The organism is Streptomyces sp. Q2, assembly GCF_056820935.1.
Window position 1 is genome coordinate 56,494 of record NZ_JBXEJE010000024.1, and the last position, 56,450, is coordinate 112,943.

Genomic DNA, 56,450 nt, shown 5'->3' on the forward strand with positions numbered 1-56,450 from the left:
CGCGGTCGTACGCTTCCTCGAACCGCTCGACGAAGCCGGGGGTGACCGTGCCGCCCCAGCGTCCGCCGGTGCTGACGAGCATGTCGTGCCGGTCGCCGATGCGGGCGGTGCCGTGCTCGCACACCGCCTCGGCCTGGACCTGGTAGCCGTAGCGGGCGTTGACGTAGATTTCGACGTCGACCAGGGCGCCGCCGTCGGTTTCGAAGACGACGAACTGCGGATCAGCCAGCCCTTCGGGCGCGTTCCCGGAGGGCCGCGGCCGCAGCACCGTGACGGACGTGATCTCCTGGCCGAGCAGCCAGCGGGTGATGTCCATCTCGTGGGTCACGGAGTCGTTGATGAGCATGGCGCTGGTGAAGTCCGGCGGGCAGGACGGGTTGCGGTGCCGGTTGTGCAGCATCAGCGGCCGGCCCAGTTCGCCGCTGTCCAGCAGCGCTTTGAGCTTGATGTACTCGTGGTCGTAACGGCGCATGAAGCCCACCTGCACCCGGCGGTGCCCGAGCCGACGCTCGGCCTCCAGCACGCGCAGGGCGGAGGCGGCGTCGGGGGTGAGGGGCTTCTCGCACAGGACGGGCAGGTCGTACTCGAACGCGGTGAGCAGTGCCGCCTCGTGGGCGACGCCCGGGGAGGCGAGCAGCACCGCGTCAACGTCGGGTGAGGCCATCGCTTCGGCGACGTCGCCATAGGCCGCGCATCCTTCGACGTCGGCGGCAACCGTCTTGGCGCGATCGATGTCGACGTCGACGACGGCGGCCACATGGGCGCCGCTGGTCACCTCGCTGATCCGGCGTACGTGATCGGCTCCCATGCGGCCGGCGCCGATCACGGCGACTCCGAGGGAGGTGCGGTAGGTCATGTGGTTCCTTGACTTGAGGGTGGCGATGGCGGTGACGGTCAGCAGAGGGCCGGCCGAACCCACACGGGTCCGGCCGTGACCCGGGTCGTACGCGTCACCGTGTTCCCTTGGCCGCGAACGTGGCGACGGCGGCGACATTGGACTTGTCGACGAAGGCCGGGCCGGTCAGCACGGGCGCCACGCCACCGCCGCTGTAGTTGCCGTTGTTCTTGTAGAGCCAGAGGGAGTCGACCGCCAGGTAGCCCTGCAGATAAGGCTGCTGGTCGACGGCGAACTCGATGCTGCCGCCCTGGATCGCCTTCACGAGTTGCTTGTTGAGGTCGAAGGTGGCGACCTTGGCCTTGCTGCCGCTGTCGGACACCGCCTGCGTGGCGGTCAGCGCGACCGGGGCGGCGAGGGTGACGACGTAGTCGATGGAGGGGTCCTGCTTGAACTTGGCGGTGATGGTCGACTTCACGGACGGCATGTCGGCGCCGTTGACGAACAGGTTTTCCGTCGTGCCCGAGAAGCCCTTCTTCACGCCCGCGCAGCGTGCCTCGAGGGCGACCTGGCCCTGTTCCTGAATGACACAGGCGACCTTCTTGGCGCCGAGGGAACTCAGCTTCTTCCCGATCGCCTCGCCCGCGACGGTCTCGTCCTGGCCGAAGTACTCGAGCAGGTCCTGCTTCTTCCAGTCGTCCACACCGGAGTTGAAGCCGACCACGGGTATACCGGCCCGCACTGCCTTGGCCACGGTTTCCTTCATGGCATCGGGCTTGGCGAGGGTGACGGCGATGCCGTCGACCTTCTGGTCGATCGCGTTCTGCACCAGGTTGGCCTGGTTGCCCCCGTTCGGGTCGGAGGAGTAGATCAGCTTGACGTTGTCCTTGGCGGCCGCGGCCTGGGCGCCCTTGCGGATGGTGTCCCAGAACGTGTCACCGGGGACGGCGTGGGTGATCATCGCGATGGTCATGCGGGGCGTGGTGGCCTTGCCGGCAGAGACGCCACCGGCGCTCTCCTGTGACTTCTTGCCGCCCGAGCTGCTGGAGCAGCCGGCGAGTGCCAGGACTGTACCGGCGGCCATGGCCACCAAGACGGTGAATCTGCGGGAGCGGGAGGGAAGCGAGCGGTTCATTTCGGCACCTCACTGTGCTGACTTGCGGGAAGGGGTGATCCACCGGCGGGACGCAACACATCCCGTTGCGGGTCGGGCGGGGAGCTATTGGGTGGCCTGCTGTGCGACTCGGGGTGGGATCAGAGGGTGAACGCGGCGCGGAAGCGCTCCATGGCGGTGTGACTGTCTCCGGAGGGCCATGCCTCCAGGGCGACCGTCCCGTCGTAGCCGAGGTCGGTGAGGGCGCGGGCGACGGCCGGATAGTTGATCTCTCCGGTACCGGGTTCGCAGCGGCCGGGCACGTCGGCGACCTGGATCTCTCCGGTACCGGGTTCGCAGCGGCCGGGCACGTCGGCGACCTGGATCTCTCCGATCAGGCCGGCGCCGTGCGCGCGGCGGATCAGTTCGATGAGGTTTCCCTCGCCGATCTGGGCGTGGTACAGGTCCAGATTCATCCGCAGACCGGGCCGATCGACTGCCGCGACCAGGGCGTAGGTGTCGGCGGCTCGCGCGAACGGGACGCCGGGGTGGTCGACGGCGGTGTTGAGGTTCTCCAAGGTGAAGGTGACGCCTGCGCTCTCACCCAGTTCGGCCAGACGGGTGAGCGTGCGGTGGGCGGTGATCCACATGTCGCCGGTGGCCTCGTCGGTCACCGGCACCACGGGCAGGCCCTCGCTGTCCAGGCCGGTGCCATGCAGGTTGAGCCGGGGGCAGCCGAGATGCTCGGCGGCCTTGATCGATTCCTCGGCTGTGCGAAGGAGTTCGGCTGCGCCGTCCGGGTCGGTCAAAGTGCCGCGAAGGTAGCCGGTCATCGAGGAGAACTCGGCGGGGGTCTGGGCCAGTGCGTTCAGGTCGTGCCGGGTCCAGTCCCAGATCTCCACCTGGAAGCCGGCCTCGTCGATGCGCCGGGCCCGCTCCTCGACCGGCAGGTCGCGGTAGACCGTCTCGGCACAGACCGCCAACGTGTACATCGCAGCTCCAGACTTATAACGTTCTAAGAGAACAGGAGCAGTACGCCAGGCGCCGGGCCACCTGTCAAGGGTTTGTGCGGACATTTGATTTATAACGTTTTAACAACGTTGACCAGTGCGTGTCCTGCTTGGCTCGGTCTACGATCACCTCGGAGAAGACCCTCGATCAGGAAGGCCGACAGTGCCATCGCGCTCTGCCGTCCCGGACGGAAAGCGGCCGACGCTCAGCGACCTCGCGGCGCGGGCAGGTGTCTCCGTGCCGCTTGCCTCCATGGTCATGCGCGGTGCCAAGGGGCCCAGCGCGGCAAGTCGCGAGCGGGTGCTGCGGGCCGCGCAGGAGGTCGGCTACCGGCCGGACAGCAGGGCCCGCCTCCTGCGCAGCAGCCGCTCGCACCTGGTGGGAGTGCAGTTCGACCTGCGACAGCCCTTCCACGCCGACATGGTTGAGGCGCTCTACGCCGCGGCGGGGGCGGCCGGCTATCAGATCGCGCTCAGCGCCGTCGCCGCGAGCCGCAGCGAACACGAGGCGGTGGAGATGCTGCTCGCCGACCGCTGCGAGGCGCTGATCCTGCTCAGCCCCCATGCCCCGGCGGCCCGGCTGGCAGAACTCGGGGCGCAGCTTCCCGTCGTCTCCGTGGCCCGTCGGCTGCGTCCGCTCGCCGACGGCGTCGACGTCGTCCGCGCGGCCGACGACGAGGGCGCCCGCCAGGCGGTTGACCACCTCGTGGCACTGGGCCACCGCGACATCGTCCACATCGACGGGGGCAGGGCGCCGGGCGCGGCCGACCGGCGCCGCGGCTACAAGTCGGCCATGAAGCACCACGGCCTCACCGACCGCGTCCGCCTCGTGCCGGGCGGGCTGACCGAGGACCACGGCGCGGCAGCCGCACGAACACTCCTCGCCGAGGCTGCCCGCCCCACCGCCGTCCTCGCCTTCAACGACCACTGCGCGATCGGCGTCCTCGACACCTTCCTGCGCGCCCGCATCCCTGTGCCCGACGAGATCTCGGTCGTCGGCTTCGACGACAGCCACCTCGCCCGTCTCGCCCACGTCCAACTCACCACGGTCGGGCAAGAAGCCCGCCAGCTGGCGCGCCGGGCCGTGAGCCGGGCCGTCGCCCGGCTGGAGGGTGGGGCGGCGGACGACGAACGAGAAGTCGTCGTCACACCACACCTCGTCATACGAAGCACCACCAGGGCACCTTGCCGCTCCTGACCCGCGCTGCTGTCGAGGAGTTCGTGCAGCTCTCGGGCTCGGACTCCTCGACATGCCCACCGACGAGGCATCGGTCAACGTCACCCGCGCTCGCCTCGGACGCCTCACTCGCCAAGGCTTCCTCACCCAGCCCGGACGAGGCCGCTACCAGAAACGGACTTAACGCCTCTGAGGGTCAGTGGGTATTTCCCGAGCGGCGGGGCCGCTTGCGGTGGGCCGTCAGCAGGACCGGGAGCGGGCCGGGGGCAGGCCCTGGTCCGGACGCCCGCTGTCCAGGCTTGCACCACTACCGCGTCGTCACGCAAGCCAACTCTCACAACCGTCTCTACTCGTCGAAGGCCGCCGGCAGGTCGGGGTGGGCCTGGATGCGGTGCGCTACATGCCGGACCATCCGGCCTACCAGCAGATCATGGCGGTGTTCACCGCGGCCGACCATCCGCTGCGTGCACGGCAGGTGTGCGAGGCAACGGACGTGGCGGTCGCGCCCAACAACATCAACAACGTCCGCCTCAAGCTCAAGCGGCTGACCGACCGCGGGGTCCCGGCCGAGACCGAGCCAGGGTGGTTCACCCAGCCTCGGCCGTAGTCGACCGATGTCGCCACGACCTGCCCGCTTGTCCCACACGAAACGAAGAATCGGGCATCAGGTCTCATACCGCCCTCTGAGGCTTCGTCCGGGCGGGGACGCGGTGCAGCCCCTGGCGGCCGCCCGTCACCACCGAAGCCGGAGAGTGCGGCCGCGATGAGGCCGACGGTCATCCTCACCCAGCCCCTGGCCAGGCCCGCGCCCACTGGGCGCCGTTGTAGAGGCTCTCCGCCGCAGCGGCTTCGAACTCTGGGAGGACGCGCGCGAAGAGTCGTGGCCGACCTACCCGTGCCGGACCTCGCAGGGAGGGACAGCCGGGAAGCGGCCATCGCCTCGGCCGGCGCGACGGACCTCCCTTGGGCCGGGTACGTACAGTGCCCGTGGCGATGAAAGGAACGGTCCCCGGCCGGACAGGTGGGGGTGTGGAATCCATGCTGGAGCAGGAACGTGCCCGGGCCCGAGAAGCCCGCTTCGATGCGCTGGCGCGCGCGGTGGCAAAGCCGCTGCACCGATATCTGCTGCGCCGGGCGGACGCAGACGCGGTAGACGACATCCTCGCGGAGACGATGCTCGTGCTCTGGCGCCGCCTCGAGGACGTGCCCGGGCTCGGGAAGGGCCCCGTGACCGACCCCGACAGCGTGCTGCCCTGGTGTTACGGCGTCGCACGCGGCTGCCTGTCCAACGCCCGCCGGGCGGACGGGCGCCGGCTCCGGCTGGTGGAGCGGCTGACTCGTACCGCACCGCCGCCAAAGGCCGGGGAAGCCGACCACCCCGAACTGCAGGCCGCACTCGGCACACTCGGCGCCCTGGACCGTGAGGTGGTGCTGCTCTGGGCATGGGAGGGGCTGACCCCGCGCGAGATAGCGGAAGTGACCGGACTGACCGCCAACGCCGTCAGCATCCGCCTGCACAGGGCAAAGAAGAAACTCGCCGCTCTGCTTGACCGAAAGAACGACGACAAGGCCGGACATGAGATGGGTGAAGGAAGGAGCAACCGGTGAACGACGAAGAACTGCTGGCCCGGATGAGGGCCATCGACCCGGCGCGGACCTCTGATGCTCCCCAGCTCGACATCAACCGTCTCCTGGAGGCCACCATGACCGCCGACACCACAGTCCGCACCTCCCCCCGCGCATCGGACCGTCCCCGCCGCCCCCTGCTGCTGGCCGCAGCAGCCGCCGCTGTGCTCACGGTGGGAGCCGGCATCACCTGGGGGGTCACGGCGACCCGTGACACTCCTCCGGCCGTGGCCGCCCCGCTGGTCCTGACCGTCCAGCAGGACACAGGCGGCGGCCCGGCCACAGCGTGCGCCGAGCTCGACGTCACCACCCTGCGCCAGTACACGACCGCCTTCGAGGGCACCGCGACCTCCATCGACGGCGATCAGATCACTCTCCGAGTGGACCACTGGTACCGCGGCGAAGACGCCTCCACCGTCCGGCTCGACAACACCCACGAAGGACAACTGGAGTCATTCGGTCAGGAGTTCGCTGTCGGCCAGACCTACCTCGTCTACGCCGAGGACGGCAAGGTCCCGGTGTGCTACGGCGATGCCGAGGCCACCCCGAAGCTGCGCAGCCTCTACGACCGAGCGTTCGGCCAGTGAGCGCACAAGCTCGGCGGCTGTTCCGTCTCGCACGGTCTGCCGTTGGCTCGTTGCGAGGTTCAGCGGGAGCCGTTCGGTAAACGCGTCACCGCTCGCATCGCCCTGCCCGACGACCGGGGCGGGGACGTCACCGGACGCCGCCCCCAGTAGCAGCCGGCGCTCGCCCTCGGCTCCCGCCTTCACTGACGGCCTGATGAGAAGCGGCGCGTTACAGGGGGGCGATGTCGGTGGGAGACAGGTCGGGGCGGGCGCGGTGCCGGTATGCGGGGTGGCGCCACCGGCCGGAGGCGTCGCGGGCGACGTCGACGCCGGCTTCCCCACCAGTTCGGGTTCCACCAGCGTGACGTTCAGCGTCTCCCCGCTGCCACCCGGCGGAGAACCACCAGCCTGTCCACGGATGACCGCGCCGCCGCGCGGCGAGCAGGCCGGCGACCGCAGCAACTGGCCGTCTGGGCGAGGGTGGTGCTGCGGCCGACGTACTGAAAGCAGCCTTCGGTGTCGTGCCTGCCCTCCTCCGGTCGTCGCGACCACCCGCCGCACCGGTGGCGCGGGGGCCGCAGAGGACCGATCTCTCCTGGAACCAGATTGGATCAGACGCAGAAGGCACCGCGGATGACGAAATCGAAGGCGCGGTCCGGCATCAGCCAGCGCGGGAACATGGCGGGGGCGGTCCCGAAACCCACCCGGTAGCGGGTGCGCGGGCGGCGCGCCCTGGCGATCTTGACGATGGGTCTTGCCGATGACTCCTGGCCGTCGATCAGGATCGTGCCGCCCTCGAGGGGTCGGGGACGACAGTGGTGTCCGGTGCCTGGCCGTCGAAGAAGGCCGCCACGGTTTGCGCTCAGCCTCGCTGCCTGCCTTGATCGCCGCGGCCACCGACGGCAGGGCGACCGCGCGGGCCTGCGGGAAACACTCCAGCAGCCGCTGTAGGCCGAAGTGGTGGTCAGCGTGGGCACGGTATGGATCTCTGCGCGCGCCGGGACCGACGGGCTACGCCCTAGGCGAGCCGCTCGATCAGCATGGCCATGCCCTGCCCGCCGCCGACGCACATCGTCTCCAGGCCGATCTGTTTGTCATGGGCCTGAAGGTTGTTGATGAGCGATCCGGTGATCCGCGCTCCGGTCATCCCATAGGGGTGGCCCAACGCGATGGCCCCTCCCGAAACGTTGAGTTTGTCCTCGTCGATCTGCAGCATCCGTGCGGAGCCGAGCACCTGCACGGCGAATGCTTCGTTGATCTCGACGAGATCGACGTCGCTCATGGTCAGGCCCGCGTGGTCGAGTGCCTGACGGGTGGCCTCGATGGGTCCGAGGCCCATGATCTCCGGCGACAGAGCGGTCACGCCGGTGGAGATGATGCGGGCCAGCGGCTGCAGGCCGAGTTCACGCGCCCGGACATCGGACATGATGACGAGGGCCGCCGCTCCGTCGTTGAGCGGGCACGAGTTGCCGGCGGTGACGGAGCCCTTCTCACGGAAGACCGGCTTGAGCGCGGAGACCGCGTCGAGCGTCGTCCCGGGCCGCGGACAGTCGTCCTCGGTCACGATCGAGCCGTCGGGCAGGGTGATCGGGGTGATCTCCCCCCGGAAGTGGCCGCGCGCGATGGCCTCCTCGGCTCGGTGCTGCGAACGAACCGCCCACCGGTCCTGCTCTTCGCGACTGATGCCCGTGAGGGAGGCCACGTTCTCCGCGGTTTCGCCCATGCTGATGTACACGTCGGGCACCAGTCCCGACTCGCGAGGGTCGGTCCAGGCCTCGTGGCTCGCCTGCCTGGCGGCCGAGCGTGCCTGAGCGACGCCGAACGCGGGATTCTGCGTGTCCGGCCAGGAGTCCGAGTTGCCGTTGACATACCGGGACACGGCCTCTGTGCCCGCCGAGATGTAGGCCGAACCCTCGCCTGCCTTGATCGCGTGGAAGGCCATCCGCGTCGTCTGCAGCGACGATGAGCAGTAGCGGGTCACCGTGGTGCCCGGCAGGTTGTCGTAGCCCAGTTGGACCGCGACGTTGCGCGCCATGTTGAAGCCTTGTTCACCACCGGGCAGACCGCAGCCGAGGATCAGGTCTCCGATCTCGTCGGGGTCGAGTCCCGGGACCTTGGCGAGCGCCGCAGCGATCACCTGGGTGGCGAGATCGTCGCTGCGCATCTCCTTCAGCGACCCCTTGAACGCCCGACCGATCGGCGAGCGGGCGTAGGACACAATCACGGCTTCGGGCATCTGAGTGCTCTTCTCGGAGATCTGGCGGTGGGTTCTGTCCGGGCGAGCGGCTCTCAAGCTCCGGCAGAACAGGGATGACGTCAGCAAGGTAGCCACCCGAAACGGGTGCTCCATAGGACGAACGCGCCTCGCCGTGGTACCTCCGCGACAGACGGGCCCCTGCCCGTTTCGTCTTGCTTCTCGGTGAGCGCCTCGCCCCGGCCCGCCGTCCTCCCGCATGCCTGCGGTGGCCGAGGCAATCGCATACAGACGTTCGGCGGCACTGCGGAGCGGTCACGCCATCGATCCGCGCCTGCCTGCGGGCATGGCCGCCCATCACCCCGCTCAACCAGACCCGTCAACACGGTTGATGTGTGGGGTGTTGATGGGGGAACCGCCGGCGGACTCCGCTGCGCGCGATGGAGGACCACCGTGGCGTACGTCATGTCCGTCTGCCTCGCAGACGGGGTTGACGGAATCGGCCCGCCTAAGAAAACTAAGCACTCGCATAGTTACTATGCACTCGCTTACTTCCTGCTTCCTGCTTCTTACTTCCTCTTTCCGGCGAGCGACGAGGAGCTCCTGTGCGCCGTACTGTTTTCGATGCCGACCACGAGGCCTTCAGGGCCTCCGTCCGGGCATTCGTGGAGCGCGAGCTGCGGCCGCGCCAGGAGGAGTTCATCCAGCAGCGGGCGATCGACCGCGCCGCGTGGAAGGCCGCTGGGCAGCAAGGACTGCTCGGGCTGCTGATACCGGAGCAGTACGGCGGCAGCGAGGCGGGCGACTATCGCTTCACCGCGGTTCTGCACGAGGAATTCGCCAGGCTGTCGGTGGCGTTCGCCTCCTCGTTCACCATCCACTGCGAGGTCGTCGCCCCCTACCTGGTCGAGCTGACCACCGAGGAGCAGCGTGAGCGCTGGCTGCCGCGGTTCTGCGCGGGCGAGCTGGTCACCGCGATCGGTATGACCGAGCCCTCGGCGGGTTCCGATCTTGCGGCCCTGCGGACCACTGCCGTACGCGACGGCGAGAGCTGGACCCTCAACGGCTCCAAGACGTTCATCACCAACGGCTTCGGCGCCGACCTGGTAGTCGTCGCCGCTCGCACCAGTCCGGAGAAGGGCGCCAAGGGCATCACGCTGTTCGCCGTGGAGACGGACATGCCCGGTTTCGAGCGCGGGCGCAAGCTGGACAAGGTCGGTCAGCACGAAGCCGACACCGCCGAGCTGTTCTTCCACGACGTGCGCGTCCCGGGCGCCAACGTCATCGGCGAAGTCGACCGCGGCTTCATCCACATGATGGAGCGGCTCCCGCAGGAGCGGATCGGTGCCGCCGTGCTCAACCTGGCCCACGCCGCGCAGATCCTGGACGAGACGCTGGAGTACGTGAAGGAGCGGAAGGCCTTCGGCCAGTCCGTCGGCTCCTTCCAGTACAACAAGTTCCGGCTGGCCGAGATGGTCACCCAGATCGAGGTGACCCAGGCCTTCGTCGACCAGTGCGTCGCGGCCCACGTCACGGGCCGGCTCTCCGCGGTGGACGCGGCCAAGGCCAAGTGGTGGACCGCCCAGGTGCAGAACGAGGTCCTCGACACCTGCGTCCAACTGCACGGCGGGTACGGCTACATGAACGAATACCGGGTCGCCCGAGCCTGGCAGGACGCCCGCGTCACCAAGATCTGGGCCGGCTCGAACGAAATCATGAAGGAACTCATCGGCCGCGACCTCGGCCTGTAAGGCCCTTGGGCACCTCGTCTTCCGGATTGGAGCGCCCGATGGGCAACCTCAGCTTCGACTTCACCGGCCACACCGTGATCATCACCGGCGCAGCCCGCGGCATCGGCCTCGAACTCGGTCGCCACCTGCGCACTTCAGGCGCGGACGTGGTCCTGGTCGACCGAGACGAGGACGAACTCCGCGCGGTGGCGAAGGAGTTGGACGCTCTGTGGGTGGCCGCGGACGTCACCTCCAGCACTGACGCGGAGCGTGTCGTCGCCACCGCGCTGGCCGAGACCGGCCGCGTCGACGTCCTGGTCAACAACGCCGGAATCCTGCGCGACGGCGTCCTGTGGAAGCTCACCGACGACGACTGGGACGCCGTACTGGCCGTTCACGCGGGCGGCACCTTCCGGTTCACCCGGGCGTGCGTCCCCCACTTCCGTGCGCAGAGGTATGGCCGGGTCGTCAACGTCACCTCCTACTCCGGTCTGCACGGCAACATCGGCCAGGCCAACTACGCCACCGCCAAAGCCGGAATCATCGGCTTCACCCGCACCGCCGCCAAAGAGCTCGCCCGCTTCGGCGTCACCGTGAACGCCATCTCCCCCAACGCGGAGACCCGAATGGTCTCTTCCGTCCCCGCTGAGAAGCGCGCCGAGCTGACTGCCGGCATCCCGATGGGCCGCTTCGGCGACCCGAGCGAGATGTGCGCGGCTGTCGCCTTCCTCGCCTCCGAGGAGGCCGGCTACATCACCGGTGCCGTGCTGCCCGTCGACGGCGGCCTGTCCCTCTGACCTCTCTGGAGCCCCTGTGAACATCCTCGACCGTTTCCGTCTCGACGACCGCGTCGCCATCGTCACCGGCGCTTCCTCCGGTCTCGGCGTCGCCTTCGCTCAGGCCCTCGCCGAAGCCGGGGCCGACGTCGTCCTGGCCGCCCGACGCACCGACCGGCTCGCCGACACCGCCCGCCTCGTCGAGGCCACGGGCCGCCGCGCCCTGTGCGTCAAGGCCGACGTCGCCTCGCCCGACGACTGTCATGCGGTCGCGGCGGCCGCCGCGGACTTCGGCCACGTCGGCGTTCTGGTCAACAACGCCGGCGTAGCCGATGCGGTCCCGGCCAGCCGGGAGACACCGGAGCACTTCCGGCACATCATCGACATCAACCTCATGGGTGCCTACTGGATGGCCCAGGCGGCAGCCCGAGTGATGACCGGCGGCGGCTCCATCGTCAACATCGCCAGCGTCCTCGGCCTGGTCAACACCGGCCTGCCGCAGGCTGGCTACTCCTCCTCCAAGGCGGGCCTGCTCGGTCTCACCCGCGACCTGGCAGCCCAGTGGAGCCACCGCAAGAGCATCCGTGTCAACGCCCTCGCCCCCGGCTACTTCGCCTCCGAAATGACCGCCCGTCAGGACGCCGACCACATCGACGACATCGTCCGCCGCATCCCGCTTCCCCGCACCGGCGAACCCGAGGAACTCGCCGCCGCCGTGGTCTTCCTCGCCTCCGACGCCTCCAGCTACGTCACCGGCACCACCCTCACCGTCGATGGCGGCCTCATCATCAGCTGAGCAGACCTACAGACGTGATCCGCAAGAATGGGCGCGTGACAACCAGCGCAACCGACGACCTGTGGGGCGAGGCCGGCCCCGGCTCCCGGCGCATCCTCGAGGCGGCCCTCACGGCCTTCGCCGCCCGCGGCTACCACGGCGCCTCCACCCGCGACATCGCCGCCGCCGCCGGGATGAGCCCGTCGGCCGTCTACGCACACCACCGCACGAAAGAAGACCTCCTCTACGCGATCAGCCTCGCCGGCCACCGCAGCGCACTGGCCGCAGTGGAACGCGCCCTGGCGGAGGAGGTGACGGCGGTCGGGCGGCTACGGGCGCTGGTTCACGACTACACCGCCTGGCACGCCCGCCACCACCAGCTGGCCCGCGTCGTCCAGTACGAGCTCGGCGCACTCGCGCCGGACCACCGGGACGAGATCCTCCGGCTCCGCCGCCGCACCGAGGAGGTGGTGCTCGACGAGATCGCGGCCGGCATCGCGTCCGGGGCGTTCCGCACCGAGGACCCGGGCGGTGTCGCACTGGCGGTACTCTCCCTCGGCGTCGACGTCAGCCGCTGGTACGCCCCCGGCGGCCACCACACTCCCGTCAGCCTCGGCCGCCGCTACGCGACCCTGGTGCTGGCCATGCTGGGCACCGACCACCGGTCCGCGACCGCGGGCTGACGAACGACGTCGGCTCTCTCCCATCACGGCTACGTCGTGCTTGGTCAGTCACGGGCGCCCCGGTTTCCCGGAGAAGTCGAGCACCCAGATGTCGAGTTGGGGATGGTCGGCCTGCCAGCCCCGGGTGCGCCTGCCTCACTCCGGCAGTTCGAACCCACGCCTCCCGGCGGCGCCTGGCACTCCCCCTTGCCTCACGGTCGTCCATCCGCACGAGCACGCCCCTGAAGCGTCACTCCGACCCCTCCGGCCGGCACCTTCGAAGACGATCGGGTGGCGGGAGGGAATCTCGCCCCGCGGGCCACCCGACCTTCGAAGATGGCGAGCCCTCGATGACCGAGCATCTGCTGGTGGTCAATGGGATGACAGGGCTGCGGCGTGAGCGGCCCGCAACGAGGGCTTGTCGATCTTGCCGACGGCGTTCCTGGGGAGGGCGTCGACCACGAAGACGGACGTCGGCCGCTTGTAGCCGCTGAGGTGTTGCGCAGTCAGCGCTTCCAGAGCCGCGGGGTGAACAGTCATACCAGGTCGCGGCTGGACGTAGGCGACGACCACCTCTCCCCACTTCTCGTCAGGCACACCGATGACGGCTGCCTCGAGGACAGAGGGGGCAGCCGTGAGGACGTCCTCGATCTCCTTGGGGTAGATGTTCTCGCCACCGCGGATGATCATGTCTTTCGATCGCCCGACCAGGGTCAGGTAGCCGTCCGCGTCCAGGTGGCCTACGTCGCCCGTGTACAGCCAGCCGTCCACGATCGTCTTCGCCGTGTCTTCCGGCCGGCCGAGATAACCACGCATGACGTTGGGGCCACGCACGATGACCTCACCATCCATGCCGGTCGCCAGCTCATTGCCCTGCTCGTCGACGATCCGGAGCTCCTGCCCCGGGACGACAACCCCCACGGTGCCCGCCCGGCGCGGACCCGCGACGGGGTTGACGGTGGAGAAGCAGGTTCCTTCGGACAGCCCGTAACCCTCGATGATGGGGAAGCCGTACCGAGCCTCGAATCGGATCGGCAACTCGGCGGAGGCGGGTGCCGCGCCGCACGTGCCGTAACGCAGCGAGGACGTGTCGGGTCGAACGTCGGCCGGCAGCGCCTCGAGCATGTTGTAGATCGTGGGCACGGCACTGAAGTAGGTGGGTCGCTCCCGCTCGACGAGATCGAAGAAGGTCTTGGGGTCGAACCGGTCGGTGATGAAGACACTGCCGCCTGCGACCAGCGGCATGAGCACGCTGATCACGATGGCGTTGACGTGGAAGAGCGGCAGGATCAGCAAGCAGCGGTCGGTCGGCCCGGCCTCGATCGCCTGGCACCCCATCGCCGCCATCGCGTCGATGTTGGAGTGGTCGAGCATCACGCCCTTCGGTACGCCCGTCGTTCCGCTGGTGTAGATCAAGAGTGCCGGCGCGGTCGAGTCCGGCTGCGGCGTCGGACCCGACCCCACCGCCTCTCCGTACAGGTCGTCGACGGCCGGCGTGGCGACGCCTGCAGCGGTCGTGCCGTCCTCGACGACCAGCACGCGTGCGCCCGAGTCGTGGAGCTGCCGTGCGACCTCACCCTCGGTCAGGCTCGGATTGACCGGGGTGACGGTCGCCCCGAGCCGCCAGGCCGCGAACAGCAGAAGCACGAACTCGACGCGGTTCGTCAGCTTGAGCGCCACGACATCGCCAGTACCGATCCCAAGGTCCTGAAGGTGACGAGCAGCAGCCCGGACACGGGTCAGGAACTGGGCATTGGTGAGCGACTGACGCCCGTCGGCAACCGCGGGCCCATCCGGAGTGGATGCGGCGCGACGGTCGGGCAGAGAGGCGAAATTCATGGTGAGGTCACCTATCGTGGTGTGGCGCGTTTCAACGCGAAGGCAACAGTGCGGGCTTCGGGTGACAGGCTCGGTCACTCAGCAGCATCGCGCTTCGCGATCGCCTCGCCGGCGGAGAACTGGAGCGTCCAGACGTTGCCGTGGTGCGGGTACTTCTCCACCATGGTGGCCACCAGCTCTTCTGCGTCCTTCGCGACCTCGGAGGCAGCCGCGAAGTCCTGGATGTAGGCGCGGGTCTGGGCGATCATGGTCTCGACCGCGTAGTCGTCGCCGTCGGGCCTGCGGTGTCCGGACACGATCATGCGCGGGCGGAGGCTCTCCACGGTGTCGACGGTCTCGAGCCAGTCCTGCCACTCATCGGGCGTCGACAGGCCGAGCATCGGGTGGATCTCGTTGTAGATGGAGTCACCGGCCACGACGACGTCGATCTCGGGGATGTGCACGATGCTCGTGGGATGGATGTCGGCCTGCTTCACCTCGATGATGTGCAGGGGAGATCCGTCGACGTACAGCGTGTCGCCTTCGAGTGGCTCCGGAAGCGGCCCCGCCATGATGCAGGTGTCGCCGAACAGCATGCGCCACTGCTCGATCTGAAGCTGCATGCTCTGCTTCATGGACTCGACCACGTGGGGCAGCGCCACGGCCTTCGCCTCCGGGAACCGCTCCAGGAGCGGTCCGAAGCCCAGGTAGTGATCAGCGTGATCATGGGTGATGTAGATCGTCGTGAGCTTCTTGCCGGTGCGTTCGATCAGGTCACCGAGGTCGCGGACGTCGTCCTTGAGGTAGAGCGCGTCGATCAGGACCATCTCGGTGGCGCCGCTCACGAGCGTGGCCGTGGTGGGCGAGAAGGTGCCGTTCGGTACGCCGGGAAACTCCTCGGCCGGGACATTCGGCCAGCGACCGACGAAGACCGTGGCGCGGATGGGTGCGGCCGGCGAGGAGTGGGTGTCAGTGGTCACGAGGTACCTCCGGTTGCGGTGTTGTCGGCCGACGCGGCATTGCGCACGTCGGCAGGCGAAGTCACGTTATGAACGCACGCTCGGTGACTCTTAGAACGAGTGCGCCGAGCGCTGGTATGCGAGCGCCACGTCGCTCTGAAGCACCACCGTGGCTGCTGGAGCGGTTGATACGGCTCACTGCGGGACAAGCAACCCCGCGCAGACAGCGGCAGCGCGGAGCGAGGTCAGTGAACCGAAGACAAGCAGGACGGGACGGCTGTCCGCGGCGATACTTTCGCTGCTGAAGCGGCCTGCGTCAGTTGTCGGCAGGTCGATGTCGGGAATCCTGTCCCCGCCTCCCGGATCGCTCCTCGGGATCCGCAGATCGCGCAGATGTCCGCGAAGGTCGGCCGGTCGATGCGGTAGCGGGTGCCCTCGCCGCGGGTGGTACGCGCTGTGGTCGTCATGGGCTCCTCAGACGGATCCTCCGGAGATGGATGAGGTCCCGGGGCACGCACGGTCGACAGCACCTCACGATGCCTCGGGACCTCGGTCAGGGGTCAGCCGGTCAGCTCGTAGGGGACGGGCCGGTTCTCCCTGGCCCAGAGCTTCTCGGTGTCGGACTCCGGCGCAGGCGGAACGAGGCCCTGGACGCGCCAGAGGTCCATGGGGGTCTCGTCGATGTGGACCTCCCAGTCATAGCCGCGCTCCTTCACCAACGGCGCCAGCTTCTCCTCGATGACCTCCATGCACAGGAACCGCATCTCGGGGTCGTCCATCTGCCGGGCGATGTGGTCCACGCGGATCCGTATGAAGTTGTTGTTTGCCTTACCACCGACGTACATGGTGTTCGCCGGCATTTCCTTGAACAGGACGACGACGTAGAACTTCGGCAGGTCATAGGCGTAGTCCGTGTAGAGCGAGGTGATCCTCTCGGACAGCTGTTCCTTGTCCTGCGGGGTGAAGGCGTTCTCGGGGGTGAAAATCTCCCAGTACGGCATTGCGGCTCCTTGCTGGATGGATCGGTGACGGAAGGCGTGGGTCGTCGATGCGGCGCAGGAGGGGGGCTCAGCCCCGGAGGTGCTTGACGAAGTGGTCCCGTGCGGCTGCGGAGAGCTCGTCGAAGCCGGGGCCGCTGTAGAAGTCGAAGTGGCCGCCCTGCTTGACGATGATCTGCTTCGGCTCCCGGGCCTCCTCGTACGCGTCGAGGGCCAACTCGAACGGTGCCACCCTGTCGTTGTCGGCCACGATCATCAGGAGCGGGGTCGGCGCGATGCGGCTGATGAAGGTACCCGGGGCGTACTCGGTCACCATTTCCATGCTTCGAGCCGTCAGCTCGTTCTTCCAGTTGGGCGCCCGGTCCGCCGACGTCTTGCTGAACCACTCGTAGGCGTCGGCCGCTGGCATCACGGCCTGCGCCGTGGGGTCGGCCGCGACGACCGGGAGCATGGCGGGCTCTCCGCCGGTGAACCGGTTGAGCCGGTCGCCCTCCTGGATCGCACGGAAGACTGGGATGAAGTCCGGCCGGATCGCCCGGCTCAGGGTGCGCGGACCCGTGATGAACGGCACCTGGGAGACGACGGCCCTCACCCTCTTGTCGATCGCCGCGACCATGAGGACGTGTCCACCGGAGAAGCTGGAGCCCCAGATGCCGATCTTCGACGCGTCCACCTCGGGGCGGGTGGTGGCGTAGGTGATCGCGTTCCGGAAATCCCGGTACTGCAGGACCGGGTCGACCTCCTGGCGGGGAGTTCCCTCACTGTCGCCGAAGTTCCGGTGATCGTAGGCGAGCACGTTGAGGCCGGCTTCGGAGAAGACCACGGCATAGTCGTCGAGGTGCATCTCCTTGACGCATGACAGCCCGTGCGCCAGGACCACGACCGGTGCCGGCGTGCTGGTGTTCCTGGCCGGATAGAACCAGCCCCGGAGGGTGACGCCGCCCTCGCCCTGGAACTCGATGTCTTCTCGATTCATGTGATCTTCCGATTCGCTTGCGATGGTCCGTCGGTCGTGTGGAGGTTCACTCGGAGTGACCCGACACTCGCGAGTGGTGGTGTCGGGCCCAGAATCCACGAATGCCTGTGAGGGCTCATAGAAGGATCGCGCCGCGAGGTGGTACGGGTGTGTCACGGCCTACGAGGAGACGGTCAGGCGCATCCGTGGGCTTCCCGGTAGTCGCCGGGCGACAGCGAGAACTCTCGACGGAACTCCCGTCCGAAGTGGCTGGCGTCGCAGAAGCCCCACCGGTGTGCGATCGCGGCAATGCAGAGGTTCGTGTTCACCAGGTCGCCTCTGGCCGCTGCCAGGCGGTGCATGCGGATGACCGTCCCGACGGTGTCCCCGGTCGACGCGAAGGCCCGGTGGACCGTCCTCGGAGAAACGCTGTGGGCGGCAGCGAGGTCGGCGACTCTGATCGGTCCACCGGCGAGATGGTCGATGATCCAGTCTTCCAACCGCCGTCGGAACAACTGCAGGAACTCGTCGTCGCCGATGCGTGGTCGACTCGCACGGATCACGCCGGCAATGAGGACGAGGAGGGAGTTGCGCGCTCCCTCGACCTCCGCCGCGGACATCCGCCCGATGTGACGGTCCAGGCTCATGAGGAAGCCGTGGAGGAGGTTCGCCAAAGGGCTCTGAGCCGTGTCCAGGAGCAGGCAACCGGGCGTACCGCCCCCCGCGTCGAACGGGGACAGGGCGCTCATGGGCACCCGGACCGTTCGTTTGGCCAGGTGATCCGGGATGACGAACCGCCCGGTGATGCGGGTGCTCATGATGAGAACCGTTCCTGGTCGCAGAACGACGGTCTCGTCAGCGGTCTCGATGATCTGCCGGCCGGCGCTGGCAGCGAGGAGCAGCAGCGCGTCGTCGTCCTGACGCACCGCGTTTCTGCCTCGGGTCCCTTCGACCTGCGCGCACACCCAGTCGGTGATGAGAAGGTCTCCGAGGTCCAGCTCCTCAGCAGATCCGAGGCGCTTGACCGGCCCGGTGAGCCGCAGGTCCATGGAGGCCAGGCGGTCGCGGACGGCGAGCCTCCAGCGGACGTCCAACTCTTCGGGTGTCAGCAGGTCGGCGGGGCTTAGCATGGGTGGGGCGACAGTCACTTCGGCTCCAGCTCGGTAGAAGCTGTCCTCTCGGTCGTGACGTGTAGTTTGCTTCGTTGAAACATTCCGGTACTTGCCCTGAGGCGACAAGGATTTGTCCTTGCGTGACACCGATCTTCCTGTCCGGTGCTCTGCCCTGCAGGGGCTCTCCGCGCTCGTCACCGAGATCGGCGGCTCGGGCCCGGAACTCCTCGCGGCATACGGCTTCGACGAGGCGAGGATCGCCGAGGGCAACTCGTTCGCCAGTCTCCGACTGGTCGAGCGCGTTCTCGAGGAAACGGCCCGCCGATTCGCGCTTCCGGACCTCGGGTTGAGGATGGCGGCGCAGCAGGATCTGCATGTGCTGGGACCGCTGGCGATCGCCATGGAGAACTCACGCACGATCGGCGAGGCCGTCGAGTGCGCGAGCCGGTACCTGTTCGTCTACAGCCCGGCCCTCTCACTCGAGGAAACCGACGATCCGCTGGGAAGCCCCGGTGTGGTCGGCCTCCGCTACACGACCACGGGCATCAACGCCTCACCACAGGCGATCGACTACGGCATCGGGATCGTCCACCGAGTCCTGACGCTGCTCCACGGCGACGCACCCTACGGACTGCGTTCGGTCCTGCTGCCACACCCTCGCCTGGCACAGGAAAGCTCCTACCGGAAGTACTTCGGGGCCGAGGTCAGATTCGACTGTCCGAGCGCGGCCCTGCGCGTCCCGAGCCACCTGTTCTCGACACCGGTCAGGGGCGGCGATGACCTGCTTCACGACATCGCGATGGACCATCTCGAAACGCACTTCGGCCACCGGCACGTGCCGATGTCGGACCTGGTCGCAGCGATTCTCAGCGAACAGCTCGGATCCAGCGGTCCGGACCTGTCGAAAGTCGCGCGCCTGCTGAGTCTCCACCCGCGTTCACTGCAGCGGTCCCTGTCCAAGGAGGGCACGACCTTCTCCGGCGTCGTCGATCGTGTACGCAGGAGTCAGGCCCTGGACTTGATCACGAGGACCGACCTGTCCTTCTCGCGGATCGCGGCCAGCCTGGGGATGCAGGAACAGTCCAGCCTCACTCGTGCGGTACGTCGGTGGTTCGACACGTCACCTTCCAGACTGCGACGCGAAGGACAGGAGCCGAAAGGTCATTCCGCCCTCATCGACTGAGCGTGCTCCGCGAGCCCCCGAGCCGGCCCTGGGTGATCTCGTCTCTCTACGGTCTCAAGTCCGCCGTCACAGGTCTGAGTTCGGAGCTGCCTCTGCCCGGGAGGGCCTGTTCGGCCCAGATGACCTTGCCCTCACCGCTGTGCCGTGCACCCCAGCGCTCGGGGAGCTGGGCGACCAGGAGCAGGCCGCGGCCGCCTTCGTCGAAGACCCGGGCATGGCGCAGGTGCGGGGCGGTGCTGCCGGCGTCGGAGACCTCGCACGTCAGGGTGGACTGGAGGATCATCCGCAGCCGTATGGGGGCTTTGCCGTAGCGGATGGCGGCCGAGGACAGCGCCGAGCCGGCGGAGGCTGCGTTGGTCGCCGAGCTGAGAGCCAACGGCGCATGCAGCGCTGGGCGGCGGCTCCGCACTGGGCGGGCCGAGTGAGACCCGCACCGGGCCCGGTCGGCAGCGCTGCGGGAACGGTACGAGGACGGTCACCGCCCATGGAACCCAGGTGCCGATGGCAACCGGCCGCCGGTCCACCGGAATTCCGGCAGGAGAGGGGCTAGTTGACGTAGGAGAGGCCAGGGCGGCGAAGGCCGCCTGCGGAGCCCGCCCCGCGATCGGCGACGCCCGCGTTCGGTGCGAGGCCGCACGGCGCGCAAGCGGGAGACGGCCTGCGTGACGAAGCAGCAGCCGGCGAGCACCCCGCGAACTGCGCCGGGCAGATCACACCGTACGGCGAGGTTGCCCAGCGTGCCGCGGCAGGAGGCGTCAGCCATGCTTCGGGTCGTTTGCCTCGGCTGCTGCCGGACGGACGGTGGCGGGACGTCGCCGTCCCGCCGGACTGACTCGGACTCTGTGCCTGAGCATCTTCGGCAGCGCCCGCACCGCGCGCGACGGCATCCGCTTGCGGTTGCCGTCGCATCACCGCGCCGAGGAGAGCCCGCGTTCCTTCAGACGGGCCCGATAGGCCCGTACGTTCTGGGTGTTCCCACAGGTGGTGACGTCGTGCCAAAGACGCGAGCAGTTCTTGGAGCGGTCGTAGAACGCACCGCGACAGCGCGGGTTCGCACACACCTTCAATCGCCGCATCGTGTCGGCATAGGTGGCGGCGGCCAGTTGGATCATGACGTACGAGCGGAGAAGTTCGACACCCTTGCCGCGCGCCTGTAGCCGCGCGCCTCCGGCGTCCAGCTTCACGGCTGCCGTCGTCTCGATCGACGGTGCGGCGACGGCGGCGGCAGGTTCGTCGGCATGCCCGGTGGCCAGCGCGGCACGGAGGTCGTCGCGCAGCGATCGGAGGCGCCCGAGGCCCCGTGCATCGAGGGGACTGGGAGCGGAAGGAGCACTGGAGTCGATACTGCTCAGCGTTGCGAGGGAGGACCTGAGCCATTGCTCCGCCGTATCGACGGACTCCAGGAGGTCAGGCTGACGTGGCTTGCCCAGACTCGCTGTGTTCAAGAGGTCCTGTACGAATCCCAGCCCGCCTGGGGCGTTGTGTTCGACTTCCTCGTAGCGAGCCGAGGCCGGCCATTGGACCGCCGCACTCATCGTGTCCTCCTGGTGCCGTCAGGGTGCTTGCATCGCCTCTGTAAGAGCCTATCGCTTTCACCTGTGACCTATGGCCAGACCGCACGAGCGGGGCCGCCGGCACGACGGCCCCGCGAGGCGACCTATTCCCCCTATTCCCCGGTGAAGTCGACAGTGGGCCGGGGCTGTCCGGCCTTGTAGGCCGCCACAGCCGACGCAAGAGCGACGGTCACGTCCTTGGACTCGAACAAGGGGATGGCGATGTCGAACATCGAGTCGTCGGCGGCGTTCACGCCACCGGCTTCCCACATCCGCAGCAGCGCCTTGTGCGCGGCGTGCGCCCGGGTGGGCCCTGCGGCAACCTTGCGGGCGAACGCCCGGGCGGCTTCGAGGACTTCGACATCGGGCAGAACGTGATTGACGACTCCGGCCTGCGCCATGGTGGCAGCGGGCACCTGTTCCGAGGTCAGTGCCCATTCGTAGGCCCTGGCACGGCCCGCACGAGCAGCCGATCGGTAGATGCCGCCAAGCAGGGTGACGATGCCCAGCGTCTGCTCGGGGTGCCCGAACCGGGCTCCCTCGCCGGCGAAGATCACGTCGGAGCGCAGCGCGAGTTCGAAGCCCCCGCCGAAACACAGGCCGTTCACCGCTGCGATCACTGGCACGGGAATCTGCTCGAAGCGGTTGAAGGCGAACATGTACCGCTCGAACAGCATCCGCAGTTGTCGCACGTCGAGGTCGGGCCACGTGACGATGTCCCCGCCGAAGCAGAAGTCAGGCCCTTCGGCCCGCAGAAGGATCGCCCGCGCCCCCGATGACTCCGCCTTCTCGACCGCGGCGAGCAGTTCCTCGGCCATCTGTTCGTCGATACGGTTCTGCGGCGGGTTGTCCAGGACGATCTCGGCGACGTGGTCGTTGATGTCGAACCCAAGATGGCTCATCGGTCTTCCATTTCTTTCCTGCAGGCACGGTCGCTGATGGTGGCCGCGCGGGACAGACGGGGAACTGGGCTACGCGCCCTGAGCGGGCTGCGGGTCGCCCGCATAGAAGTGATCGGGCGGGACGATGCCGACCAGCCGGTCGCGGACGGTGGCGGAGAACCGCAGGACTGCTCCGAGCGGACGATGGTGGATCGCCGCCCGGACGACATCGCCCTCTGCGTTCTTCTCCAGAAGCGTGACGCCGCAGAACTCCACTCCGCCGAACGCCGTCGCCTTCCACTGCAGGTAGGTCGTGGTCGCGTCGGAGGCCTCGGCCGTGAACTCCAGCGACTCGTAAATCGTGCTCGCGGCCGCGAGAGCGGAGGCGACGAGCGCCCGACCGGCGATCGGCCGGGCAAGAATGCTGGCCTCCAGCACGACGTCCTCGGCGAAGCCCTGGGCGAAGGTGTTCTCGGAATGCTCCGAGAAGCCGCTGCGCCAGCCCGAAGCCGCATCGCCGGCATTCAGGTTCTGGAGGAAGCCGAGGACCTCGCGGGCCAGGGCGTGGGGGTGCTCCACGTGCAGCCAGTGCCCGCCGCCGGGAACCGTCGCCTGACGGGCAGCAGGGAAACGAGGCGCGATGGCGCCGGTGACGACTTCCTCGGTGACGAAGCCGTCGCTGTCGCCGCGGACGATGAGGACGGGGCCGGAGTACGCGCTCTGTTCCGGTGCCTCCTCGACACCGTTGTTCCAGATGTCGACGTACCGTGCGGCCACGGGCGGGGCAACCAGCAGGCCGCTGCGGCCCAGCGCGTCCAGTGCCTCCTTGTCGAGCGCCGGCGAGAGCTGGGTGCGAACGGCACGCTGGGCCTCCGCGTTCCCGCCGAGTGCCCGGAACGGCACGACGGCTTCCTCGGGCAGACGGGTGCCCCCGAGCGGGACCGGCGTGAGCAGAACCAGTCCGGCGACGCGCCCGGGCCGGGCGGCGGCCGCGAGTTCGGCGACCTGGGAGCCCATGCTCTGGCCCACCACAACGACGGGGCCCTTGATCTCGTCGACGACGGATGCGACCTCGTCGGCGAACAGGGCCAGACTCAGCTTCTCCGTGTCCTCGGCACAGGACGCACGGGTCCCGGAACCCGGAAGATCGATACCCACCGTCGCCACGGCACCCTTCAAGGCTTCGACGAAACCGTCCCAGACCGTGGCATCGTCCAGGAAGCCGTGGACGAGCAGCAGTGTCGGCGCCTGCGGGAGCACCTCGCCAACGCCGGTACCGGCCGGGTCGGTGTGCCCAAAGTCTCTGGTCATTTCGGTTCCGTCCTCGTTGATCCGGAAGGCGACCATTCCGCCGTGTCGATGGGTGAGAAGTCCGTCGGACGTTCATCGAGCCGCGCGCTGCGCGTCACGCGCAGACGCTCGACGAGCTCCTCGGGCAGGGGGGTGGTGAAGATGTTGTTGACGAGCGAGTACTCGGCGGCCAGACGCCCAACGGCCCCCAGGGCACCGATGTCGATGCGCCCGCCGGGCAGGTAGAGGTCGTCGCGCACGTGGAAGCGCTCCACGCGCCCCCAGACCACGTGGTCCGGCATCGGGGGCATGGGGATGATCCGATCGACCACGCACTCCATGGAAACAGGGGCGTCGGCGATCCGGGGCGCCGCGACGACCTCGCACTCGCCCTTCTCCAGGCCGAGTGCCTCGAATTCGTCGACCTCCGGGTCGAACTCGAAGGCGGAGCGGTGCACCTCGTCGGCATGGCCGATCGACGCCATGTTCACCACGAACTCACCGGTGTCCCGGATGTTGACGAACGTGTCCTTCAGGGTGACCTCGTCGGAGCGGGGCTGAAGGGAGATCGACACGATCGGGGGAAGGCGGCCGACGACGGTGAAGAAGGACACCGGGGCCACGTTGCCGATGCCCGCGGTCGACCGGGTGCTGACCCAGGCGATCGCGCGCGGCAGCACGCTGCCGATGAGAAGTTTGTAGCTCGACCTGGCGTCGAGCGATGCCGTATCGATGATCATTTGCACTCTCCGTTGAACGCCTCATCCGAAGGGCTGCCGGTCTCGGCCTGCTCTCGGCGCCCGCGACGATGGCCGGCTCGATTCCCGGTCGGTACCGGGTGCGGATAGCCCCGGGGAAGCGCGGGGCGAGAGGGACGACCTCTGATGTGTACAGGAGCGTAACGCTTACACATGTGACAACGCCAGGTGTGCGCCACCTGAAATGCCCGCCGGGGTCCCGGAGCGGGAAGGCCGCTTCAACGGATGCGAAATGACAGAGCCATACCGTTGTCACCTGTGTACCAGACTGTTAGGGTCCGCCGCTATGAAAGCAACAACGCTTCCAGGTCTCACCGGGGAACCGGCACTGGAGATGCTCCACGCCGCACCACTGAGACCCGCGGCACCCGGAACACCCCAGTTGCTGTTCGTGCACGGTCTGGGCTATGGCGCCTGGGTCTGGACGGACTGGATGGCCGCGGCGGCCGCGGCCGGACACGACAGCTGGGCGCTCTCGCTGCGCGGCCACGGTGGCAGCGGCGGCACCGCCGCCCGCTCCGCGCTGAGCCACTACGAGGCCGACGTCGTCCGCGCCGTACGCTCGCTCCCGGGGCCCGTCGTGCTGATCGGGCACTCCATGGGCGCGCTCGTCGTCCAACGCGCGGCCGCGGCGGCGAACGCCGCCGCCATGATCCTGGTCGCTCCGCTGCCCCCACGCCCCGCGGTGCACACGATTCTGGCGGTACTGCGCCGGCAGCCGTTGGAAGTGCCGCGCTACATAGCCGGCAGGCCGATCAAGCTCGGTCCCCACATCCTCTACGCCCACCCGGACGACCCGGCGACGGCCGAGGCGAGCAAGCGCCTGACCCCCGACTCCCCGCTCGTCCAGTACCAGTTCCTCTTCCACCGGCCGACGCGTGTGCCGCCGCTGCCGGTCCTGGTAGTCGCCGCCGCGAAGGACCGGCTCGTGCCCCTCGTCTCCGTACGGGCCACTGCGCGGCGCTACGGGGCGCGACTCCGGAAAATCGCCGGCGTCGGACACACCATGATGCTCGACCCTCAATGGTCCGAGGGCTGGAAGCAGATCGAGTCCTGGCTCGCCGACGGCCCCTCGACGGCAGCCCACCCCGCCGGCCCGCCACCCACCCGGCGCGGCAGGAGTGACAGTAAGGAAAAGAGGAACCATGGTTGACAGGCGAGACGTGGCCTTCACCGCCGACGGTGGAGTGACCCTGCGCGGCTGGTACTTCGTACCCGAAGGCGAAGGCCCGCATCCGGCCATCTCCATGGCTCACGGCTACGCGGGCGTCAAGGAGCACGCCCTGGAGGGCTTCGCCCGGCGGTTCGCCGAGGCGGGCTTCGCCGTACTCCTCCACGACCACCGCACCTTCGGCGCCAGCGACGGCGAGCCACGTCAGGACGTCAATCCGTGGGTGCAGGCCGAGGACTGGCGTCGAGCGATCTCCTTCCTGGAGGCGCAGCCCGAGGTCGATCCGGACCGGCTCGGCGTCTGGGGAAGCAGTTACGCCGGCGGGCACGCCATCGTGCTCGGTGCCACCGACCGGCGCCTGAAGGCCGTCGTCGCGCAGGTCCCGAACATCAGCGGCTACCGGCAGGGGCTTCGGCGGGTGCCTCCGCATCTCGTTCCCGCCCTTGAGGAGGGGTTCGCGGAGGAGGAGCGCAGAGCTGCCCGCGGAGAACCACTCGACTACCACCAGGTCGTCAGCGCCGATCCCGCGGTCCGCGCGTCCTACTACTCCCCGGACGCGGTCGACTTCTATCTCCAGGAGCTGCCCGAGGGAATCTGGGAGAACAAGGTGACCGTGCGCTCCACCCGCATGGCGCGCATGTATGAGCCTGGGTCGTTCATCCACAGGGTGTCCCCCACGCCTTTGCTGATGATCGTTGCCAAGGACGATCACCTGACGGTGACCGACGTCGCTCTCGAGGCGTACGAGGACGCCCTCGAACCCAAGAAGCTGATCCTCATCCCCGGCGGCCACTTCGACCCGTACCGCGCCCAGTTCGAGCGCGCCGGCTCGGAAGCACTCGACTGGTTCCGGAGGTTTCTGCAGGCATAGAACGAGTGCGCCCGCGAGGGAATCGGCCGGGTCGGCATCCGGCCTGATGGATGATCAGACCAGCTCGTGGGTGACCTCCTCGTCGTTCAAGTGGCGGCAGGATCTTGGAAGCGAGCTCCCACCAGTGCCCCCGCCCGGCGAGCCAGGCACCCGGCTGGTCGGCGTCCGGACCCGGTATTCCGGACGAGCTGGAGCAGTTCACGGAAGGTGCGCCCCAACACGGCCGCCTCGACCGCGGGGCACGGGCCCCACGACGACCAAACGATAGGAGTCGGCCTTGGCCGGTAAGAAGGACCTTCGATACGCGGTCCACATCTCACCCTCGATCCCCACGGAGATCAGTGATCTGCCGCCCGGTGTGAAGCGGCGGATGTGGTCGCCCATCTCCTCGACGCTCGTCTACGGCGAGCGGGACGCGGTACTCGTCGACCCGGTCATGACGGTCCAGCAAGCCGTCGCGCTCGCCGAATGGGTGGAAGCGTACGACCGGAATCTGACGACGGTCTACGTCACCCACGGGCACGGAGATCATTGGTTCGGGCTGGCGACCCTCCTCGACCGCTTCCCGAACGCCCGAGCGGTCGCCACGCCGGCGGTCGTCGAGCACATGGCGAAGCAGATGGAGCCGAGCTTCGTCGAGAGCTTCTGGAACGCGAGGTTCCCGGGTCAGATCCCGGACCGTCTCGTGGCAGCCGACCCGATGGAGGAGGGGGTGCTCGAACTCGAGGGCCGGGAGTTGACGGTCGTGCCGCTCGGTCACACCGACACCGACGACACGACCGCCCTGCACGTCCCCTCCATCGGACTCGTGGTCGCCGGGGATGCCGCCTACAACGACGTGCACCTCTACCTCGCCGAGTCGCCGAGCGAGGGCCGCACGGCGTGGAAGGAGGCGCTCGGCGTGATTGCCGGCCTCGGAGCCGACCATGTCGTGGCGGGGCACAAGCGTCCCGGCCGGCCTGACTCCCCGGGTATCCTCGCCGAGACCCGCGCGTACATCGATGACTTCGAGGACTGTGTCGCGCGCACCGCCTCCACTGAGGAGCTCTACCAAGCGATGCTGGAGATCCACCCGGACCGGGTCAACCCGGGCGCCCTGTGGGGCTCGGCCCGTTCGGTGAAGGGCTGACGCGACACGCCCACTTCTCCCTTGTGCCATGCGTCCGGCTGACAGCCGATCACCGACCCGTCGTACGCGCAGGGCCGCGCTGTCCAGGCGGTCGGCCCTTCCGGAAGGCCCCACGACGGCAGGTCTTGCCTCCACCGGCCAGGGCGCGGCGATCAAGCAGAAGGCTTCCTCAACGAAGCAGCCCTGCAGATTCCGCCTACGCATGGTGTGGTCACTCGTGTGAAGCGTGCTCGCTCCGTTGCGGTAACGGCCCTGGGGGGAAGCCCTGAACTGTCAGTGGGTCAGCTGACCGGGAGGGCGTCGAACACCGCGTGGCGCACGCTGACGTGGGCCGATGCCGTGCAGCGGCCGATCACCGCCTGGTAGCGGTCCAGGACGTACGCCTGCCGGACCTCCTCGTATGCCGCGGCGAACGACTGGTGCCGGAAGTCGCCGCGGTGGGCGGTGAAGTAGGACCGAAGGGCGCTGTCGGGCGTGGTGACGGCCCGCGTCTCCGTGAGCCTTTCCCGGAGGTCTGCGGCGAGGTTGCTCAGGACATAGGTGAAGTAGTTCGATTCGGTGTACTGCACCGGGCCGTAGATGACCTGGTGGGCGGCGACGGCCTTTCGACGGCGGGCGTTGTCGAAGAGGACGCGGTGGATGGTGGCCGCTGCGGCGGGGGTCGCGGCGGACGCCTGAAGGGTCGCGCCCGCGGTCAGCAGACCGAGCACGGTGAGGGCTCACGGGCCCCATGACACACAGGGGGCAAGGGGTCGCAGGGTGGGGAGGGGGGATCAGGACTTCGGTGCCGGTTCGGCGATGCGGGCTTCGAGGTCGGCGACGCGCCGGTCCTGGAAGCGCAGGTTCGAGCGGGCGGCCTTGAGTCGCTCGTGGAGGCTGCGGTTGTCGGTGGTGAGCCGGCGGACGCGCTGTTTGAGGGTGGTGTTCTCTTTGGTGATCTGCTGGATGGCGCCTTCGGTCCACTCGGCTTGCAAGTCGCGTACCTGACCGAGGAGTTCGCCGATCTGAACCAACCAACCCACCGCCCACCACCAACTCGCGGCCCTGCCCTGGCGGGACATCGCCATCGCGCACACCGCCTCCACCACCGGGCACGGCAGAAGAGAGCCCCGCTCCGTCAAGACCTGCGGAATCGCGGACGGACTCGGCGGGATCGCCTTCCCCCACGCTCGCCTCGCCCTCCGTGTCCACCGCCGCCGCAAGCAGACAGGAAAGCCCGAGACACGCGAGAGCGTCTACGCCGTCACCAGCCTCGACGCCCACCAAGCCCGCCCTGTGAACTGGCCGCCGCGATTCGCGGACACTGGGGAGTGGAAAATTCCTCGCACCACATCAGGGACGTGACCTTCGCCGAGGATGACTCCACCGTCCACACCGCAACCGCGCCCCGCGCCATGGCCACCCTCCGCAACCTCGCCACAGGCACCCTGAAAACCCTCGGAGCCGACAACCTCGCCAACACCACCCGGGCGATCCGTGACGAGCCCGGCCGAGCCCTCGCCCTCCTGGGCATCAGCAACGACCCCGACACCCACGGAACTTGATCAAGCCCTGATCGGCTACGCGATGGGCGACCACTACCAGACTCCGCTGATATCCAGGCGTCACCGCACCCACTGCCCCGGACCAGGACAGAGCCCGAGCGTCTCGACGGCCCGTGGCTTGCCGGGACGTTCCGGTCCGTTGCTCGCGGGCCGGGTGCAGTGGAGGCGTGAGATCCCCCCGGCCTGACCCACTCCGCGTGAGATGCTCCGCCGGGCGACCGCCGATCCCGTCGGCGTCGGCGGCGGATGAGCAGGGAACCCCGACGAGCCTGCGCGACGCCGCGCCTGACGCCCATCGCAGGGAAGCGCTTCGACGCGAGGCCTTTCGGACTCGATGGAGTTTCCATACGGATCAGCCCATTCTCTCCGTCGCTAGGCTGCGCTAGGCTCCCGCAACGTGTCGAAGCGCTTCGACGTTGAGTTGACGCCGCCGACATGAGGGCAGGCCATTCGACTCAATGGAGAGCTCTATGCCGAGTTCAGCCGGTTTCACTCGCCGCCAGGCCATGACGACCTCCGCGGCCCTCGCCGTCGCGGCGTTGTCCACCCCATCGGCCGCCCAGGCCGCTGCCCGGTCCGCTGGTTCCGCCGCGCCGGCGTCCGCGCTGGACGTGGTCGCGGACATGCAGCCGGGCTGGAATCTGGGCAACACCTTCGAGGCCATCGGCGCCGACGAGACGGCGTGGGGCAACCCGCGGGTGACTCGGGCGTTCTTCCGCAGGCTGAAGGCGCAGGGCTTCAGGAGCATCCGGATCCCGGTGACCTGGGGCCAGCACGAGGGCCCGGCTCCGGCCTACACCCTCGACCCGATGTTCCTGGCCAGGATCAAGGAGGTGGTCGACTGGGCCTTGGCCGATGGTTTCCACGTTCTGATCAACATGCACGGTGACGCGTGGCAGTGGGTGCCGAACATGCCGACCCAGCATGACGCGGTCCTGGCCCAGTACACGGCCACCTGGCAGCAGATCGCGGCCACCTTCCGGGACGAGCCGCGCCGACTGCTTTTCGAGAGCATCAACGAGCCCTTCTTCACCGGCAGCTCCGGCGATCAGCAGAACGCCGTTCTGATGAACGAGCTCAACACGACCTTCCACTCCGTCGTGCGCGCGACCGGTGGAGGCAATGCCGACCGCCTGCTCGTCATGCCGACCCTCGGGGACACCCCGGATCAGCCCAAGATCGACACCCTGCTCGCCACCTTCGCCGCGCTCGACGACCCCAACCTCGTGGCCTCGATCCACTACTACAGCTTCTGGCCCTTCAGCGTGAACCTCGCCGGCTACACGACCTTCAACGCGGCCACCCAGCAGGACCTGACCGACACGTTCGACCTGCTGCACAGGGCCTTCGTGGCCAAGGGGATCCCGGTCGTCGTCGGTGAGTACGGGCTGCTCGGCTGGGACTCCGGCCCCGGCACGGTCGAACAGGGCGAGACGCTCAAGTACCTCGAGTATCTCGGCTACTACGCGCGCTACCGGGGCTTGACCACGATGCTGTGGGACAACGGCAGTCGCTTCAACCGCCGCACCCTGCAATGGAACGACCCGAGCCTCTATGCGCAGATACGGTCGAGCTGGACCGGGCGCTCCGGCACCGCGTCCACCGATCAGCTCTTCGTGCCCAAGGGCAGGACCCCGACGGACGCGACGATCACGCTGAACCTCAACGGCACCAGGCTGACGAGGATCGATGTCGGCACCCGCCCCCTGATCCGGGGCGTGGACTACACCGTCAGCGGCAGCACGCTGACGATCGCGGCGGCGACGCTCGGCCGGCTGACCGCGTCGCAGGAGTACGGCACGGATGCCGTCCTGTCCCTCCGGTTCACGGACGGAATTCCTTGGGCCGTCAACGTCATCACCTATGACAAGCCGGTGCTGACGAGCGCGACGGGTACGACGGCCTCGCTGGTGATACCCACCGCGTTCAACGGGGACAAGCTGGCGACCATGGAAGCCGTATATGCCGACGGCAGCCCCGCCGGTCCGCAGTCCTGGACGACGTACAAGCAGTTCAACGTGGCCTTCACGCCGGACTACACCGCGGGCACGATCACCTTGCCGACCGCGTTCTTCGGCGATGTCACCGACGGCGCCGCCGTGACCCTCACCTTCTACTTCTGGAGCGGGACGCGACTGACGTACACACTGACCAGGTCCGGCACCGCGGTCACTGGTACCTCCGCCTGAAATCGGGCCCATCGGGAAGTCGCGAGGCTGCGAGACCTTCGGTACTGGCCGGTGACGGGCGCTTCGCTGTACGTGCCCTGCGGTGTGACGGCCGATCTCCAGGGATCGGCCGTCACACCGTTCACCTCCGGCCCGGCGAGGGTGTCTGCGCGTAAGAGATCTACGTGAACCCACCGGCGCCCCTGCCGACCCCGGCGATCTCCTGTGTAGCGTCCCGGCCATGGTGAGCGGTGGGACATGCCAATGATCCGTTCACTGTTCTACGCGCGAAGAACCGGCCCCCGCGCCGGTGTTCCGTACTCCCAACTCACCTCCCCCACACGGAGGTTCACGCGATGCTCAGCCTCGGTACCGCTACCCCCCGCAGGTCCACCACCGCCCTCACCGTCCTCGGTCTGCTGACCGCGGGCGCAACCCTTCAGGCGTCCGCCGCGACCCCCGCCGCAGCGGCCACCACCCACCGCGTCCTCTTCGACAACGCCCACGCCGAGACCGCAACGCCGACTGGATCATCTCCACCAGCCAGCCCGACCCCACCGGGCAGGGCTCCTCGCCCTCCAGGGAGACCGACTGGACCGGAACGCTGTCCTCCTGGAGCGTGGCCCTCCAGAAAACCGGCGCCTACAGTCTCAAGACCTCGACCAGCGCCCTTACGTACGGCGGCTCCTCGGTCACCGACCTCTCCAACTTCGACACCCTGGTCCTGCCCGAGCCCAACACGCTGTTCACGACCGCCGAGAAGACCGCGATCATGACGTTCGTGAAAAACGGCGGCGGGCTATTCATGATCTCCGACCACACCGGCGCCGACCGCAACAACGACGGCGAGGACGCGGTCGAGATCCTCAACGACCTGATGACCAACAACAGCGTCGACTCCACCGACCCGTTCGGCTTCTCCATCGACTCGCTCAGCATCAGCTCCGACTACCCGAGCGCCATCAGCGACAGCCGCAACCCCGTGCTGCACGGCTCCTTCGGCACCGTCACCAAGAGCCTCATCGCCAGCGGCACCACGGCCACCCTCAAGCCCGCCGACAACTCCGGCGTCAAGGGCCTGCTCTACCGCACCGGTTACTCCGGCAACACCGGCGCCTTCTTCGCCACCAGCACCTTCGGCAGCGGCAAGGTCGCCTTCTGGGGCGACAGTTCGCCGATCGACGACGGTACCGGCCAGTCCGGCAACACCCTCTACGACGGCTGGAACGACACCGGCGCCACCAACGCCGCCCTCGCCCTCAACGCCACCGAGTGGCTGAGCCGGTAGGCCAAGGAGAAACGCGGCGTGTCATCGCCTCGGCGAACCGCGCACAGGTACGGAAGAGTTCCGCATTGCCCAGTTGGGCCAGCTCTTCCAGCAAGGCGGGGTCGGCAGTAATGAGGACGGACTCGAGCTGGTTGATGGCCTGCTCTGTTCACCACGCGGTGCCAAGGGGCCGTGGCCCCCGCGACCATCCCGCCTTCCCAAGCACATCGCGTAATCCGGCACGCGTGCCGGGTTCTGCCGCACGGCAGTGCTGGATGGTGGCCCGAGGACGAAGAGTGAGAGCATCCGCGTCATGGATGATGCAGACGGTCACACGGCTCGGTGGTGGGTGGCGTTGCGCCGGACGCCGGTGGCCATCTGGAACGACGACGTCACGGACTGGGCCGCTGCGCTGACCTATTACGCGGTTCTGGCCCTGTTCCCGATGCTGCTGGTGATCCTCTCGATCCTGGGTCTGACCATGCCCACGGCCAAGCCGGAGGTCATCGACCGCATGACGCAGGCGGCCCCGGCCGAATCCCGCGCTCTGCTGCGCAGCGCCCTGCGGCAGATGGTCGCAAAGCCGACGGCGGCATGGACGCTTATCTTCGTCGGAGGGGCGGGGGCCCTGTGGTCGGGATGCAGCTATCTGAGCGTCTTCCGCCGGGCGTTGTACTCCATGCATCGGATCAGCGCGGACCGGCCGGTCTGGCGTACCGCTCCGCGCATCATCGCCACGGCACTCGTCCTGAGCTCCCTGCTTCTGACGTCGACCCTCGCGTTGTTGCTCACCGGCAGCCTGGCCCGGCGTCTGGGTCAGGCTCTGAGTCTGGGTACCGGGCCCCAGGCCACCTGGGACACGCTGCGGTGGCCGGTCGTGGCCGCCGTAGCCGTCGCCTTGGTGCTCGTCCTGTACCGGTCAGGACCGGCGTCCGCCCGCCCTGTCCGGAGTATGGCGCCCGGCGGCACACTGGCGGTGGCGCTCCTGCTGACCGTCTCACTCGGATTTGCCGTCTACACCTCCCTGGTCAGCACCTATGACCGTCTGTACGGTTCACTGGCAGGCGTCGTGGTGTTCCTGGTCTGGCTGTGGCTCTCCAATCTGTCCCTCCTGACCGGCGCTCAGTTCAACGCAGAGCTGACGAAGCCTGCGCACGGGGAATGAGCCGGTCTTCTCGTACCTGCGGCTGACCGCCCGTACCCTTGGGGCCGGTTCGCTGCGTGGGCAGTGGCGGCCTCTGGCCTCGCGCGGCGCGCCGTCCGCCGCTGGACCGGCAGGGCACCGCACAAGGTCAACGCGATCAGGGCCAGGGTGGCGAGGGGAGACCACGGGCCGGCCGCGAGCGCGGCGATGCCAGGTTGGTAACCGGGCATGGAGAAGCAGTCGGCGTCGTGCAGGCACATCACGCGCCACCACCGGTGCCCCTCCTGTTCGGGGTGCGGGTCCGGCGCGGGCCCGGGCGGGCGTCCGCTCACTCAGGCCCTGTCGAGTCGGACCACCCATCGTGCATCCGGGGCGGCGGATTTGGGGTCTCGCCGAATCCGACCATCTGCCTGGCCTCAAACACAGGTCATCGGCCGAACTGTGGCTCCGAGATCTCGAGCTCACCGCCTGGCGCGTTCTGCATGCAGACCGCAGGTCGGACGCATCGGCTGGGCGGAGAGCCTTCCTCGACGCCTGGACCAGCGTCTGAACGACTGCTCCTCCAGGCAGCCGCGCAAGGGCATGCGGCGCCCGAGTCGGCTCGCGGCGCGCACCCCGGCCTCGTACCCCAACTGCTCCGGTTCGGTGTTGCAGCACCTTGCGAGCAACCCTGGTCGCCGACGAACTGCGACACGTACGGTGAGGTGGCCGAGCCCGGGACAACGCCTGATGTGACCGAGTTCAGGAAGTGCCCGGCCGAGGTGGGCCGCCCGGACGCACCTCGACGGAGCAGTGCCGCGCAGCCATTGCTGCGCGGCACTGCTCCTGTGCACCACAGGTCCTGTCGGCGCCCGGCACAAGAGCGGACCCCCTTGTTCGACCGTAAGGACGGCCTGCACGGGCCGCGGCAGTCACCGGACACGGCGTGCACCATCCCTCGGGCAAGGCTGCGAGGTCAGGCCGGGTTGATGTTCTCGGCCTGCGGGTCCTTCTGGCTCTGGGAGATGTCGAAAGGTGGGAGCCAGAACGGCCTACCGTTCGGGCCCTCACTACTGTTTGTCATCTTCGGTGCTGGCGTGGCATGAACTCTGGTAGGCCGGATGACTGCGAGGTCCAGGCGTTTCACACGGCGACGGTGGCCGGGCTGTTCGACGAACAGCCGGCCGACAGGTGCATCCGTTCAGAGGCTCTGTGGTGCAATAGCATCTGCCGGGCACCGGGCTTGGCGCCAGCCCCTCGCATCCTCGGGCTGGAGCCCTGAGCAGCAGCGAGGAGCGAGGAGCCACCGTGACCGTGCGCGGGCCTGACGGGGACGGTGGGCCGACCAGTCGTACTCCCGCGAACGGGGGTGGCCGGGGCAGGGCGATAACCCTGGCGGAGACTCTGGGCGCAGCGGAGTCCGCGGCGCCTGTGGAGTCGCTCGACGTGGTCGCGGGCATGCTCAAGGAGCGCCTCGGGGCCGCGTCGGTGTCGTTCCTCATCACCGACTTCACCGGTGGCTCGGTCGTACGGCTGGGGGCGGCGGGCAGCATCGATACCGATGAACCCGCCCGGCGCATCACGCTGCGAGGCACCCTGTACGACGACGTGATCCGCACCCAGCGGCCGAGCGTGGAGGACAAGGGCGAGGGCGCGCTGGTGCGGATCGTCGCCCCGGTGACCAACCGCGGGGACGCCATCGGGCTCCTCGAACTCTTCCTGCCCGCGGCGCCGGACGCGGAGGTGATGCGGGAGATCGGTGAGACCGCGCACGCCCTGGCATACATCGTCATCGCGAACCGGTCCTACACCGACGTGTACCAGTGGGGCCGTCGTACCGTCCCGCTGAGCCTCGCTGCCGAAATCCAGCACCGGCTGCTCCCGGCGTCGCTGGCGTGTGAGGCGGCGCAGTTCGCGGTGGCCGGGGCACTGGAGCCCGCCGACCACGTCGGGGGCGACACCTTCGACTACGTGATCGACCGGGATACAGTCCAGCTCTCCGTCACGGACGCCATGGGTCACGATGTCGACGCCGCGCTGCTGGCCACCCTCCTGGTGGGCGCCCTTCGCCGGGCACGGCGGGCCGGCGCCGACCTTGCCGAACAGGCCCGACAGGCCGACCAGGCCATGCGTGAACACGGCCGCCAGAGCTACGTCACCGGCCAGCTCCTGCGCATCAGCCTGACCGACGGCAGGACCGAGTTCATCAACGCCGGCCACCCCTGGCCGCTACGCATGCGAAACGGCCAGGTGCGGGAGATCACTCCGAAGATCGATATGCCGTTCGGCTTCCAGGTCCCCCACACCTACCGGGTCCAGTCGCTGGACCTGCAGCCGGGCGACCGGCTGGTGATGCTGACCGACGGCATGCTGGAGCGCAACGCCAACAGCCTCGATCTGTCCGACCTGATCGTGGGTACCCGCGCGCTTCATCCCCGCGAGGCCGCCCGCACCCTCATCGCGGCGATCGTCGACGCCAACCACGGCCACCTGCAGGACGACGCGACCGTCATGTGCCTGGACTGGCACGGCGTCGGCCACTCCGAGCGGGACGCCGACACCGGCGCCGACCTCTCCGACGCCTCCGCCCCGTCGCGGACGGGGCGGACCACTCCTGGGTGAGGACTCGACGACTGCTCCGACAACCCGCTACGTCCGGTCCCCGGGCGGGCAGCCGTGGGGACGCTTGCCCGGCTGACCGCGTCACCGGGGGAGGCGCCTGCGGCGGCGGCCCAGGCGTAGGCCGAGGAGGACGAGGTCGGCGACCAGAACCACCACGCCGATGACCAACAGGTAGAACAGGCCCTTCGCCACCACACCGATGATGCCGAGCACGATGGCCACAATGAGCAGCAGGAGGAAGAGAGCCATTGGTGTCACCTCATGGTGGGGGACGTTGGTGAGGGCATCAGCGGCGGGCGAGGCGACGTTCGCCGCCCGCACCCGTTCGGTAGGCGAGCTCGTAGTGCGCGAAGACTGCCTTCTCGTCCTCAGCCAGCAGTTCACCGTCCGTGCCGATCGAGGGCGCTTCCTTGACCTGCTTCTTGTCGTAGGCGACCTTCAGATAACCGGGACCGACCGTCGCGTCGCCCAGGGGGACGAACACCAGCCGGTGCCGGGTCGGCAGGCCGACCGTCACCGTCGCGAACGCGGGCTGGTCCGTGGCCGTGTCGACATAGACCGCCTCCAGGACGCCGATCTTGTGCCGCTCGTGGTCGACCACGTCGCGGCCTCGCCATTCCCTGATGTCTTCCGCCTCGAACACGGAGCCCCCTCTGTCGCAGGTCAGCTGAAGAGCGCTGTCGTCTTTCTCTCGCTCCTCCCTCCTTACCTGCCTACGGAGCGTCACACCCTGGAGAGCAGCCAACTTTTCAGGTCGGACAGCGGCGAGTACAACCTCGTATCCCTGCCCCCTCCACCGGCGTACGCGTGATGCGCCGCAGCGAATCAGTCTGCGCAGGCGGTCGTCGATGACGCCAAGGACCCGGTTGAACCCGTCGAGCCTTCTGAGCCGGTCCGCGGTCACGGCACGGATCGAGGCCGCCGGGCTCAGACTGCTCGTGAGGTCAAAAACAGTGCCGGACGAGCGGTGGCTCCCGGCTTCAAGGAGGCCGTCGACGACACCGGCCGGGGTTTCACTGAGATCCGCCGGATCGTCTGCACCACCAACGCCACCGAGTCCGTCAACGCCCGGATCCGCCGGGCTGTCAAGGCCCACGGCCACTTCCCGAACGAGCAGGCCGCGCTGAAATGCGTCTTCATGGCGATCATGTCCCACGATCCCACCGGCAAAGGACAAGCCCGCTGGACCAGCCGCTGGAAGACGGCCCTGAACGCGTTCCACATCACCTTCGGCCAGCTCAGCGCGCACGACTCTGACCTCAACAACCCGCTTCGCGCCGTTGATTGGACAGCCCCTGTGTCAGCGACCAGGGCCCGGGAGGAAGACCGTCCTCACCGTGATCAACTGGCCTGGGCTCTCGTCCTGCGGGACCACGGGGAGCGGGAAGGGCGGTGGGTGTGGAGGACGAGCAGCGCCAGGGCGCCGGTCGCTGCGGACCAGGTGAGGGAGAGCAGGCCGTGGGACCAGGGGATGTGTGGGGTGAGGGCTGAGCTCAGCGCCAGCTGGTTCACGCCGTACAGAGGAAGCGCGGATACGCCTGCCACATCCATGAGTGTGTTGAAGACGGGGTTCTGCAGGCCGGTGTCGACCAGGCTGAGCATGATGATGAGGAAGAAGCCCTCCAGCTCGCCGCGGACCAGAGAGCCGAGCAGAAGGCCGATGCCGCCGTAGGCGAGGCCGGCGCCGGCAAGGGCCAGTCCCAGGGGGCCCGCGTGACGTACGGGCAGTGAGCTCCACAGCAGGATCGTGGTGTAGAACGCCAGCAGGGCGGCGGTGAGGGCGACGGCAGCGAGTTTGGCCAGCAGCATCGGAAGCCGGGGGTAGCCGGCCAGCAGCAGACGGCGGTCCATCTGCCTTGACTGAAAGGTCTCCGTGAAGGTGATGAAGCCGGCGACCATGGTGACGGCGCCCAGCGCGCTGGCCACCTGGCCCACCTGGCTGGCCGGGGCGGAGACGGGGGCGCTGATGGCGTCCAGCCGGATGCGCACCACTGCGTCGGAGGTGCACAGGCGTGCCACGGCGATCCAGACCGGGATGAACGCGACCGCCAGAACCAGGGCCAGCCGGTTGCGCAGGTGGCCCAGCAGAGTGCAGCGCAGCAGTTCGGTGAATGCCGCCCAGGAGAGCCTCAACGGTTGGTCTCCTCGAAGTGCAGGCGCCCCTGGCGCAGGTGAGCGATCGCGTCGAAGTGGTGCAGGTCGTGCAGCAGGTGCGAAACCACGATGACCGACCGGCCCTGATCACGCAGATCGGCGGCCAGGGTCCAGAACCGCTGATGGGTGTCCCAGTCGAAGCCCTGGTAGGGCTCGTCCAGGACCAGCAACTGCGGATCGTGCATGAGAGCGATCAGCAGGTTCAGCTTCTGTCGCGTTCCACCACTGAGCTCGCCGACCTGCTGTCGTCGGCAGCCGGTCAGCGCCAGCAGCTCCATCAGCTCGTCGGCGCGCGCCAGCGTCGGCAGCCGGTAGGCCATCTGGAACAACCGCAGATGCTGTCCGACGGTGAACGCATCGTTCAGTACCGCTCGTTGCGGGCAGTACCCCACGGCCCCGGTTCGTGTCACTGTTCCGCGGTCAGGTGCGAGGTGCCCCACGGCGATTTGCAGCAGCGTGCTCTTGCCTGCCCCGTTCTCGCCGACGACTCCCACCAGCGTCCCGGCGGGCACATCGAGGTCGACGTGGCGCAGGACCTGCTTGCCGCCGTATGCCTTGCGGACTGCGCTGATCCGCAGTCGTGGCCGGTGGTGCGCCGTTACTGCCTGCACATGAGCCCCTCGAAAGATCGGATAGGCACTAGCGAGCCGGCCCCGGAGGACAAGCCCGCCACAGTGGCCGGGGCCACGCGGGCTCATGCCTACCGGCTCGTCCGGCGCCTCGCCGATCAACTGCGCCTGGCCCGGACTGCCCGGCCCTGGGCGAACTGATCGCCTGCGCGGGGTGGCGCACTGACACCCGGTCTCAACGAGTCCGCACCGTCGGTGTAACGGCAGCCAGCGCTCTTCTGGTGGCATGTCGGCATCGCCACCCCACAGGCTTTGTACCTTCCCGTTGGGCGTGACGTGAGCCGCGGTCTGCCGTTGTAGGAGGCGATGCCCCCGACACCACAACGAGACCTCAGCGCTCCCACGATCGTCATCGGAGCCGGCCCCCACGGCCTGGCGGCCGCCGCGCTACTGAGCCGCTCCGGAGAGCCGACCGTGATCCTGGAACGGTCGGACCGCGTGGGAGCGAGCTGGGCGCAGCGCTATGACCATCTACGCCTGCACACCACCCCCGGCGCCTCGAGACTCCCCGGTCTGTCTATGCCGCGCCAGGCGGGCCCGTGGGTGAGCCGGGACGAGTATGTGCGATACCTGGAGCGCTACGTCGCCCATCACCGGCTCGACGTCCGGGTGAGCACCCGGGTGCAGCGCATTGAACGGGCCGAGCCCGGTTCGGGAGCACAGTGGCTGGTCCACACCCCCGACGGCCCAGTGCCTACCGGTGCGGTCGTGGTGGCCACGGGCCGCTGCCATAGCTCGAACCTCCCCCAGTGGCCCGGGCGTTCGACCTTCACCGGCACGCTGCTGCACTCGGCCCAGTACCGCTCTCCGGCCCGCTACCGCGGGCAGGACGTCCTGGTGGTCGGCGCCGGTAACAGCGGTACCGAGATCGCGAGTGTCCTGGCCGGGGCCGGAGCGGAACGGGTACGGATCGCAGTCCGTACCCCACCCAACATCCTGCCCCGCTCCAGCGCCCGATGGCATGCAGTCGGCCGACTGACGGAGGCCCTCCCGCTCGCGTGGCGCGACCGCACCTCCCTGCTCACGCAACGTCTCACGGTGCCTGACCTGACCTCGCGGGGACTACCGCGGCCCTGCACGGGCCTGTACACCCGCAATGCCCGCGAAGGTGTCAACCCGGTGCTCGACCACGGCTTCGTGGACGCCGTCCGGTCCGGGCGGGTCGAGCCGGTCGCGGCCGTCCAGGCGTTCGACGGCCCCGACGTGATACTGGCCGACGGCACCCGACTGCGACCCGACACGGTCATCGCAGCCACCGGGTACCGGCCCGACCTGCACGACCTGGTCGGGTCCCTGGGCGTACTCGACGAGGCCGGGCAGCCCCTCGCCGTAGGGGCACAGACCCATCCCGAAGCCGCGCGCTTGTACTTCGCCGGATACACCAATCCCCTCACGGGTGTCCTTCGCCAGGCGGGCATCGAGGCGCGCGCCATCGTCCACGCGTTTCGACGTGAGACGGCGCGGGCACCCCTTCTCACCCCCCGAGGTGGCGACCGCACAGCCGACACGCATCACTGACTTCCTCGGGTTGTTGTCGGCTGCTGGGTGAGGGTCAGTCTGGTGCCGGCCAGGCAGCCGTCGATGAGGTCGGGCTGGAGCTGGATATGACGTAAGCCTCGGCGAAGGGTGCGTTCGAGGTGCTCGTCGTCGGTGAAGGCGGTGTTGGCCAGCGGCCCGCGCCGTAACAGCGACCAGACACCCTCGACCGGATTCAAGTCCGGTGCATAGCAGGGAAGTTGGATGATGGCGAGCCAGTCCTGTGGTCGGTCCTGCCGCGGCTGTTCACCCTGCCGCCCGTGCGCTCCCTCGCACACCCGCTGGAGCGGATCTCGCTGCTTCTGCTCGTCGGGGGCGCGCTGTTCGAGTTCACCACGGGCGTGCTGAACGTCCAGCTCGACTACCTCTTCCCCGGCTCCTTCTATCCGCTGCACTTCTACGGCGCCTGGGTGTTCTTCGCGGCGTTCGTGACGCACGCGGTGCTGCGGGTGCCGGCCGCGGTAGGCAATCTGCGCCACCTGCACGACGAGGAGGGCGGGCTGGTGTCCCCGAACCCCGCCCCGCCCACCGTCTCGCGCCGCGGCGCCCTCGCCTTCGTCGGCGGCGGCTCCCTGCTCCTGCTGGCCACGACGGCGGGCCGGAGCTTCGACGGACCGCTGCGGGCAACGGCACTGCTCGCGCCGCACGGCGGCCCGAACCGGGTTCGGGACCCCGTGGCTTCCAGATCAACAAGACGGCCGCGTCGCGCGGGATCAGCATGACGGAGACGAGTGACGAGGCGTGGCGGCTGGTCGTCGAGGGGCAGGGACGGACGGTCCGGGTGAGCCGGGCAGAGCTGCTGCAACTCCCCCTGCACAGCGCGGCGTTGCCCATCGCGTGCGTGGAGGGCTGGTCCACGTCCGACCAGTGGTGGCGGGGCGTACGCCTGCGGGATCTGGCGGCGCTCGTCGGGTACGAGACCGGCGCGGCGCCCGACGTACTGGTGGAGTCGCTCCAGCGGCGCGGGGCGTTCCGCCAAGCCGCCCTGCGCGACAACCAGGTGCGCGACCCGCGTTCCCTGCTCGCCCTGTTCGTCAACGGCGAGCCCCTCACCGCGGACCACGGCTACCCGGCGCGGATCATCGTCCCGGCGGCGCCCGGTGTGCTCAACACCAAGTGGGTGGCACGGATGACCTTCGGAGAGCTGTGATGCGACGACATGTGACGCGACGGCTCGTGGCGCGCCCGCACGTAGGCAGCCCGCTTCAACTCCTGCTTCTCGCCTGTTCGTTCGCGCTGGCGGGGTACGCGGGTGTGCGAGTGCTCGCGGACGACTGGCTGTCGGCAGAAGCAACTTCATACGAGAAACTTCTTACGAGAAGCTGACGCGGGACCGAAACATCTTCATCCCACCCGCCCCACAGGCAACTCTGGCTCCGCACGTCACCGACCGGCGGTGGCGGCGAGGCATGAGGAGTCAGGCGTGAGCAGGCATACCAGGCGTAGGTCGAAGTCGCAGGTCCGGATGACCATCGCCGGGGCCGGCGTCCTCGCGTCGGCGGCGGTCGCGACCACGGTGGCCATCGCCTCGGCGGGGGAAGTCCCCCGCGCACGCGAAGGGGCGACGACGAAGAGTGCCAAGGCGGGAGCCGACCACGCCGTCTTCGTACAGGGCAACGAGCTCGCCAAAAACACCATCCACGTCTTCAAGCGCGGCGAGGACGGCAAGCTGACCGCCTCGGGCACCTACGCCACAGGCGGCAAGGGCGGGGACCAGGTCGACGCGCCCACCGACTCCCTCGCCTCCCAGGGCTCACTCGTCTACGACCGCGGCTCGCATCTGCTGCTGGCAGTCAACGCGGGCAGCGGCACGGTGACCTCGTTCCGGGTCGAGGGACAGAAACTGACGGACCGGCGGGTGGTGCATTCGGGCGGGGACTTCCCCTCGTCCATCGCTGTGTCCGGCAACCTCGCCTACGTCATGAACGCGGGAGGCGCGGGCAGTGTCCAGGGTTTCAAGATCACGGCCAACGGACTCAAGCCGCTGGGCGGTTCATATCGCTCCCTGGGGCTGAAGAACGACAAGGTGCCGTTGTTCAGCAGCTCGCCGGGCCAGGTCGCGTTCACTCCGGGCGGCCGTGAGCTGGTCGTCACCACGAAGTCGGCCAACACCATCGAGGTGTTCCCGATGCGACGCGACGGACGGCCCGCACACCGGGCGAAGGTCAACGACTCGGCCGGCGGCGTGCCGTTCGCGATCACCTTCGACAAGGCGGGCCGGATGCTGGTGGCCGAGGCCGAGAAGTCGACGGTCAGTACGTACAAGGTGCTCGCCGACGGCCGCCTCAAGGTCGTCCAGAAGCCCCTGGCCAACGGTCAGAACACGCTGTGCTGGCTGGAGCGCGCCGGTGACTTCTTCTACGGCGGCAACACCGGCAACTCAACCGTCACCGGCTACCGCACCGACCGGCACGGCAGGCTCTCGCTCACCAACGAGGTCGGCATCGCCACCCCGCCGTCGGCGATGTCCCAGGGGGTCATCGACCTGGCGGTGACGCAGGACGAGAAGTTCCTGTACGTGCAGAACGGGACCTCCGGCACCGTCGACGGCTTCCGCATCGGCAGGAACGGCTCCCTCACCAAGGTCACCACGGCCACCGGACTGCCCCCCTTCGCCGAGTCCGGCATGGAGGGCATAGCCGCGGTGTAAAGAAGCTGCCACCGCGGCCCGGCGTCCTGGAGACTCCTCTCCGGGGCGCCGAACCCGTTCCGACGCAGCAAGGAGTGCTCAACGCCGGTCACTGATCCGGCGGACAAACCATGCGGGCCGGATGCGCCCAGCCGACTGGAGCACCAGTTGGGAACAGACCGGTCAGCCCCAGGACACCCGCCCTGCCAGTCGGTCCAAGGTCGTCACCCTCAACGTCGGCGGCGCCACTTGGGACCTGCATCAGGGCGACACCGGGCCTCACCCTCTCCGGTTTCACCAACGCATTGGTGAAACCGGGACTCGACTCCCAGCCCAACATGGCGGGTTGAGCAGCCGATGAGCGCCATACCACTGCCCCAGTGGCCGGCCCGTCGGCCACTCCGTGCCCCCCGGGGCGGGCGCCTCCTAGGCTGAGCCGACCCTCGCCCCCTGACTGCGTTCGACGGCTCGCCCCGTCACCGGCGGAGGTCCGCTGCTGTCCCGTACTACGAGCTCGATGGTGACCTCGGCCTGTGCAGTCTCCGGTTGCTGTCCGGACAGCAGCAGCGGCACCGTGCAAGCGGCGCGCACAATCATGTCGGCGAGCGGAGTGCGCACGGTCGTCAGACGCGGAGTCACCCAGTCCACGAAGGGCAGATCGCCGAAGCCGACCACGCTGACATCGTCCGGAAGGCGCAGTCCGAGCGACGCGGCCGCCCGACTGATGCCCAGCCTCTGATGGTTGCCGTCCGCGAAGACCGCCATCGTGCGGTCGGCGACGCCAGCAGCTCCAGAGCGTGCCGGTGCGCGAGGCAGTGGGTGAAGTGGTCGTAGCGCACAAGGCGCGGATCACATGCGATCCCGGGCCTCTTCCAGCGCCGAGCCGAGGATGCCGAAGCGGCGCAGCTCCTCATGCCGGGCGGGGGTCAGTTCGGGCGCGGTTCAGTTCTTACGTGTCCATGACGCGCGACGTGAACAGCTGCCCAGCGCCGACCACTCAGATGAGGCTGGGGCATCCGGGCGGCGAGTGATACCCGTCGCCACCGGGCCAGGAACCACGTTGTCAGATCGGGAGTTCTCATGCGAGCAGATCACAGGCGCGGCCGAAGTCGCCGCAACGCCATCTTGGCGGTCACGGCGCTGCTGGCAGGGGGCGGTGGCCTCGTAGCCGTGAACTACGCCGCCAACGCGTCCAACGTCACCGACACCGCTCCTACGACGCGGTCAGCCCAGGCGATCAGCTGTCCGGACGTGAAGGGCAAGCTGCCGGCCGTCCCCCAGCAGGCACAGGCCGAGGTGGACCGGAACCTGCAACTGCTGGACCGCCAGACCGCGGAGGCCAACCAGCGGCTGGTCGACACCCGTGGGCAAGGGGGCCCGAACTTTGTGCAGAACGCGATCCTCGGCCCTCTGACAGACAAGAGGAAGGCGACCATCGACCGGATCGCCATCGCCATCGGGCGGTCGGCCGCCAGGCCCACAGGGCTGGATGCTCTCGCCGTCTGCAACCTCGGCCTCGACGCACCCGGGACCCAGACATCCGGGGCCGGGACCGCCGCGAGCCAGAGCCCCGGCGGCGCCCAGGGCGACGGGGGCAACACCGGACAGCAAGGAAACGGTTCCGGTGCCGCTGGGCAGAGCAACGACGGGCCCACCGCGGCCGACTTCGTGGACATCACCAAGGTGACCCCGAACGTGCCCAAGGTCCGCAGGCAGGCCGGCGCCTCGACCGGAGCCTTCACCTCCCGATGCGGAGTCAACAAGCAGGGACAGCACAACTCGGACAACGACATCGTGGCTCCCGGTGTCAGCAACGGCGCCCACCACGTCCACGACTACGTGGGCAATCGGAAGGTGGACTTCAACTCGACCAACGAGTCCCTGAGCGCCCAGGGCACCTCCTGCACCAACGGCGACCAGTCCGCGTACTACTGGCCCGTCCTGCGGGACACCACCCGTCAGGGTCCCGACGCCAACGCCCTCGGCGGCGGCGCCGAAGGCAACAAGGGAGCCATCCTGGTGCCCGCGACCGTCACGATCACCTACCAGGGCAGCCCCACCGGCAAGGTCGTGGCGATGCCACGCTTCCTGCGGATCATCACCGGTGACGCCAAGGCGTTCACCAACGGGACCAAGAACGCCAACGCCCACTGGAGCTGCACCGGCTTCGAGAACAAGGTCCAGCTCACCGACAAGTACCCGATCTGTCCCAGCGGCAGCAAGGTGGTGCGCAGCTTCGCCTTCCAGAGCTGCTGGGACGGCAGGAGCATCGACAGTGCCGACCACCGCAGCCACGTCGCCTTCGCCGACGCAGGCGGCAACTGCGCAAGCGGCTTCAAGGCCATCCCGCAGCTGACGATGAGGCTCACCTACAAGACCCCTGCGGCACCGAACTTCGCCGTCGACGGCTTCCAGGGACAGCGGCACAACGCCATCACCGACCACAACGACTTCATCAACGTGACGACCGACCAGCTCATGAAGCAGGCGGTCTCCTGCATCAACGCAGGGCGCCGCTGCGGCTGACCCGACCGACCGGGCCGCCACTCCCCCGGCCCCAGGGCCTCAAGCCGTTGACCGGAGACGCCATCGGTCCACATGGCTCATGAAGGTCCTCTGCTCTGGCCTCGCCGCTAGATCGGCGAGGCCGGTGTCGCGTCGGAGGGGAATCACCCCGGCGGACGGTTTCCAGCGTTCCACGGCACCACGCAAGATCTTACGAAGCCCTTACGCAGCCGTCTCAAGTGACGTAACGCGCCTACGATCACAGCGTGTTGACCATCCGAAACATCACGCTCGTCACTGTCGCGCCCCTTGTACTGGCTGCGGCGGGCGCCGCACACCCGCATGGTCTGTCCAGGGCGACGGCCACGGACTGGACACAGTTGCACATCGCGCTGCTGCCGGTCTTCCCGCTGCTTACGCTCGGCCTCCTCGTACCTCTGTGGCACCGCCCCCGACCAGATCTCACGGGCTTCGCCACGGCGGTGGCCTGGACGAGTGCGTTCACGTACGCGGCCTTCTACACCGGTCTCGACGCGGTGGCCGGTATCGCGGCGGGAACCGCGGTCGAGCACGCTGCCGGGACAGCGGACATAGGGCCGATCAAGCACCCGCTCTACGACGCGGGTGAGTCGCTCGGGCAGGTCGGGGCCTACGCCCTCATCGTCGCTGTCGTGGCCACAGCCGTCGCGCTCTTCCCGAAACACGGGGTGCGAGTCGTTCCCGGCACGGTGGTTCTCCTGGTGGCCGGCTGGTCCTTCACAGACAGCCACATCTTCTGGCCCCGCGGCGTATGGACCATGCTCGGTTTCGCACTGGGCTTCGCTCTGCTCGCCGCCGGGACCAGAAGGAGCGAATCCGTTCCGCGCCGCGCCTGAGCGGGACGGGACTTCCTCCCTCACCCAGCCGCACTCGACCGCAACTGACTAGCTGTCAGCAAAGTCAGCATCAGGTCAGCAAGAGTCCTGTCACAGCCGCCCACTGACGGCCACACTCCGGGATCGTCCGCCACGCGGTTTCCGCCCCGCAACCCACTGAGCCACGCTCCCGACAGCGATCGCCGTCGCGAGCCGACACCTGGCCGCCTGCCGCTCACCAGCCGCCAGGGCACAGGCATTTCCGCAGGTCAACGGGTCCTTCCACGTGGCTTCAGCGGCACCGCCGGTAGCTCAGGGGCGGGCAGTGGGCCCCCGTCGTACCCCTTGACCTCCCCGAACCGTGTCCCTTCCATCCAGTCCTGACGGGCCTGTGCGATCTCTTCCTGGGAGCGCCCGATCCAGTTCCAGAACATGATCAGTTCCTCCTCGAACGGCTCACCGCCCAGGAGCATCAGGTCCGCGTCCGACTCGGCGCGCAGCGGGAGTTCGGCGCGGCCACAGCCGAGGTAGAGCATCGAGCCCGGCAGCAACGGCACGCCGTCCACGTGCGCTTCGCCGGACATGGACAGCACGGCGTACTCGAAGTCCGGTTCCAGCGGCAGGCGTACGTCCGTGCCGCGGGTGAGGGCGAGGTCGGCGCCGACGATCGGGGTGTACGTGGTGCCGGGCGAGGTCGCGCCGTCGAGGGTGCCGAGGATGAGCGTGGCCGTCACGCCCGGCGCCGTGACGAGGGGCAGTTCGGCGTGGTGCTCGAAGTGCGGGTCGGTGTGCCGGTGGCCGTCCGGGAGGGCGACCCACAGCTGGGCGCCGTGCAGGAGGGGGGCGTGGGACCGGGGGCTCTCCTCGGAGTGGCTGATCGCCCGGCCGGAGGTCATGAGGCCCAGCTCGCGTGGGCGGATCGTCTGGAGGCTGCCGGTGGAGTCGCGGTGCAGGACCTCGCCCTGGTGCAGCCAGCTCACGGTCTGCAGGCCCATGTGGGGGTGCGGAGGCACCTGCATGCCGGGTTCGTCGGCGATGTCGTCGGGACCGTAGTGATCGACGAAGCACCAGGCGCCGATCATGCGGCGGCCCAGGTTGGGCAGCAGGCGGCGGACTTCGGTGGACTCGCCGAGCTTGACGTGACGAGGGCTGAGGAGTTCCCGGACCGGCTCGGCCACCACGAAGCCGCGGCCGCCGCACAGAGCGGGAACCGCCTCGCGATCAAGATTGCTCATGGCGCTCAACCTAGCTCCGCGGGGGCTCGCGCGTCAGGTCAACCCATCGTCGTTCATTAGTAGCCATGGATATAGTCGCCATGTACTGTATTTGGCACCCGGGGAGCTCGCCGGGTAGCCCGACATCCGAGGGACAGAGGAGCAGTCATGACCACCACCGCACCCACCGTCGACGGCCGCGTGATCGCGCTGGCCCACTACGCCGGACGCGCGGTCCTGGAGAGCGTCCTGGCCGGCTACGGCCTGACGTTCCAGCAGTCGGTGACCCTCAGGCCTGTCGCGGTCACCGACGCCGCCGTCGAACGCGACGGCCTCGTCGCGCAGATCACCGACGCGCTCAAGACCGAGGCGGCGGAGGTGCACGGCGTCGTCGACGAGCTGGCCGCCAAGCGGCTGATCACCGTCGAGGGCACGCAGGTGCTCGTCACGGACGCCGGACGGGACGTGTACGCCGGGACCAGCACCGAGACCGGGAAGATCTCCGCCCGGATCTACGACGGCATCTCCGCGGAGGATCTGGCGACCGCGGGGCGGGTGCTCGCGCTGGTCACCGAGCGGGCGAACGCGGAACTCGCCGCGCCCGCCGGACAGCCCCACAAGTAGTGGAATGTTTGACCATCTTGCGCGGTTGAAAGCCGCGAAGGAGGTCAGCAGTGGAAATGACGTACTACGACCACGGGACGCCGACGGAGCGCTGGGATCGCGCGCGGATGTTCTTCGACGCGAAGGAATACGCCGCCGCGGCGCGTGTCCTGGGCGGGCTGGTCGAGGAGGTGCCGGAGCAGACCGGACCGCGGCTGCTGCTGGCTCGCGCCTACTACCACTCGGCCCAACTGCGGCGCGCGGAGAGCGAGTTGCGCGTGATCGTCGAGCGGGACCCGGTGGAGCACTACGCGCGGCTGATGCTGGGCCGCACCCTGCAGCGACAGGGCCGGCACGCGGAGGCGGAGCCGCACATGCGCCTCGCCTCGGCGCTCGCGGGCGACTTCGAGCAGCTCTGAACCGAATGTCGTCCGGGCCCGGTTCCCTTCTTGGGAGCCGGGCCCGAGCCATGTGTCATGCGGCCGAGCCGCATGCCGTCATGCCGCCGCCGGTGACCGCTGCCCCGCTACGTCGCGTCGGCGCCGCTCGTCGGCGTGCGCCGCCCACGCCGGTGGGCGATCTCGCCGAGCACGACGTCCACGGCGACGAAGGCGGCCAGCGGGATGCCGAGCAGCGGGACGAAGTAGCCGAGCACGGCGATCACCGCCACGCACGGCAGCAAAATCTGCGGCGGCACCTGCTGCCAGGAACCGCGCGGGACGGGCCGGCCGAAGGAGGAGCCGCGGCCGCGCTGCCACCACATGCGGTACCCCAGCACGATCAGCAGGATCAGTGAGAGCGCGAGAAGCATCAGCGCGATCTGGTTGACCAGACCGAACAGGACGCCGGTGTGCAGGTCGATGCCCCAGCGGGTCAGCTTGGCCAGCACCGGGTAGTCGTCGAACCGCAGGACGTCGGTGACCGCACCGGTGGCCGGGTCGATCGCGACCGAGTCCTGCTTCTCGGGCCAGCTGCGCTGCACCTGCCGCACGACGTACGCCGATGAGGCGTCCGCCGGCGGGACGAGCTCGACAGGGTCGCCGAGCCCCTCCGCACGAGCGGCGGCCAGGATCCTGTCGAGGCCCACGCCGTGCTCCGCGTCCCCGGCCGAGGCGGAGGCGCCGTGGCCCGAGTGCTCGCCGGTCGCGGTCGACGTGACCGACGGGGTGGACTGGCCGAGCGAGGTGCGCAGTTCGTCGATGTTCGCTCCGGCGTAGGTCGACCAGGTCAGGCCGGTCGCCGACAGGAAGAGGAAGCCGGCCGCGGCCCACACGCCGACGGTGCCGTGCAGGCCGAGCGTGCGGCGGCGCCCGCTGGTGCCGCGCACCTTGCGCAGGGCGCGGCGGCGGGAGAGCCACAGGACCAGGCCGCCGGCCGCGATGACCCCCAGCCAGCTCGCGGCGAGTTCGCTGTAGAGGCGCCCGTTCTCGCCCAGGTGCAAATCGCGGTGGAACTCGTCGATCCAGGTGCGCAGCGGCAGCGCGCCGGTCGAGCCGTACTGCTCCAGCGCGCCCTGGACCTTGGCGGTGTACGGGTCGACGAACACCGCGAGGGTGTGGTTCGGGTCGACGCCGTCGACGCCGGACAGCAGCACCCTGGTGGTCGCGTCGTCCTCGGGCGAGGGGCGTATCGCGGAGACGGTGCCCCCGGGGTGGGCCTCGCGGGCGGCGGCCACCTGCTCGGAGATCGGCAGCTTGGCGTCGCCGACGGCGGAGACGGTCGTCTCGTCGGCGTAGACGATCTTCTCGGCCTGGAACGCGCCGGCGTACAGGAAGCCGGTGACGGCGGCGACGAACAGGAACGGCGCGACGAACACACCGGCGTAGAAGTGCAGGCGCAGGATCAGTGGGCGCAGCGGGGCCCAGCTGCTGGGGGACGGTGGCGCCGGGGTGGCGGCGGGTTTCGGGGCCTCGTCCGTGGTGGTCGAGGGAGCGGTGGACATCGGCGGGCTTCTCCCGGGGCAGGGGACGTTTCTCGGTCTGTGGCGCTCCAGAAGTCGGGGGATGGAGGCGTTGAGTTCCCGAGGGTGCGTGTGGCGTGCGTCACGCCGGATGGGGAGGGGTGCGCCGAGGTGTCGTGGCATCCTGGCGCGATGGTTTCTTCCCGTGATCGCGCGCCGTTGGCCGAACTGGTCGAGGAACTCCTGGCCGCGGACGGCCCGTTGCCCATCGTCGCCGCGGGCGATCCGGTGCTGCGACGCGGCGCCGAGCGCTTCGACGGACAGCTGGAACCGGCCCTGCTGGCCCGTTTCGTCGAGGCCCTGCGGGTCACGATGCACGCGGCTCCGGGCGTGGGTCTGGCCGCGCCGCAGGTGGGGGTGGGGCTGCGGATCGCGGTCGTCGAGGACCCGGCGCCCGTGCCGGAGGAGGTACGGCTGGTGCGCGGGCGGGTGCCGCAGCCGTTCCGGGTACTGGTCAATCCGTCGTATGAGCCGGTCGGCACCGCCCGCGTCGCGTTCTTCGAGGGCTGCCTGAGCGTGCCGGGCTGGCAGGCGGTGGTGGCGCGGCCCGCCGAGGTGCGGCTGACCTGCGAGGACGAGACGGGCCGCGCGGTGGACGAGGTCTTCGCCGGCTGGCCCGCCCGGATCGTCCAGCACGAGACGGACCACCTCGACGGCACGTTGTACCTCGACCGCGCGGAACCGCGTTCGCTGTCCTCGAACCAGGCGGTCGCGGAGCGGTGGGCGCAGCCGACGCCGAGGGAGGCGGCGGCCTCCCTCGGCTTCGAGCTGCCCCGGTGACCGGGCGGGTCAGTTGTCCCGGTACGCCTCCAACAGCCGCAGCCACACCTCGCTGATCGTCGGATACGACGGCACGGCGTGCCACAGCCTGCTGATCGGCACCTCGCCGGCGACCGCGACGGTCGCCGAGTGGATCAGCTCGCCGACGCCGGGGCCGACGAAGGTGACGCCGAGGAGGATCTCGCGCTCCAGGTCGACGACCATGCGGGCGCGACCCTTGTAGCCGTCGGCGTACAGGCCCGCCCCGGAGACGGAGGCGAGGTCGTAGTCGACCGCGCGGACGCGGTGGCCGGCCTGTTCCGCCTCCGCCAGGGAGAGGCCCACGGCGGCCGCCTCGGGGTCGGTGAAGACGACCTGGGGGACGGCCGCGTGGTCGGCGGTCGCGGCGTGGGCGCCCCAGGGGTCGGATTCCAGGATGGGGACGCCGGAGGCGCGGGCGGCGATGGCGGCGCCGGCGATCCGGGCCTGGTACTTGCCCTGATGGGTGAGCAGGGCGCGGTGGTTGACGTCGCCGACGGCGTACAGCCACTGACTGCCGGTGACGCGCAGGCTGTCGTCGACCTCGAGCCAGGAGCCGGGCTCCAGACCGACGGTGTCCAGGCCGATGTCGTCGGTGCGCGGGGCGCGTCCGGTGGCGAAGAGGATCTCGTCGGCCTCGATACGGTCGCCCGTGTCGGTGACGACCACGACCGTGCCGTTCTCGCGGGTGACGGACTCGACGGAGGTGCCGGTGCGCACGTCGGCGCCGGCCTCGACGAGGGCTTCGGCGACCAGCTCGCCGGCGAAGGGCTCCATGCGGTTCAGCAGGCCCTTGCCGCGGACGAGGACCGTGACCTGCGAGCCGAGGGCCTGCCAGACGGTGGCCATCTCGGTGGCGACCACTCCCCCGCCGACGACGATCAGCCGGCCGGGCGCCGCCTTGGCGCTGGTGGCCTCGCGGCTCGTCCAGGGCCTGACGTCGGCGAGGCCGGGCAGGTCGGGCAGCACGGCGCGGGTGCCGGTGGAGACGGCCACGGCGTGCCGGGCGGTCAGTACCTTCTGCCCGCCGTCGGGGCCGGTGACCGTGACCGTGCGCGGTCCGCTGAGGCGGCCGTGTCCGCGGTAGAGGTCGGCTCCGATGCTGTCGAGCCACTGGATCTGGCCGTCGTCCTTCCAGTGGGAGGTGTAGTAGTCGCGGTGGGCGAGGACCGCGGCCGTGTCGAGGGGGCCCTGCGCCGCCTGGCTCAGGCCGGGTGTGCGGCGGGCGTCGGCGCGGGCGATGACCGGGCGCAGCAGGGCCTTGCTGGGCATGCACGCCCAGTACGAGCATTCGCCGCCGACCAGTTCGCTCTCCACGACCGCGGTGGAGAGGCCGGCCGCACGGGTGCGGTCGGCGACGTTCTCCCCCACGGGCCCGGCACCGAGCACCACGACGTCGTACGCGATGGATTCCGTTTCCGTCATGGGGTCAGTCTGGTGGGTGGTGTGCGCCGAGGCCACATGGGTACGTGCGCGGAATAGGTACCAGGGCCGCCGTGTTGTGCAAACGGCTTCGCCCCCACACCAGGAAGAGGGATCACGCCATGAGCAGCACCGTGGAGCTCACCAAGGAGAACTTCGACGAGACGGTCACGGAGAACGAGTTCGTCCTGATCGACTTCTGGGCGTCCTGGTGCGGTCCGTGCCGTCAGTTCGCGCCGGTCTACGAGAAGGCCGCCGAGGAGAACCCGGATCTGGTGTTCGGCAAGGTGGACACCGAGGCGCAGCCGGAGCTGGCCGCGGCCTTCGGTATCCAGTCGATCCCGACCCTGATGATCGTGCGTGACCAGGTCGCCGTGTTCGCCCAGCCGGGCGCCCTGCCCGAGGCCGCCCTGACGGACGTCATCGGGCAGGCCCGGAAGCTGGACATGGACGAGGTCCGCAAGGCCGTCGAGGACCAGCAGGAGCAGGCCGAGCAGAACGGCCAGTGACGCCCCGCCGAAGGCCCTAGAAGGCCGAAGGCCCTAGAAGGGGTACGGCGCCACGTCCGCGCGCACGGTCGTCCAGCGCACGTCGGTGAAGGCCTCCAGGTTGGCCTCGCCGCCGAAGCGGGCGCCGGTGCCGGACGCGGCGACGCCGCCGAAGGGGGCCACCGCCTCGTCGTTCACGGTCTGGTCGTTGATGTGGACGATGCCAGTGGGAATCCGTTCGGCCAGGTCGAGACCGCGGGCGGCGTCCCGGGTGACGATGCCGAGCGAGAGTCCGTACGGGCCGGTCGCGGCCAGGGCGGCCGCCTCCTCGGGCGTGCTGAAGGACCGTACGGGCGCGACCGGACCGAAGACCTCCTCCGCGTAGGCGGGCGTGCCCTCGTCGACGTCGGCGAGGACCGTCGGCCGGTAGAAGAGGTCCTCGTGCGTGCCGCCCGCGGCCAGCTTGGCGCCCCGGGCCGTGCTCGCCTCCACCAGGCCGTGGATCTTGGTGAGCTGGCCGGAGTCGATGATCGGGCCGAGGTGGACCTGGCCGCGGAACGGGTCGCCGACGGCGAGCGAGTCGGCCTTCGCGGCCAGCCGCTCGACGTACTCGCCGTACAGCGACTCGTGCACCAGGTGGCGGCCGGTGGTCATGCAGATCTGGCCCTGGTGGAAGAAGGAGCCCCAGGCGGCCGTGGAGATCACCGCGTCGAGGTCGGCGTCCTCCAGGACGATCAGGGCCGAGTTGCCGCCGAGTTCCAGGTGGACGCGCTTGAGATGGCGTCCGGCGGCCTCGCCGACGGCCCGGCCGGCCGCGGTCGACCCGGTGAAGGAGATGACCGGCACCCGCGGGTCGGTGACCAGCGCCTGGCCGGCGTCCGCGCCGCCCGGCAGGACGTGGAACAGCCCTTCCGGGAGGCCCGCCTCGGCGAAGACCGCGGCGAGTGACAGCCCGCCGCACACCGCCGTACGCGGGTCGGGCTTCAGGAGGACGGCGTTGCCGAGGGCGAGCGCCGGGGCGACCGAGCGGATGGAGAGGATCAGCGGGGCGTTGAACGGCGAGATCACGCCCACGACCCCGGCCGGAACGCGCCGCGTGTAGGACAGCCGGGCCGCCTCGCTGGGCAGGACCTGCCCGGCCGGGCGGGAGGCGAGGGCGGCGGCCTCGTAGCACTCCTGGGCGGCGACGTGGAGTTCGAAGTCGGCCTTGCCGGGGATGGACCCGGACTCCCGGACCAGCCACTCGCGCAGTTCGTCGGCGTGCGCGGCGAACAGGTCGCCGGCCTTGCGCAGCACGCCCGCGCGGACGAAGTGGGGCACGCGGGCCCACTCGGCCTGGGCGGCGCGGGCCGCCTCGGCGGCGGTCGCGACGTCCTCGGCGGTGGCGAGGGTGACGGTGGCGAGCGTCTCGCCGGTGGCGGGTTCGGTGACGGCGTGTTCTGGTCCTGACAGGGTGCGCGATTGCCAGGTCTTGGGGTCGAGCAACGGCATGACGGCTCTCCGTTCGGTCACCGGAGGGACTCACAGGGTGAGCGGGAGTCCCGAGTAGTTCGCGGCCAGTTCGGCCGCCGCGTGGCGGGATGCGGTGATCCGGCGCAGCCGTGCGAGCTGCATCCGGTCGTCGAACACATCCCCATTTGGTTGAGCATGCAACATCCTAGTCATGTCGTACGAGAACCGGGTCGCCTGCCACACCCTCGCGAGGCACAACTGCGAATAGGCGTCGAGGAGTTGCTCCGATCCCGTGCGGTGCAGCTCGGTGAGGGCACGCGCCAGGACACGGACGTCGGACACCGCGAGGTTGAGGCCCTTGGCGCCGGTCGGCGGGACGATGTGGGCGGCGTCCCCGGCGAGCAGCAGCCGTCCGTGGCGCATCGGCTCGTGGACGAGGCTGCGCATCGGTGTCACCGATTTGGCGGTGACCGGGCCGCGGGCCAGGGTCCAGTCGGCGCCGGTCGCGAAGCGGGCTGCGAGTTCGTCCCAGACGCGTTCATCGGGCCACTCGCCCGGATCGGTCCCGTTCGGGACTTGGAGGTAGAGCCGAGAGACGGCCGGGGAGCGCATGCTGTGCAGGGCGAAGCCGCGCTCGCCGCGGGCGTAGATCAGCTCCTCGCAGGACGGCGGGACGTCGGCGAGGATCCCCAGCCAGGAGTACGGAAAGTCGTGGGCGTACGTCCGGCTCGTCGCCGCCGGGAAGGCGTCGCGGGCGATGCCGTGGGAGCCGTCGCAGCCGACGAGCCAGTCGCAGACCAGCGTCCGTTCGCGGCCCTCGTGCCGGAAGTGCACGACGGGCCGCTCGCTCTCCGGCTTCTCGACCGCCAGCGCCTCCGCCTCGAACAACAGCGGTGGGCCGTCGGCCAGTTGAAGAGCGACGAGGTCCTTCACGATCTCCGTCTGGGCGTAGATCGTGACCGCACGGCCGCCGGTGAGGGAGGGGAAGTCGATGCGGTGGCGTTCGCCCGCGAACCTCAGCTCGATGCCGCGGTGCACCAGCCCCTCGGTGTCGAGACGGTCGGCGGCGCCCGCCTCGCGCAGGGCGTCGACCGTGCCCTGCTCCAGCATTCCGGCGCGCTGGCGCTGTTCGACGTACTCGCGCGTCCTGCTCTCCAGGACCACGCAGTCGATGCCCGCCCGGTGCAGCAGACGGGCCAGGAGCAGTCCGGCCGGACCACCGCCGATGATGCCGACCGTCGTGCGCATGGCCCGCCTCCCTGGGCTTCAGCTGGAGTCGCGGTGGACCACCGAGGCTCCCAGCACCGCGTGCGTCTCGGGCGCGGCGCCGGGGTTGCGCGCCGCGCGGTCGACCAGTTCGGCCAGGTCGCGGCCGGACGGCAGCTCGATGTGGACAGTACTCAGTCTGGGCCGCAACAGCCGTCCGAGCATCAGGTCGTCGGCACCGATCACCGCCGTCTCCTCGGGGATGGCGACGCCCTCGTCCTGCAGGGCGCGCATCAGCAGCATCGCGTACTCGTCGTTGTACGCGAACACGGCGTCCAGGTCGAGCGCGCGCCAGCGGGCGGCGAGCCGCGCTGCGGCGGTCTCCTCGTAGGCGAGGGGCAGCTCGGTGACCGTCGCGTCGGTGCCGTGCAGGGCCCGTCGTACGCCTTCCAGGCGGGGCGTGGAGAAGGCGTCCAGGCCGGGTTCCTCGGGCACGACGACGCCGATGCGGCGCCGGCCGCGGGCGTACAGGTGGGTTCCGGCCGAGTGGCCGACCGCCTCGTGGTCCATGAGCAGGGCGTGGGCGCCCTCGACCGCCTCGGGGCCGAGGGTGACCACGGCCCGGGCGCCGGAGCGCTTGAGGACCGTGACGCCCTTGGGGCCGAGGCCGGTGCCGGGCACCAGTACGGCGACCGGTCGCAGCTCGGCCCAGGCGCGGGCGGCCTCGTCGCCGTGCACGCCGACCGCGCCGAACTGCACGACCGTGTAGTCGAGGCGGCCGAGGGCCCACTGGAGTTCGCTGATGAACTGGCTGTAGAGCGGGCCGACCGGGAAGGCCGGCGCCGGCATCAGCACCATCCGGCTGTGCCCGGCGCGCAGACTGCGGGCCGCCGCGTGCGGCACGTACCCGAGTTCCTTCGCCGCCTCGTGGACGCGGCGGCGGGTGGGCTCACTGATCCGTACGGCGCTGGTGTTGTTGAGGACGTAGGAGACGGTCGCGCGCGACACGCCGGCCAGGCGGGCCACATCGGCGCTCGTGGGCACGGAGCGCGGTACGGCGGACACGGGCGCGGGCGTTTTCGGTATCTGCACCATGACGTACCGCATCTTTGCAGAACCTGTGCGTGAATCTTTCGGGTGGGGGAACTTCGCGG

At 69.2% G+C, this 56,450-nt stretch carries 49 protein-coding genes and 7 pseudogenes (1 of these 56 running past the window's edge); 27 read left to right on the forward strand and 29 right to left on the reverse strand.

From position 1 onward, the window contains the following. From ACWBNA_RS26280 to ACWBNA_RS26290, 3 genes are all read right to left on the reverse strand, one after another. Nucleotides 1-856 carry the 5' portion of a Gfo/Idh/MocA family protein gene (locus ACWBNA_RS26280; protein ID WP_482706980.1) on the reverse strand. It extends 164 nt beyond the left edge of the window, so only the first 856 of its 1,020 coding nucleotides appear in the window; the start codon lies at nt 854-856; its stop codon lies off the left edge, out of view. Nucleotides 857-950: 94 nt separating this feature from the next. Beyond that, nucleotides 951-1,970, reverse strand: coding sequence for a sugar ABC transporter substrate-binding protein (locus tag ACWBNA_RS26285; RefSeq protein WP_482706981.1), 1,020 nt, complete (start codon nt 1,968-1,970; stop codon nt 951-953). A gap of 119 nt (nt 1,971-2,089) precedes the next feature. Further along, complete coding sequence (locus ACWBNA_RS26290; RefSeq protein WP_482706982.1) at nt 2,090-2,920, reverse strand: TIM barrel protein; 831 nt, start codon at nt 2,918-2,920, stop codon at nt 2,090-2,092. 181 nt (nt 2,921-3,101) lie between these two features. On the opposite strand from ACWBNA_RS26290, the gene ACWBNA_RS26295 reads away from it, so the two are divergent. The 4 genes from ACWBNA_RS26295 (at nt 3,102) to ACWBNA_RS26310 (ending at nt 6,328) form a co-directional block, all read left to right on the forward strand. Then, complete coding sequence (locus tag ACWBNA_RS26295) at nt 3,102-4,136, forward strand: LacI family DNA-binding transcriptional regulator (protein ID WP_482706983.1); 1,035 nt, start codon at nt 3,102-3,104, stop codon at nt 4,134-4,136. A 379-nt stretch (nt 4,137-4,515) separates the two neighbouring features. Next, nucleotides 4,516-4,722 (forward strand): hypothetical protein, encoded by a 207-nt coding sequence (locus ACWBNA_RS26300; protein WP_482706984.1) that lies wholly within the window; start codon nt 4,516-4,518, stop codon nt 4,720-4,722. A gap of 431 nt (nt 4,723-5,153) precedes the next feature. After that, the gene (locus ACWBNA_RS26305; protein ID WP_482706985.1) at nt 5,154-5,723 is read left to right on the forward strand and encodes an RNA polymerase sigma factor; all 570 of its coding nucleotides are present in this window, start codon (nt 5,154-5,156) and stop codon (nt 5,721-5,723) included. Next, entirely contained in the window at nt 5,720-6,328 is a 609-nt protein-coding gene (locus ACWBNA_RS26310; RefSeq protein WP_482706986.1) for a hypothetical protein, read from the forward strand. Before ACWBNA_RS26305 ends, ACWBNA_RS26310 begins: the two co-directional genes overlap by 4 nt. Nucleotides 6,329-7,325: 997 nt before the next feature. Here ACWBNA_RS26310 and ACWBNA_RS26315 read toward each other — a convergent pair. After that, complete coding sequence (locus tag ACWBNA_RS26315) at nt 7,326-8,543, reverse strand: acetyl-CoA C-acetyltransferase (protein WP_482706987.1); 1,218 nt, start codon at nt 8,541-8,543, stop codon at nt 7,326-7,328. Between the two features lie 563 nt (nt 8,544-9,106). Between ACWBNA_RS26315 and ACWBNA_RS26320 the strand changes: the two genes are divergently transcribed. Genes ACWBNA_RS26320 through ACWBNA_RS26335 form a run of 4 tightly spaced genes read left to right on the forward strand, consistent with a single transcriptional unit; the run spans nt 9,107 to nt 12,465 of the window. After that, nucleotides 9,107-10,252, forward strand: a complete 1,146-nt coding sequence (locus ACWBNA_RS26320; protein WP_482706988.1) for an acyl-CoA dehydrogenase family protein — start codon at nt 9,107-9,109, stop codon at nt 10,250-10,252. Nucleotides 10,253-10,290: 38 nt separating this feature from the next. Next, nucleotides 10,291-11,028, forward strand: a complete 738-nt coding sequence (locus tag ACWBNA_RS26325) for an SDR family oxidoreductase (RefSeq protein WP_482706989.1) — start codon at nt 10,291-10,293, stop codon at nt 11,026-11,028. Between the two features lie 16 nt (nt 11,029-11,044). After that, complete coding sequence (locus ACWBNA_RS26330) at nt 11,045-11,803, forward strand: SDR family NAD(P)-dependent oxidoreductase (RefSeq protein WP_482706990.1); 759 nt, start codon at nt 11,045-11,047, stop codon at nt 11,801-11,803. A gap of 35 nt (nt 11,804-11,838) precedes the next feature. Then, nucleotides 11,839-12,465, forward strand: a complete 627-nt coding sequence (locus tag ACWBNA_RS26335; protein WP_232649887.1) for a TetR-type transcription factor C-terminal domain-containing protein — start codon at nt 11,839-11,841, stop codon at nt 12,463-12,465. 351 nt (nt 12,466-12,816) lie between these two features. On the opposite strand, the gene ACWBNA_RS26340 is transcribed toward ACWBNA_RS26335, so the two are convergent. The 5 genes from ACWBNA_RS26340 to ACWBNA_RS26360 form a co-directional block, all read right to left on the reverse strand. Next, nucleotides 12,817-14,361, reverse strand: a complete 1,545-nt coding sequence (locus ACWBNA_RS26340) for a class I adenylate-forming enzyme family protein (RefSeq protein WP_482706991.1) — start codon at nt 14,359-14,361, stop codon at nt 12,817-12,819. After that, nucleotides 14,358-15,242, reverse strand: a complete 885-nt coding sequence (locus tag ACWBNA_RS26345) for an MBL fold metallo-hydrolase (protein ID WP_482706992.1) — start codon at nt 15,240-15,242, stop codon at nt 14,358-14,360. Before ACWBNA_RS26345 ends, ACWBNA_RS26340 begins: the two co-directional genes overlap by 4 nt. A 539-nt stretch (nt 15,243-15,781) precedes the next feature. Further along, nucleotides 15,782-16,222 (reverse strand): tautomerase family protein, encoded by a 441-nt coding sequence (locus ACWBNA_RS26350; RefSeq protein ID WP_482706993.1) that lies wholly within the window; start codon nt 16,220-16,222, stop codon nt 15,782-15,784. Between the two features lie 67 nt (nt 16,223-16,289). Continuing rightward, nucleotides 16,290-17,195, reverse strand: coding sequence for an alpha/beta hydrolase (locus ACWBNA_RS26355; RefSeq protein ID WP_482706994.1), 906 nt, complete (start codon nt 17,193-17,195; stop codon nt 16,290-16,292). A gap of 173 nt (nt 17,196-17,368) precedes the next feature. Continuing rightward, the gene (locus tag ACWBNA_RS26360; RefSeq protein WP_482706995.1) at nt 17,369-18,433 is read right to left on the reverse strand and encodes a helix-turn-helix transcriptional regulator; all 1,065 of its coding nucleotides are present in this window, start codon (nt 18,431-18,433) and stop codon (nt 17,369-17,371) included. Between ACWBNA_RS26360 and ACWBNA_RS26365 the strand changes: the two genes are divergently transcribed. Next, on the forward strand, nt 18,423-19,469 hold the full coding sequence (locus tag ACWBNA_RS26365) for an AraC family transcriptional regulator (RefSeq protein WP_482706996.1): 1,047 nt from the start codon (nt 18,423-18,425) through the stop codon (nt 19,467-19,469). The genes ACWBNA_RS26360 and ACWBNA_RS26365 overlap by 11 nt on opposite strands. Before the next feature lie 46 nt (nt 19,470-19,515). Here the strand turns inward: ACWBNA_RS26365 and ACWBNA_RS26370 are convergent. The 5 genes and pseudogenes from ACWBNA_RS26370 to ACWBNA_RS26390 all read right to left on the reverse strand — a co-directional run. Continuing rightward, nucleotides 19,516-19,806: pseudogene (locus ACWBNA_RS26370) on the reverse strand (ATP-binding protein); the annotation flags it as partial. A gap of 571 nt (nt 19,807-20,377) precedes the next feature. Then, on the reverse strand, nt 20,378-21,004 hold the full coding sequence (locus ACWBNA_RS26375; protein ID WP_482706997.1) for a CGNR zinc finger domain-containing protein: 627 nt from the start codon (nt 21,002-21,004) through the stop codon (nt 20,378-20,380). A 131-nt stretch (nt 21,005-21,135) separates the two neighbouring features. Continuing rightward, nucleotides 21,136-21,924: an enoyl-CoA hydratase/isomerase family protein gene (locus ACWBNA_RS26380; RefSeq protein WP_482706998.1), complete on the reverse strand. Its 789-nt coding sequence runs from the start codon at nt 21,922-21,924 to the stop codon at nt 21,136-21,138. A 69-nt stretch (nt 21,925-21,993) separates the two neighbouring features. Beyond that, nucleotides 21,994-23,214, reverse strand: coding sequence for an alpha/beta fold hydrolase (locus ACWBNA_RS26385; protein ID WP_482706999.1), 1,221 nt, complete (start codon nt 23,212-23,214; stop codon nt 21,994-21,996). Beyond that, nucleotides 23,211-23,933, reverse strand: coding sequence for a flavin reductase family protein (locus ACWBNA_RS26390; RefSeq protein ID WP_482707000.1), 723 nt, complete (start codon nt 23,931-23,933; stop codon nt 23,211-23,213). Before ACWBNA_RS26390 ends, ACWBNA_RS26385 begins: the two co-directional genes overlap by 4 nt. 304 nt (nt 23,934-24,237) lie before the next feature. Between ACWBNA_RS26390 and ACWBNA_RS26395 the strand changes: the two genes are divergently transcribed. The 3 genes from ACWBNA_RS26395 to ACWBNA_RS26405 all read left to right on the forward strand — a co-directional run bounded on the left by ACWBNA_RS26395 (nt 24,238) and on the right by ACWBNA_RS26405 (nt 27,122). Continuing rightward, entirely contained in the window at nt 24,238-25,104 is an 867-nt protein-coding gene (locus ACWBNA_RS26395; RefSeq protein ID WP_482707001.1) for an alpha/beta hydrolase, read from the forward strand. Continuing rightward, entirely contained in the window at nt 25,097-25,993 is an 897-nt protein-coding gene (locus tag ACWBNA_RS26400) for an alpha/beta hydrolase (RefSeq protein WP_482707002.1), read from the forward strand. Before ACWBNA_RS26395 ends, ACWBNA_RS26400 begins: the two co-directional genes overlap by 8 nt. Nucleotides 25,994-26,270: 277 nt before the next feature. Further along, the gene (locus ACWBNA_RS26405; protein WP_482707003.1) at nt 26,271-27,122 is read left to right on the forward strand and encodes an MBL fold metallo-hydrolase; all 852 of its coding nucleotides are present in this window, start codon (nt 26,271-26,273) and stop codon (nt 27,120-27,122) included. 281 nt (nt 27,123-27,403) lie between these two features. Here ACWBNA_RS26405 and ACWBNA_RS26410 read toward each other — a convergent pair whose 3' ends face one another. Further along, the gene (locus tag ACWBNA_RS26410; RefSeq protein ID WP_482707004.1) at nt 27,404-27,832 is read right to left on the reverse strand and encodes a hypothetical protein; all 429 of its coding nucleotides are present in this window, start codon (nt 27,830-27,832) and stop codon (nt 27,404-27,406) included. A gap of 63 nt (nt 27,833-27,895) precedes the next feature. Further along, nucleotides 27,896-28,189, reverse strand: a complete 294-nt coding sequence (locus tag ACWBNA_RS26415; protein ID WP_482707081.1) for a hypothetical protein — start codon at nt 28,187-28,189, stop codon at nt 27,896-27,898. Between the two features lie 210 nt (nt 28,190-28,399). Here ACWBNA_RS26415 and ACWBNA_RS26420 point away from each other — a divergent pair. From ACWBNA_RS26420 to ACWBNA_RS26435, 4 genes and pseudogenes are all read left to right on the forward strand, one after another. Next, nucleotides 28,400-28,666: pseudogene (locus tag ACWBNA_RS26420) on the forward strand (ISAs1 family transposase); the annotation flags it as partial. 470 nt (nt 28,667-29,136) lie between these two features. Next, nucleotides 29,137-30,855, forward strand: coding sequence for a cellulase family glycosylhydrolase (locus tag ACWBNA_RS26425; protein WP_482707005.1), 1,719 nt, complete (start codon nt 29,137-29,139; stop codon nt 30,853-30,855). A gap of 335 nt (nt 30,856-31,190) precedes the next feature. Continuing rightward, nucleotides 31,191-32,116 (forward strand): annotated as a pseudogene (locus ACWBNA_RS26430) (hydrolase); the annotation flags it as partial. Nucleotides 32,117-32,414: 298 nt separating this feature from the next. Beyond that, on the forward strand, nt 32,415-33,266 hold the full coding sequence (locus tag ACWBNA_RS26435) for a YihY/virulence factor BrkB family protein (protein WP_482707006.1): 852 nt from the start codon (nt 32,415-32,417) through the stop codon (nt 33,264-33,266). An 80-nt stretch (nt 33,267-33,346) separates the two neighbouring features. Here the strand turns inward: ACWBNA_RS26435 and ACWBNA_RS26440 are convergent. Then, a pseudogene (locus ACWBNA_RS26440) lies at nt 33,347-33,577 on the reverse strand (amino acid transporter); the annotation flags it as partial. Nucleotides 33,578-34,610: 1,033 nt separating this feature from the next. On the opposite strand from ACWBNA_RS26440, the gene ACWBNA_RS26445 reads away from it, so the two are divergent. Further along, nucleotides 34,611-35,846 carry a PP2C family protein-serine/threonine phosphatase gene (locus ACWBNA_RS26445; protein ID WP_482707075.1) on the forward strand — a complete coding sequence of 412 codons (1,236 nt, stop codon included), beginning with the start codon at nt 34,611-34,613 and terminating at the stop codon, nt 35,844-35,846. 81 nt (nt 35,847-35,927) lie between these two features. Here the strand turns inward: ACWBNA_RS26445 and ACWBNA_RS26450 are convergent, their stop codons facing one another. After that, nucleotides 35,928-36,095 (reverse strand): hypothetical protein, encoded by a 168-nt coding sequence (locus ACWBNA_RS26450; RefSeq protein ID WP_167551660.1) that lies wholly within the window; start codon nt 36,093-36,095, stop codon nt 35,928-35,930. A 37-nt stretch (nt 36,096-36,132) separates the two neighbouring features. Beyond that, entirely contained in the window at nt 36,133-36,489 is a 357-nt protein-coding gene (locus ACWBNA_RS26455; RefSeq protein WP_482707076.1) for a PRC-barrel domain-containing protein, read from the reverse strand. Nucleotides 36,490-36,864: 375 nt separating this feature from the next. Here ACWBNA_RS26455 and ACWBNA_RS26460 point away from each other — a divergent pair. Beyond that, nucleotides 36,865-37,077: pseudogene (locus tag ACWBNA_RS26460) on the forward strand (transposase); the annotation flags it as partial. 110 nt (nt 37,078-37,187) lie between these two features. On the opposite strand, the gene ACWBNA_RS26465 reads toward ACWBNA_RS26460, so the two are convergent. Together ACWBNA_RS26465 and ACWBNA_RS26470 are read right to left on the reverse strand one after the other, a co-directional pair. Next, entirely contained in the window at nt 37,188-37,979 is a 792-nt protein-coding gene (locus ACWBNA_RS26465; RefSeq protein ID WP_482707007.1) for a hypothetical protein, read from the reverse strand. After that, a complete protein-coding gene (locus tag ACWBNA_RS26470) occupies nt 37,976-38,611 on the reverse strand; it encodes an ABC transporter ATP-binding protein (RefSeq protein WP_482707008.1) in 636 nt (211 codons plus the stop codon). Before ACWBNA_RS26470 ends, ACWBNA_RS26465 begins: the two co-directional genes overlap by 4 nt. 324 nt (nt 38,612-38,935) lie before the next feature. Between ACWBNA_RS26470 and ACWBNA_RS26475 the strand changes: the two genes are divergently transcribed. Further along, on the forward strand, nt 38,936-40,147 hold the full coding sequence (locus ACWBNA_RS26475) for a flavin-containing monooxygenase (protein ID WP_482707009.1): 1,212 nt from the start codon (nt 38,936-38,938) through the stop codon (nt 40,145-40,147). Here ACWBNA_RS26475 and ACWBNA_RS26480 read toward each other — a convergent pair. After that, a pseudogene (locus ACWBNA_RS26480) lies at nt 40,141-40,389 on the reverse strand (transposase); the annotation flags it as partial. The gene ACWBNA_RS26475 and the pseudogene ACWBNA_RS26480 sit on opposite strands and share 7 nt — an antisense overlap. Between ACWBNA_RS26480 and ACWBNA_RS26485 the strand changes: the two are divergent. Both ACWBNA_RS26485 and ACWBNA_RS26490 read left to right on the forward strand, forming a co-directional pair. Then, nucleotides 40,387-41,315, forward strand: a pseudogene (locus ACWBNA_RS26485) (molybdopterin-dependent oxidoreductase); the annotation flags it as partial. The pseudogenes ACWBNA_RS26480 and ACWBNA_RS26485 overlap by 3 nt on opposite strands. Nucleotides 41,316-41,588: 273 nt before the next feature. Continuing rightward, nucleotides 41,589-42,815, forward strand: coding sequence for a lactonase family protein (locus tag ACWBNA_RS26490; RefSeq protein ID WP_482707010.1), 1,227 nt, complete (start codon nt 41,589-41,591; stop codon nt 42,813-42,815). A gap of 405 nt (nt 42,816-43,220) precedes the next feature. On the opposite strand, the gene ACWBNA_RS26495 is transcribed toward ACWBNA_RS26490, so the two are convergent. Beyond that, nucleotides 43,221-43,559, reverse strand: coding sequence for a substrate-binding domain-containing protein (locus ACWBNA_RS26495; protein ID WP_482707011.1), 339 nt, complete (start codon nt 43,557-43,559; stop codon nt 43,221-43,223). A 405-nt stretch (nt 43,560-43,964) separates the two neighbouring features. On the opposite strand from ACWBNA_RS26495, the gene ACWBNA_RS26500 reads away from it, so the two are divergent. Both ACWBNA_RS26500 and ACWBNA_RS26505 read left to right on the forward strand, forming a co-directional pair. After that, the gene (locus tag ACWBNA_RS26500; RefSeq protein WP_482707012.1) at nt 43,965-45,320 is read left to right on the forward strand and encodes a DUF1996 domain-containing protein; all 1,356 of its coding nucleotides are present in this window, start codon (nt 43,965-43,967) and stop codon (nt 45,318-45,320) included. Between the two features lie 245 nt (nt 45,321-45,565). Then, on the forward strand, nt 45,566-46,174 hold the full coding sequence (locus ACWBNA_RS26505; protein ID WP_482707013.1) for a hypothetical protein: 609 nt from the start codon (nt 45,566-45,568) through the stop codon (nt 46,172-46,174). Between the two features lie 248 nt (nt 46,175-46,422). Here ACWBNA_RS26505 and ACWBNA_RS26510 read toward each other — a convergent pair whose 3' ends face one another. Continuing rightward, the gene (locus ACWBNA_RS26510; protein ID WP_482707014.1) at nt 46,423-47,388 is read right to left on the reverse strand and encodes a pirin family protein; all 966 of its coding nucleotides are present in this window, start codon (nt 47,386-47,388) and stop codon (nt 46,423-46,425) included. Between the two features lie 147 nt (nt 47,389-47,535). Here ACWBNA_RS26510 and ACWBNA_RS26515 point away from each other — a divergent pair, with 147 nt between their 5' ends. Continuing rightward, nucleotides 47,536-47,991, forward strand: coding sequence for a MarR family winged helix-turn-helix transcriptional regulator (locus ACWBNA_RS26515; RefSeq protein WP_482707015.1), 456 nt, complete (start codon nt 47,536-47,538; stop codon nt 47,989-47,991). 50 nt (nt 47,992-48,041) lie between these two features. Continuing rightward, entirely contained in the window at nt 48,042-48,389 is a 348-nt protein-coding gene (locus tag ACWBNA_RS26520) for a tetratricopeptide repeat protein (protein WP_482707016.1), read from the forward strand. Nucleotides 48,390-48,496: 107 nt separating this feature from the next. Here ACWBNA_RS26520 and ACWBNA_RS26525 read toward each other — a convergent pair whose 3' ends face one another. After that, entirely contained in the window at nt 48,497-49,912 is a 1,416-nt protein-coding gene (locus tag ACWBNA_RS26525; RefSeq protein WP_482707018.1) for a PepSY-associated TM helix domain-containing protein, read from the reverse strand. Between the two features lie 150 nt (nt 49,913-50,062). Here ACWBNA_RS26525 and ACWBNA_RS26530 point away from each other — a divergent pair, with 150 nt between their 5' ends. Next, a complete protein-coding gene (locus tag ACWBNA_RS26530; RefSeq protein WP_482707019.1) occupies nt 50,063-50,710 on the forward strand; it encodes a peptide deformylase in 648 nt (215 codons plus the stop codon). Between the two features lie 9 nt (nt 50,711-50,719). On the opposite strand, the gene ACWBNA_RS26535 is transcribed toward ACWBNA_RS26530, so the two are convergent. After that, nucleotides 50,720-52,153 (reverse strand): dihydrolipoyl dehydrogenase family protein, encoded by a 1,434-nt coding sequence (locus ACWBNA_RS26535; RefSeq protein ID WP_482707020.1) that lies wholly within the window; start codon nt 52,151-52,153, stop codon nt 50,720-50,722. 119 nt (nt 52,154-52,272) lie between these two features. Between ACWBNA_RS26535 and trxA the strand changes: the two genes are divergently transcribed. Further along, entirely contained in the window at nt 52,273-52,659 is a 387-nt protein-coding gene (gene trxA, locus ACWBNA_RS26540) for a thioredoxin (RefSeq protein ID WP_383872777.1), read from the forward strand. Between the two features lie 33 nt (nt 52,660-52,692). Here trxA and ACWBNA_RS26545 read toward each other — a convergent pair whose 3' ends face one another. Genes ACWBNA_RS26545 through ACWBNA_RS26555 form a run of 3 tightly spaced genes read right to left on the reverse strand, consistent with a single transcriptional unit; the run spans nt 52,693 to nt 56,391 of the window. Continuing rightward, complete coding sequence (locus tag ACWBNA_RS26545) at nt 52,693-54,129, reverse strand: benzaldehyde dehydrogenase (RefSeq protein WP_482707021.1); 1,437 nt, start codon at nt 54,127-54,129, stop codon at nt 52,693-52,695. A 30-nt stretch (nt 54,130-54,159) separates the two neighbouring features. Next, nucleotides 54,160-55,338, reverse strand: coding sequence for a 4-hydroxybenzoate 3-monooxygenase (locus ACWBNA_RS26550; protein ID WP_482707022.1), 1,179 nt, complete (start codon nt 55,336-55,338; stop codon nt 54,160-54,162). Nucleotides 55,339-55,356: 18 nt separating this feature from the next. Beyond that, the gene (locus tag ACWBNA_RS26555; protein WP_482707023.1) at nt 55,357-56,391 is read right to left on the reverse strand and encodes a LacI family DNA-binding transcriptional regulator; all 1,035 of its coding nucleotides are present in this window, start codon (nt 56,389-56,391) and stop codon (nt 55,357-55,359) included. Nucleotides 56,392-56,450 lie beyond the last annotated feature (59 nt).

Bases quoted from the DNA above. Each gene is read 5' to 3' on its own strand.
- ACWBNA_RS26285 (WP_482706981.1), bottom strand. From the start codon at position 1,970: ATGAACCGCTCGCTTCCCTCCCGCTCCCGCAGATTCACCGTCTTGGTG.
- ACWBNA_RS26290 (WP_482706982.1), bottom strand. From the start codon at position 2,920: ATGTACACGTTGGCGGTCTGTGCCGAGACGGTCTACCGCGACCTGCCG.
- ACWBNA_RS26300 (WP_482706984.1), top strand. From the start codon at position 4,516: ATGCCGGACCATCCGGCCTACCAGCAGATCATGGCGGTGTTCACCGCG.
- ACWBNA_RS26305 (WP_482706985.1), top strand. From the start codon at position 5,154: ATGCTGGAGCAGGAACGTGCCCGGGCCCGAGAAGCCCGCTTCGATGCG.
- ACWBNA_RS26315 (WP_482706987.1), bottom strand. From the start codon at position 8,543: ATGCCCGAAGCCGTGATTGTGTCCTACGCCCGCTCGCCGATCGGTCGG.
- ACWBNA_RS26325 (WP_482706989.1), top strand. From the start codon at position 10,291: ATGGGCAACCTCAGCTTCGACTTCACCGGCCACACCGTGATCATCACC.
- ACWBNA_RS26350 (WP_482706993.1), bottom strand. From the start codon at position 16,222: ATGCCGTACTGGGAGATTTTCACCCCCGAGAACGCCTTCACCCCGCAG.
- ACWBNA_RS26355 (WP_482706994.1), bottom strand. From the start codon at position 17,195: ATGAATCGAGAAGACATCGAGTTCCAGGGCGAGGGCGGCGTCACCCTC.
- ACWBNA_RS26375 (WP_482706997.1), bottom strand. From the start codon at position 21,004: ATGAGTGCGGCGGTCCAATGGCCGGCCTCGGCTCGCTACGAGGAAGTC.
- ACWBNA_RS26380 (WP_482706998.1), bottom strand. From the start codon at position 21,924: ATGAGCCATCTTGGGTTCGACATCAACGACCACGTCGCCGAGATCGTC.
- ACWBNA_RS26385 (WP_482706999.1), bottom strand. From the start codon at position 23,214: ATGACCAGAGACTTTGGGCACACCGACCCGGCCGGTACCGGCGTTGGC.
- ACWBNA_RS26390 (WP_482707000.1), bottom strand. From the start codon at position 23,933: ATGATCATCGATACGGCATCGCTCGACGCCAGGTCGAGCTACAAACTT.
- ACWBNA_RS26395 (WP_482707001.1), top strand. From the start codon at position 24,238: ATGAAAGCAACAACGCTTCCAGGTCTCACCGGGGAACCGGCACTGGAG.
- ACWBNA_RS26400 (WP_482707002.1), top strand. From the start codon at position 25,097: ATGGTTGACAGGCGAGACGTGGCCTTCACCGCCGACGGTGGAGTGACC.
- ACWBNA_RS26415 (WP_482707081.1), bottom strand. From the start codon at position 28,189: ATGGCGATGTCCCGCCAGGGCAGGGCCGCGAGTTGGTGGTGGGCGGTG.
- ACWBNA_RS26425 (WP_482707005.1), top strand. From the start codon at position 29,137: ATGCCGAGTTCAGCCGGTTTCACTCGCCGCCAGGCCATGACGACCTCC.
- ACWBNA_RS26435 (WP_482707006.1), top strand. From the start codon at position 32,415: ATGGATGATGCAGACGGTCACACGGCTCGGTGGTGGGTGGCGTTGCGC.
- ACWBNA_RS26450 (WP_167551660.1), bottom strand. From the start codon at position 36,095: ATGGCTCTCTTCCTCCTGCTGCTCATTGTGGCCATCGTGCTCGGCATC.
- ACWBNA_RS26475 (WP_482707009.1), top strand. From the start codon at position 38,936: ATGCCCCCGACACCACAACGAGACCTCAGCGCTCCCACGATCGTCATC.
- ACWBNA_RS26495 (WP_482707011.1), bottom strand. From the start codon at position 43,559: ATGGCGGTCTTCGCGGACGGCAACCATCAGAGGCTGGGCATCAGTCGG.
- ACWBNA_RS26510 (WP_482707014.1), bottom strand. From the start codon at position 47,388: ATGAGCAATCTTGATCGCGAGGCGGTTCCCGCTCTGTGCGGCGGCCGC.
- ACWBNA_RS26515 (WP_482707015.1), top strand. From the start codon at position 47,536: ATGACCACCACCGCACCCACCGTCGACGGCCGCGTGATCGCGCTGGCC.
- ACWBNA_RS26525 (WP_482707018.1), bottom strand. From the start codon at position 49,912: ATGTCCACCGCTCCCTCGACCACCACGGACGAGGCCCCGAAACCCGCC.
- ACWBNA_RS26530 (WP_482707019.1), top strand. From the start codon at position 50,063: ATGGTTTCTTCCCGTGATCGCGCGCCGTTGGCCGAACTGGTCGAGGAA.
- ACWBNA_RS26535 (WP_482707020.1), bottom strand. From the start codon at position 52,153: ATGACGGAAACGGAATCCATCGCGTACGACGTCGTGGTGCTCGGTGCC.
- trxA (WP_383872777.1), top strand. From the start codon at position 52,273: ATGAGCAGCACCGTGGAGCTCACCAAGGAGAACTTCGACGAGACGGTC.
- ACWBNA_RS26545 (WP_482707021.1), bottom strand. From the start codon at position 54,129: ATGCCGTTGCTCGACCCCAAGACCTGGCAATCGCGCACCCTGTCAGGA.
- ACWBNA_RS26550 (WP_482707022.1), bottom strand. From the start codon at position 55,338: ATGCGCACGACGGTCGGCATCATCGGCGGTGGTCCGGCCGGACTGCTC.
- ACWBNA_RS26555 (WP_482707023.1), bottom strand. From the start codon at position 56,391: ATGGTGCAGATACCGAAAACGCCCGCGCCCGTGTCCGCCGTACCGCGC.